The organism is Synechococcus sp. Cu2B8-bc1011 (assembly GCF_047302735.1).
Taxonomy (GTDB): domain Bacteria; phylum Cyanobacteriota; class Cyanobacteriia; order PCC-6307; family Cyanobiaceae; genus Synechococcus_C.
Window position 1 is genome coordinate 620,200 of record NZ_CP138915.1, and the last position, 56,153, is coordinate 676,352.

The following is a 56,153-nucleotide window of genomic DNA, read 5'->3' on the forward strand; positions in this document are numbered from 1 at the left end:
ACTCGAATTTTTGACCTTTGAAGCTGCACGTTCCAAGCGTTTTAACCGCTTGCGTGCAGTTTTGTTTTTAGGGTCAATATCGAGTGCTTGGCGATAAAGGGCACAAGCTTTCTCGTTTTCTAATAAGCGCTCTTGCGCAAAAGCAAGATTATTTATTGCTACTGGGTAATTCTCTTTAGCGCGAAGAGCTGATTTGTAGTGGCGTACGGCAGTCGTAAAATCTTTTTCCGCTGCTAACGCGTAGCCCAGGGCATTCTCAATGAGCGCCCGTGCTTCATCGGGCTCGTCGTTGAGCTTTTTGACCGCTTGGCGCAGGGTCACAATCGCCTGCGGGTACAAACGCTTGCGCAATTGAACCGATGCCAGCTCATACAAAGCACCTGCGTCTTTAGAGGACGCGACCTTGTCTTGCTCCATCTTGAGCAAACTTTGTTCGTCGCGACGAACACGTAAAAATTGGCGACCGACAACCACAGCGACGATCGCCAAGAGGCCGATCAGGCCCAACAAATAGGTCTGAGGCAGCAAGGAATTCATGTCAGACCCAAGAAACGTCCCAATGGGGACTGATCATTAACCCTGAGTGGCATTCACAACGTTGGCGAAACTCGCAGGATCGACAACAGCCATTTGGGCCAACATTTTGCGGTTGATCCGCACATCAGCTTTCTTGAGACCACCGATCAAGCGGCTATAGCTCACGCCATTCAACCGTGCAGCAGCGTTGATCCGTGCAATCCAAAGACGGCGGAAATCACGCTTGCGACGACGACGGTCGCGGTAGGCATTACAAAGCGCCTTCATGACGCGTTGGTTTGCGGTACGGAAGAGTGTTCCGTTGCTGCCGCGGAAACCACGGGCTAAGCGGAGAATTTTATTGCGGCGTTTACGGGCAACATTGCCTCTCTTGACGCGAGCCATGAATCAGATGTGGAGAAGTTGAGGGAATATGTCCTGCGTGGATTACCACCTGGCAGGACTCAGGGCTGAGCTCAGGCGTAGGGAATCATCAGAGTGACGCGTTCCTCATCGGTGCGATCCACCACAGCCTTGGTCTTCAAATGACGCTTCTGTTTTGGCGATTTGTGATCGAGAAGGTGATTATGAAAGGCGCGGCGACGCATGAACTTGCCAGTGCCTGTTGCTTTGAACCGCTTGGCGGCTGCTTTGCGGGTCTTGAGCTTGGGCATGGATTAGGCAGCACGCGGCATAAGCAACAACAATAGAACGTTGCCTTCCTCAAAGCCAATCAATTCAAGCCGCGTCATGCTGAATCCAGTTGCAGCGGACGTGTCCTTGACTCCTCCCATTGGCTGGCTGAAGTGCCGGGTCGTAGTGCCTTTGGCGTTGGTGAGTGCCATCGCTTGCGGCTGCCGCGCTCAAGAAGCGCCTCTCGAGTCGGGTCCTTCTGTCGTTGTGACCCATCGCTCGGTGCCTTTGCCGCCCAAGGCCCATGAAGCCCCTTTATGGGTGGCACTGGACGATCACCTCGGCCGCGGCACCACCACGCAACAGTCCGGGCCTTTGCTCACTTTGAACAGTGCTGGTCAGGAGTCCCTGCGTTTGAGGGATGCATCTGGAGCGGAGGTTGCAGAGGCAAGGTCGCTGCGTCTCAGCTGGCGACTTGCTCCTTTGGCGGAACCTGTGGAGATTGCACGCCAGATTGCTGGCCCCTTCGCCAGTTTTGAATCAGCGGAACGGATTGCCAATCGTTGGCGTCATCAAGGTGTGGTTGCCCGTGTCGCCCATCCCGGCGACTGGGAGGTGTGGGCACCCATGGATGCTGAGCCGCTTGAAGGGGTCTCGGTGCGGAGATGGATGCGCACGGTGAAAACGGAAATGAAAGTCGTCTTGGAGGGCCCATCGGGTGGACGCACGTTGCAGGGTCCGCTGATGCTGGCGGCTCCGAACGGTCTTCTTTGGCAGGGAGGCGTTCTGCGTGGCCCATTTCGTCTTCAGCCGGATGCCTACGGCAGTTGGACATTGCTCGAACAAGTTCCGCTGGAGCGTTATTTAGAGGGGGTGGTTCCTCACGAAATTGGCGCCGGATCTCCCAGGGCGGCACTCGAGGCTCAGGCGGTGTTGGCGCGCACCTGGGCCCTGGCGAATAGCCATCGGTTTGCAATCGATGGCTATCACCTCTGCAGTGATACGCAGTGCCAGGTGTACAGCGATCCCCGTCAAGCCAGTGCTGCTGTGCGTCAGGCGATTCGTGCCACGTCAGGACAAGTGTTGACTAGGAATGGCGAGCCGATTCAAGCCTGGTATCACGCCAGTAATGGTGGAGTGATGGCTGGAGGAGATGAGGCCTGGGCGATGGACTCACTTCCTTACGTTCAGGCCCGTGCCGACGGCTCAGCGGCATGGGTCAATGGAATGGCGTTGCCAATGAAGGACGCCTCCTCCGTGAGTGGCTTGCTGGCGCGCAGCGAGGGGGCCTATGGCACGAATCACCCCCGTTTTCGTTGGTCGCGAACCTATAGCGCTGGCCAAGTGGCCCAGGCTTTACGTGCAGCTGGTCTTCCTTCTGGTGTCCCCGATGATCTCAGAGTTGAGAAGAGAGGTGCGAGTGGAAGAGTGCTTGCTCTCGACATCGAGATGACGGGTGATGGAGAGGCGGTTCTGTTGCAGCTGGATGGCATCCGTCGCACCCTGCGTCGCCTTCCCAGCACATTGTTTGTGATTGAGAAACTTGGGCCCGATCGATGGCGTTTTAACGGTGGAGGATTTGGTCATGGAGTGGGCCTCTCGCAAGCTGGTGCCATCGATTTGGCGGCTCGGGGTTGGAGCTTTGAACGGATCCTTAGCCACTACTACCCGGGCACAACATTGACTGCGGTTCAGCCGTCGGCGAGCTCCCTAACTGGTCAGGCCCCTTAAAGTCCCATGACTTCGAATGGTGACAGGGTGTTGGCCGCAGGGACAGGCGACCGCCGGCGCGGCAAGACAGCCCTGTTTGTGGTGGCTTGCGGTTGCGCTGGAGCCGCACCCCATTGGCTTGATCCCTCCAGGAGCCTCATCCCTTCGCTCACGCTTGCGCTCGTGCTGGGTGGGTATTCCCTCAGCACAACGCTTCGAGGCTCTGACGAGAGTGCTAGTCCCGCGAATGGCACGCCTGCAATTGATGGGGATGAGCCCTCAAGTACAGACTCCTCTTCGGTTGTAGAACCCGCCGTAGTCGACAGCCTTGCCTCTTGGCCCAACGTGGACGTGGTGGTGGCGGCCAGGGATGAAGAGGCTGTGGTGGCACGTTTGATGGAACGCCTGGGAGCACTTCGCTATCCAGCGGGCCAACTCACCACCTGGATTGTTGATGACGGCAGCGAAGACAAAACTCCAGATCTGTTGGATGAACTGAAGCCTCAGTACCCCAACTTGAACGTGATTCGCCGGCAGCGCAATGCAGGTGGAGGGAAGTCGGGTGCGTTAAATGCTGCGTTGGCTCAAAGCAGTGGGGAGTGGATTCTCGTGCTGGATGCCGATGGTCAGATCAGTGACGACCAACTGGAACGCTTGATTCCTATCGCCGTGATGGGTGATTGGTCTGGGGTGCAGATGCGCAAAGCGGTGACGAATGCTGATACCAACTTGCTGACGCGGGTCCAGGCCATGGAGATGGCGTTTGATGCGCTGATTCAGCAGGGGCGCCTGTTGGGCGGAGGGGTGTCTGAACTTCGTGGCAACGGGCAGTTGCTGCGTCGTGATGTGTTGGAAGCCTGCGGTGGCTTCAATGAGGACACGGTCACGGACGACCTGGACCTTAGTTTTCGTTTTTTGCTCCAGGGTGCGCGCACAACGCTGCTTTGGAATCCACCGGTGCGAGAAGAAGCGGTGGAGTCCATTTCGGCGCTTTGGAAGCAGCGACAACGTTGGGCAGAAGGAGGGTTGCAGCGCTTCTTTGATTACTGGCCGGGGTTGCTATCCAATCGCCTAACGGTCGGTCAGAGACGTGACCTGGCTTGCTTTTTCTTGCTTCAGTACGCTCTCCCTGTTCTCTCCTTTGCCGACTTGGTCACCAGTGTGATTACGCGGACCTCACCGGCTTACTGGCCCTTGTCGATCGTCGCGTTTGGCGTGTCAGGCGTTGCGTATTGGAGAGCGTGCCGCCGCTTCAGCGAAGGCCCTGCCCTACCTCAACCCGATCCATTTTCATTGCTGTTGGGTATTGCCTACCTCAGCCATTGGTTCTTTGTCATTCCCTGGGTCACGTTGCGGATGGCAGTGCTTCCCAAGACATTGGTTTGGGCAAAAACCAGCCATCGCGGGACTGAAGAGACGGTCAAAGCCTGAGCGTTGACGGTTGAAACGGTTTAGTCATTGTCCAGTTCCACATCCAGGATATGACCGTTAAAAAAGTCGGCAAAGCGCTTCACTTTTTCATCCATGATTGAAGGGGGGCTCACGTCCGCTGTTGGAGGGAGAGTTGGCGAGCCCATGGATGGCGAGCCCGGTCCAGAGATCTCTGTTGAGACGACGCTGGGGGGTTTCGAGCTTGCGGGCGGTGAGCTTGTTGCAGGCGCTACCGCCGGAGTGATCGGTGGTGTTTGCACTGCAGGCATCGCGACCGGCGATTGAGATACTGGCTTCGGTTGAGTCGGCGCTGGTTGAGAGAGCGCTGGTTGAGGAGGCTGGGCCTGAGACGCCGTTGGATCGGTGATCGGCGTGGATGGTGATGCTTGCGTTGCGGCGGCGGCTGGTGTTGAGGCCATCGGGGCTGCGCCACCGTGGTTTTCCAAAACCAGTTGTCGGTTCCCGCCAATGGAACGTTTGATGGCTTGCTCCAACAAACTGGCCCGGCTTTGCACCATCCCCATCCAGTTTCCAGCCACCTGCACGACAGCGCGATGGGGATCGAGTCGGACCAGTTGCGCCTGCTGTGACAGCAGCATTCGGGTGGAGGGGAGCTCGAGACTGGCGAGAATCTGTTGCCATAGTTCAGCCAGATTGTGGCTGTCAGGGTCTGGCTCTTGCGCTGATGGCGGCGTTGGAGGAGGCTCTGAGCTCACGACCGCTTGCGGACTCGTGTTGGGAAGGCTGACGGGTGATGGTGCTGGTGTTTCAGGTGTTGGAGCTGTGTTGGTGACCGCCGGTGTGCTGATGGCTGGAGGATTACTTGCTTGAGCGCTGCTTGGTGGCTTGCTGTCCGGTGCTGCAGAACTGGGTTTTGCAACGGGGAGCTCGGCGTCAGCAAGGAGGCCAAGCAGCAACACTTCAAGCCACAACCTTGGTTGCACGCTTTGACGCAGTTGCTGTTCGCTGCCTTTGAGTTGTGCTTGCCAGTACAGAAGTCGCTGACGGCCTAGGCGTTTCGCGAGTGCAGGCAACTGCTCTCGAAATTGTGGTGATACCCCGGTGAGCTCTGGGCGGTCCGGTGCGACAGCCATCAACACCAGGTCGCGCAAAATGCCCGCCAACCCCTGGAGTACAGCACCGGGATCCCGGCCACGATCCAGCAGGCGTCTGCTCGCCTCCAGAAGCGTGAGCGGTTCTCCCTCCGCCAGTGCTTCAGCCAGGTTGAGAAGCTCTTGCTCTGGAACGGCTCCCAAGAGGTCCCAGACCGCATCCGCCTTGATCGGTCCCGGGAGGAGGCTGAGCTGATCAAGCAGGCTTTCTGCGTCGCGCAGGCCTCCTTGGGCGCGTTGGGCCACCACATGCAGGGCCTCTGGTTGGATCGGGATCGCCTCCTGCTCGGCAATCCAGGCGAGGTGCGAGTTCAAAGCCTCGAGGGGAATCCGCCTGAAGTCAAAGCGTTGGCAGCGGCTCAGGATTGTGGGAAGCACCCGTTGGGGATCGGTTGTGGCCAACACGAACACCACCTGCGGCGGTGGCTCTTCCAAGGTTTTCAGCAGCGCATTAAATGCGGCTGTGGAGAGCATGTGGCACTCATCCACCACGTATACCTTCCAGCGCGCTTGCACAGGGGCGAACCGGGAGCGTTCGATGAGATCGCGAATATTGTCCACACCGGTGTTGGACGCGGCATCGATCTCGATCACATCCAGGGCTGTGCCCAGTGCAATCGATCTGCAGAGCTCACAAGTCCCGCAGGGCTGGGGCGTTGGGCCGTCGTGGCTGAGGCAATTGAGGGAGCGCGCCAGGATTCTGGCGCTGGACGTTTTGCCGGTTCCGCGCGGGCCGCTGAACAGATAGGCCGGTGCGATACGTCCGGAGGTGAGGGCATGGCCGAGGGTGGCGGCAATCGCCTCCTGACCCACCAGCTGATCAAACCGTTGAGGACGGTATTTGTGATGCAGCGGCTGATAGGCCTGACTCATGCACTACCCGCAAGACGTTGAGGTTACTCAGCTTGATCGCTGATGGAAGGCCCATGTTGCTCGTTGAGCAAATCGTTGATGCGTTGCTCGAGTTCTTCTAAGGCTGCGAGTTCATCGGCGAGGCTTTGCCCTGCTTTGAGTAGCTTTCTGCCCTGTCCTCCGTAGCGATCGCTGGCGCCATTGTTGGGGCCGCCGCGGATCCATCCCTCAGCCTGCTCAAGCTTGCCTTCCAGCTGGGTGAGCAAGTTTTCACGGAGTTTTTTGAGCTGCGATAGGCCGCGGCGAGCGCGATCTCGGGATTGTTCATTCACCAACCCTTGCTTCAGGAGCAATCGAAGTCCCGTGAGAAGTGCTGCGGGCATCAGCTGGCCGATTGCCAAAGCGCCGAGGCTGGAGGTGTGCAGGAAGTTCTCCACTTGCCCGCTCTGATGTCGGCCGGTTTTGCACCAGCTGGCGAAGTGCTCGCAGTTGTTGAAGAGCAGGTTGTAGCGCTGTTCGCCGATGCGACTCATGGCGCGCCGCAGTGTGACGCCCGCTGGAGATGGATTCTCATGCTCCACAATGCTGGTTTCTAACCCGCGTTTGAACTCCTCCAACGGGCTGCGCAGAATTTCTCGTCCCTCCAGGTAATGGGCGATGGTGCCATCGCCAAGATCGATGCCGTGATGCAGAAATAAACCGTGTTGGCGTGGAACTGAAAGATGGTCAGCGGCAGCCATTCAGGGTGACGTTCAAGCCGACTCTTTGTGCTGCTTGGTGCCGGGGAGAGGAAGCACCTTGCCACCGGTGTGTTCTTCGACCATGGCTTTGGTGATCGTGAAGGCAGTCACGTTTTGATCGGAGGGAAGCTCGTACATCAGATCAAGCATCAACTCCTCCACGATGCCGCGCAGGGCTCGGGCTCCTGTTTTGCGACGGTGAGCTTCTTTTGCAATTGCCTCAACGGCCTGGGCTTCGAAGTCCAGTTGCACGTTGTCCATGCTCAAGAGAGTGCTGAATTGCTTCACCAGAGCGTCGCGTGGCTCGGTGAGAATCGACTCAAGTGCGTGTTCGTCTAAGGGCTCAAGCACTGCGCTCACAGGCATGCGCCCAATGAACTCTGGGATGAGGCCGTATTTGACCAGATCATCGGGTTCGAGATGGCGGAGCACCTGGGCAGCTTGGATATCGCGGGTGGCGCGGTTGCGCCCCCTTCCATCGTTCGGCACAAAGCCGATGGCATTGCGGCCCATGCGTTTCTGCACCACGTCATCGAGGCCGACAAAGGCTCCACCACAAATGAACAGGATTTGGCTCGTATCGATCTGGATGCAGTCCTGGTAGGGATGCTTGCGACCACCCTGAGGAGGCACGTTGGCCACGGTGCCCTCCAGCATTTTCAAAAGGGCCTGTTGAACGCCTTCCCCAGACACGTCGCGTGTGATCGAGGGGTTTTCGCTTTTGCGAGCGATTTTGTCGATTTCATCGATGTAGATGATCCCTCGCTGAGCCTGTTCCACATCCATATCGGCTTTCTGCAGCAGCCGTAGCAGGATGTTTTCAACGTCTTCTCCGACGTAGCCAGCTTCTGTGAGGGTGGTGGCATCGGCAACGGCGAAAGGCACATCGAGCATTTCCGCCAGGGTTTGGGCCAGTAGCGTTTTGCCGCAGCCGGTTGGACCGATCAACAAAATGTTGCTCTTATGCAGTCTGGTGGCCGTTTGGGCGGCTTCCCCCTGGCCGTCGCCTTGCCAGGCCAGGCGTTTGTAGTGGTTGTAGACAGCTACAGACATCACCTTCTTCGCCGCCTCCTGACCAACAACTTGTTCGTCGAGGAAACCCTTGATCTCTTGGGGTTTGGGGATCGTGGCCAGCGTTGGGGCAGGTTTGCTGGTTTTGCGCGTGCCGCCTGCAGCAGTTTTTTTGGAAGGTTCGGCGCCTTGACGGGGATTTCCCTGGGCGTCGATCAGCTCTTCATCAAGAATCTCGTTGCAGAGATCGATGCATTCATCACAGATGTAAACCCCAGGACCTGCGATCAGCTTGCGCACTTGCTCCTGGGACTTTCCGCAGAAAGAGCACTTCAGATGGGCGTCAAATTTGGCCATCGGGCTCTGGACACATCAAACGGAAAGACAGAACCGGTCGGAGTGGGATCGGACTGAGTACGTAGGATCGTTGGGAAAGTGGGCTGTGTCAGCCCCCCGTAATGATTCCTTCGCCTCCGAGATTGTCCACAACACGATCGATCAATCCGTATTCAACCGCTTCTGCTGGAGAAAGGAAGTAGTCCCGTTCGGTGTCCTCTGTGATTTTGGCGAGCGGCTGGCCGGTATGCCCCGCCATCAGACCGTTCAGGGTTTCCTTAAGAAATAAAATTTCCTGCGCCATGATTTCGATGTCCACGGCCTGACCTTGGGCACCACCTAAGGGTTGGTGAATCATGATTCTGGCGTTGGGCAGGGCTAAGCGTTTGCCTTTGCATCCTCCGCTGAGCAGAAATGCTCCCATTGAGGCAGCGAGGCCATAGCAGATGGTGACGACATCTGGAGCCACTTGCTGCATCGTGTCGTAGATCGCCAAACCTGCTGTAATCGAGCCCCCCGGTGAATTGATGTACACCTGGATGTCCTTCTCAGGGTCTTCGGCCTCTAGGAAAAGAAGTTGAGCAACCAGAGCATCTGCAACCTGGTCGTTCACGTCGGTTCCCAGAAAGATGATTCTCTCTCTGAGCAAACGGGAATAAATATCAAAGGAGCGTTCACCACGCCCAGATTGCTCAACCACAGTGGGAACCCCAGGAGAGGCATACGTGGTGTGAGCGGAGACGGGAAGGGTTCCCCGCCAGCGGTTTTCGATCGGGTGGTGGCTGCTTGCGTTGATCACGCGGCGGCGAGCGGGGGGACAGATGAATGCAATCTATGGCCGCCGATCAGGCATCGGCGGCCTTCGGCTTGCCCTTGTCAGGGGCCTTTTCGCTCACGGTGCTGTTTGCTTCAAGCCAGCCGAGAAGTTTTTCTTGGAGTAGATCCTCGATGACGGCTTGACGGAGACGGTTGGGGTCGATGTCACGCTCACCGGAGAGTTCAGCTTTGACCTCCTTTACTTTGGCGTCAATCTCTGGGTCCTCAATCTTGAGGCTTTCTGCTTCCGCCAGGGCTGAGAGGGCAAGACTACGGCGTAAACGCTCCTCTGCTTCTGGGCGTGAGGTCTCCATCAAGTTGCGGACCAGCTCAGGAGTGAAGAGGGATTTCACATCCATTCCCTGTTGAGAGAATTGAGCGGCGGTTTGTTCCACCAGGTTGCGGACTTCCTGTTGAACCAGGGTTTCGGGCAGCTCCACCTCAAGTTGCTCGACGAGAGCTGCGAGCAGGGCATCGCGTCGATTGCTAGTGGTACGGCGCTCAGCGTCATCCTTTAAACGCTTCTCAAGGTCGGTGCGGAGCTCAGCCAAAGTTTCCTGCTCGCTGGCTTGCTTGGCAAAGTCGTCATCCAGGTCGGGAAGTTCTCTGGTCTTGAGATCCTTCAGTTCGATCTCGAAGCTGGCCTTGCGTCCGCGCGCATCTTCTTTGGGGTAGTCCTCAGGAAAATTGCAGGCCACGGTTTTGCTGTCACCAATGGCCATCCCCACAACGCCTTCAATGAAGCCGGGGATCATGCGGCCATGCTCGAGGTCCACATCCATCGATTCGGAGCTGCCGCCTTCGATCTCGCTGCCGTCGTCGCTGTAAGTGCCCTTAAAACCCACCACAGCGATATCGCCTTCTGCAGCCTTGCGACCCTCGACAGGGACCACAGTGGCGAGCTGACGGCGTGACTGCTCGAGCATTTCATCCACTTTTGCAGCATCGAAGCTGACGCTCTCCGCTTCTGCTTTCAGGCCCTTGGTGGCCTTCAGGGTTGGGGTGGGAGCCACATCGGATTCAAAGGTGACGGAAAGGGGTTTCCCAGGTTCAAAAGACTCCAGCAGGGCTTCGTAGCCGCCATCGACTTCGGGTTGGCCTAAGGCTTCAATCGTTTCCTGCTTGATCGTGTCCCGCCAGATGGCGTCCACAAGGTTTTCGAGAGCGGTCGCGCGAATGCGTAGTCCGCCAAGTTGTTGTATGAGAACGGAGCGAGGCACCTTGCCTTTGCGGAATCCAGGCAAATTCACGCTGCGACTGAGCTGTGAGATCGCCGCCTCGTAACTAGCTTGACTGCGTTCGGCTGGAATCGCTACTTCAACGGCCAGACGGCTGCCGGGGCGGGCTGTGGAGGTGACCTTCAGGCTGGCGGCACTCATCGGCGGCGTTTAAGAGCAGACGCATCACCTTAATTAAGTGTGAGTCCTTTGCCATCCGCGTAAGGTGGTTGGAACGCTTTAGCAACTCCCTGCGGCGTCACAACGCCAGGGATCGATGCAGTGAGTGGCTTGTAGCCACGGCTTACACCAGATTTTGTTCCAGTTTCATTCGTTTGATCTCCGCCGCTCCATTCCCTAACCGACCCCTAACCGTTGCTGTCCTGGGTGCCAGTGGTGCCGTGGGTCAAGAGCTTCTCCAGCTCCTTGAGGAGCGGAATTTTCCTGTCGCTGAACTGCGCCTTTTGGCTTCCGCCCGGTCTGCTGGGAGTCGCTGCTCTTGGAAGGGGCAGGAGCTCATCGTTCAAGAGACCACAGCCACAGCCTTCCAAGGAGTTGACTTGGTGCTTGCCTCGGCCGGTGGATCGGTCTCCAAGGCTTGGCGCGAAGCGATCGTGTCGTCGGGAGCTGTGATGGTTGATAACTCCAGCGCGTTTCGCATGGAAGATGGTGTGCCTCTTGTCGTGCCCGAGGTCAATCCAGAGGCAGCGCAGCAGCACCAGGGCGTGATTGCAAATCCCAACTGCACCACAATTTTGCTGAGCTTGGCGTTGGCGCCGCTGGCGTTGCGCCGACCTTTGCGTCGCGTGGTGGTGAGCACCTATCAATCGGCCAGTGGTGCTGGTGCCCGCGCCATGGATGAGCTTCGCGAGCTCTCCCAGGTGGTGCTTGATGGAGGCACCCCCAACAGTGAGGTGTTGCCCCATTCGCTTGCGTTCAATCTTTTTTTGCATAATTCTCCGCTGCAGCCAAATGGCTACTGCGAAGAGGAGCTGAAGATGGTGAATGAAACACGAAAGATCATGGGATTACCTGATTTGCGTTTCACTGCAACATGCGTGCGGGTCCCTGTGTTGCGCGCTCACTCAGAAGCGGTCAATGTGGAATTTCATGAGCCGTTCTCCGTTGAGGAGGCCCGTTCACTTCTGGCTGCTGCTCCCGGTGTTGAGTTACTCGACGATTCCGCCCACAACCGATTCCCAATGCCCACCGATGTAACCGGTCGAGACCCGGTCATGGTGGGGCGGATTCGTCAGGACATCAGTGAGCCGAATGCTCTTGAGTTTTGGCTTTGTGGTGATCAGATTCGCAAAGGTGCTGCTTTGAATGCCATTCAAATTGCCGAACTGCTTCTTCCTTCTGTTTGATTTATATGAGTCCTGCTGCTGAACTTTCTCCGACTCCGTTTGGCCGTTTGTTAACGGCCATGGTGACCCCCTTCGATGCTGAGGGCCGCGTGGATTTGGCTTTGGCAGGTCGTTTGGCCCGTCATCTTGTCGAGGAAGGTTCCGATGGGCTAGTCGTTTGTGGCACCACGGGTGAATCTCCAACCCTGAGCTGGCAGGAGCAAGTCAAGATGCTGGAGGTGGTCCGTCAAGCCGTTGGACCTGGCGTCAAGGTGCTTGCGGGTACGGGCAGCAACAGCACGAGTGAGGCGGTGAATGCCACGCGGGAAGCGGCGGCCTCAGGTGCTGATGGTGCCCTTGTGGTTGTGCCTTACTACAACAAGCCTCCACAAGAGGGTTTGGAAGCGCATTTCCGAGCGATTGCGACGGCGGCTCCAGAGCTACCTCTGATGCTTTACAACGTGCCTGGACGCACTGGCACGAGTTTGGCTCCAGCCACGGCGGCTGAGCTGATGAATTGCGCCAATGTGGTGAGCTTTAAGGCGGCCAGCGGTTCCATTGAAGAAGTCACCGAGCTGCGGTTGGCCTGTGGACCTCGCCTTGCCGTCTACAGCGGTGATGACGGCTTGCTCTTGCCGATGTTGTCCGCTGGTGCTGTTGGTGTGGTGAGTGTGGCCAGCCATGTTGTTGGCAGGCGTTTGCGCCACATGATTGATGCTTACCTCAGCGGTCAGAACGCTGTTGCTCTTGGTCAACACGAGCAGTTAACGCCGCTCTTCCAGGCCCTCTTTGCAACCTCTAACCCCATCCCTGTGAAAGCTGCTCTTGAGCTGAGTGGATGGCCCGTAGGTGCTCCTCGTCTTCCTTTATTGCCCCTTAATTCAGCCATGCGCGATTCCTTAGCCGACCTTCTCATTGCCCTGCGTCAGACCTGACGCTCCGGCTGCCAGTACAGATTTTTTTCTTTTTTAAATCCTTCGCGAACTTTATCGATGACATCCACTCTTTCTAAAACCAAGCAGGCGTGTCTCCGTGTGATTCCACTGGGTGGCTTGCATGAAATCGGCAAGAACACCTGCGTGTTCGAGTACGGCGATGACCTGATGCTGGTGGATGCCGGTTTGGCATTCCCCAGTGATGGCATGCACGGTGTGAATGTGGTGATGCCTGACACGAGCTTCCTGCGTGAAAACCAGAGCCGGATTCGGGGCATGATCGTGACCCATGGTCACGAAGATCACATCGGTGGGATCGCACACCACCTCAAGAATTTCGATATCCCGGTGATTTATGGGCCCCGTTTGGCCCTATCCATGCTCACAGGAAAAATGGATGAGGCCGGTGTGACCGATCGCACCACGCTTCAGACAGTGGGCCCAAGAGATGTGGTGAAGGTGGGTCAGCACTTCTCGGTGGAGTTCATTCGCAACACCCACTCGATGGCCGACAGCTTTTCGCTGGCGATCACCACTCCAGTAGGCACCGTAATTTTCACCGGTGATTTCAAGTTTGACCACACCCCTGTGGATGGTGAGCACTTTGACTTGGCCCGCCTTGCCCATTACGGCGATCAGGGAGTGCTTTGTCTGTTTAGTGACTCCACCAATGCGGAGGTCCCTGGATACTGCCCGCCTGAACGTTCTGTGTTCCCCAACCTCGATCGCCATATCGCGGAAGCGGAAGGGCGGGTGATCATCACCACGTTTGCGAGCTCGATTCATCGGGTGTCGATGATTCTTGAACTGGCGCTTAAAAACGGACGCAAGGTGGGTCTACTTGGGCGCTCCATGCTCAATGTGATCGCCAAAGCCCGTGAACTCGGCTACATGCGTGCACCCGATGAGCTGTTTGTGCCGATCAAGCAGATCAACGATGTACCAGATCGCGAGACGCTGTTGCTGATGACCGGAAGCCAGGGTGAGCCTCTTGCTGCTTTGAGCCGGATTTCACGTGGTGATCATCCGCAAGTGAAGGTGAAAACCTCAGACACGATCATCTTTTCTGCGAGCCCGATCCCTGGCAACACCATTTCAGTGGTGAACACGATCGATAAGTTGATGATCTTGGGAGCCAAGGTGGTGTACGGCAAGGGTGAAGGCATTCACGTGTCAGGCCATGGCTTCCAGGAAGATCAGAAGCTGATGTTGGCTCTCACCCGCCCGAAATATTTCGTGCCTGTGCATGGTGAGCACCGCATGTTGGTGAAGCATGCCCGAACTGGCCATTCCATGGGCGTGCCAGAAGACAACACGCTGATCATCAATAACGGAGATGTCGTTGAGCTCACTCCGGATTCAATGCGCAAAGGCGATCCAGTCAAAGCAGGTATCGAGCTGCTCGATCAGTCGCGCAATGGCATCGTTGATGCACGCGTGCTCAAGGAGCGTCAACAGCTTGCTGTTGACGGGATCGTGACGATCTTGGCCGCGATTAGCACCGATGGGGCGATGGTGGCTCCGCCGCGCGTCAACTTGCGTGGTGTGGTCACCACCGCGGATGCGCGCAAGATGTCGCTGTGGACGGAACGTGAAATTAAGTGGGTGCTGGAAAATCGCTGGAAGCAGCTCTGCCGCCATGTGGATGGGGCCTCTCCCGAAGTGGATTGGATGGGCGTCCAGCGCGAAGTGGAAGTGGGCTTAGGTCGGCGCATGCGCCGCGAAATGCAAGTGGAGCCCTTGATTCTTTGTCTCGTTCAGCCGGCACCTGGTGGCACACCGGTGTACAAAGGCCGGGCCGATGCAGAACCTGATACCCGTCCGGCATCCCGCGGGCGTGGCGGTCGTCATGGTGGTCCTGGCCGCGATAGCGGCAACGGCCATGTCCGGCGTGATCGCAATGCGGCCCCTGCTCGGGTGGTTCCTTCGCGTGTGATTGGAACACCAGCCCCTGCAGCGGCAGCAACGCCAGCGCCGGCCCCTGCTCCGGTTAAAGAGCCTGTTGCGTCGGCAGTGGTTGTGACCAATGCTCCCGAGCCCGAGATGCCAGCTGGACGTACCCGTCGTCGTCGTTCAGCGGCGGCGTAGGGAACGCAAGGCCAATTCCAATCGCTTCTGCAAGGAAAGAGATTTTGCCTGGTCCTCATCAGCTGTCTGAGCTGATGAGGATCCAACTTGGGCAATGTTCTTCAGGTTGACGCGCAGCAGTCCTTCCTCCAAACGTTGGGGGGCTGCATCAAAGGCGCGTGTCAGCGATGGAGTTGAAGCCTGCTGAGGAGCGTCTCCCAAGTTGATTGACTTTTCAGTTCGTTCTTCAGCGCTGTCCAGATCTTTTGGCTGTGGAGATTCCTTTGGCTGTGGCGACTCAGCCTTCAGCCAGGGCATGGCCGTTTCGATCGTTTCAGCGTCGCGGTTGTCTGCCTCTGCGCCCGTTGCGGTGGTGTTTAAAAACGGATCACGGATGAGATCGTTGCCTGCTGACTGGCTTGATGCGTTTGCAAAGGGCACTGATGCCAGCTCTTCTGCCGGAGGTGCAGACACGGCAACATCAATGACAGGTGAGCGCTCCAAAGCTTCGTTGAGGCCTTGTTGAGCCAGTTCCCGCAAAGTGTCCGGCGGCTCGCTGGCAAGGACGAGCCTGTAAAAGTCGGCGCTCTGGCTGACATCATCCTTTCCATAGAGGTGGATGTGACCGAGCAACAGGGCCACAAAGGCTCTCCAGGCCAGGGTCGCGTCCCGTTCCGCTCCTGAGGTAGGAAGTGGGTCCAGTTGCCCCAGCAGTGGTCGCGCCAAATCGTCTGCTTTGTCGAACTCACTGGCGCTGTAGGCCTGCTCAGCGGCGACGTATTGCTCCTGAAAATCAGCGTTCAAGCGAGGTTGTTATGGCTTGCTCACCAGTTGTACCGAGTCGCGGGTCCATTGCAGAGTCTTGTGCTTCGCTAAAGAGCGGCTTCCGGGGGGGCTGCCAGGGCCAATGGCAAAACTCAATGTGTTGAGTTGGCTGGCGGAGAGCGCGCGAACACCTTGTTGTTGCAGCCAATGATGGAGCAAGAGTCGACGGGTTGCTTCTGGAACAGCCTTGAGTGCGTTGCGTTGCAAGCCGCGTTCACTGCGCAGCTGTTCAAGGGCCAGTGTGGCCAGGGTGCGTTGGCTGTCCTCCACTTGGGACATCCGCTCGCTGAGTTGAGCGATGCGTTGGCTGCAGCCGGGATATAACTCCTCCAGCACTGGCAGCACGTCGTTGCGGATGCGGTTGCGGCTCAATGCCTGATTGGCATTCGATGGATCAAGCCAAATGGGTAGTTGCAAGTCCTGGCAGATTTGGGTGGTGTCGTCTCGGCTGAAGGTCAGCAGGGGACGCACCAGCCGAGCGCCGCTGGGGTCATCGTTTTGAAGTGGTCTGATGGGCCGCAAGCTGCCAAGGCCGGCTAGATCAGTGCCTCTGGCCAATTGCAGCAGCAATGTTTCCGCCCGGTCACTCGCCGTGTGAGCGGTGAGAACAGTGCGGCAGCAGAACTGTTGGCTTAATGCGGCAAGCTCCTGGTAGCGCCAGGATCGGGCGTCGGCCTCCGTGCCTGTGTGGTCTCTCGTATTGCGGCTGATCTGAAGAGGCAGCTCCTGGCTTTGGCACCACTCCTTGAGTTCGGAAGCAGTGGCTGCTGATCGATCGTGCCAACCATGGTCTCCGTGCCACAGCTGAAACTGCCAATGATGTAAGTGTTGAAGCCCCAGGAGTAGGCCGAGTAAGGCCATGGAGTCTTGACCGCCGGAGAGAGCGATCAGCAATGTTTCCCCATCGGGCAACAGGTTCGGTTGCCTTAGCAGTTGGCGGTGCAGGGTGTCGTGCCAAGGCAACCAGGTTTTGGATGCAGCCATGGTGTGCCCAGCGAGTGGAACAACAGAAATTTGATCTTGCCTGTTCTTAGGCGCGATCACACGTGCGGTGTGAGAATGATGGAATCTGATTTCGCTGGGATGTCCCGCCTTTCTCTGCTGCCAGCTGAGCTCCGCCGCAGCCTGGAGCAGCGTTCCACACTCAAGGTGATCGCCGGTCTGATGAACTTCGATCAGGTCAACGTGGCGATGGTGGCGGCTGCCGCGGGTCGCGGCGGTGCTGATTTGATTGATGTGGCCTGTGATGCAGCGCTGGTCACGCTGGCGATCGAATCCTCCGCTGGTGTGCCCGTTTGCGTGTCTGCGGTGGATCCTGAACTGTTTCCTGCCGCTGTGGCTGCTGGTGCGGCCATGGTGGAGATTGGAAATTACGACGCTTTCTATCCCCAAGGCCGCATTTTTGATGCGGCTGAAGTGCTGGCCATCACCCGCCGAACCCGTGAGCTGCTTCCCGACGTGGTGATGAGTGTCACGGTGCCCCATGTGCTGCCGCTGGATCAGCAAGAGCAGTTGGCTGTGGATTTGGTGACAGCCGGTGCTGATCTGATCCAAACCGAAGGCGGTACCAGCGCGAAGCCCTTCAGCGCTGGCAGCCTTGGATTGATTGAAAAAGCAGCTCCTACCTTGGCCGCATCCCACAGCATCAGTGCTGCGCTGCATCAGGCCGAGTGTGCGGTGCCGGTACTGTGCGCCTCTGGGTTGTCTGCTGTCACCGTACCGATGGCCATTGCCTCCGGAGCTGCGGGTGTGGGCGTTGGATCGGCAGTGAATCGACTCAATGATGAGCTGGCGATGACTGCTGTGGTGCGTGGGCTTCGCGAAGCTTTGGGTTCCCAAGCCATGAGCCGCGTCTGAATTGCGGTTGCACCGGCACGACGATCTGGTTCTTGGCAGCTTTGCTCCCGCTGCTTTGACCAGTCGCTTGTTTGGGCTGTTTCCCAAAAAATTCCTAGGTTGCGATCAGTGATGGTTGGACTGTGATGGGAACGCTTGGCTGGTTACTGCAATGGCCCATTCGAGCCCTGGTGTTGCTGGTCGTAGCAGCGCTTCCCCTCGGTGTGGAACTGGCCAGCTTTGGTACGGCCCTCTGGGCAGCTGTGTTGATTGGCTTGTTGGGCACGCTGCTGATTCTGCCGCTCAAAGTCGTGATGGGTCCGGTTTGGGCCATCACCTCGCTGGGTGGGTTGATCTCGCCGGTGTCGTTTCTGTTCAACTGGTTGATTACGGTCGTCTTGTTTGGTTTGGCCGCTTGGCTGATTCAGGGCTTTCGCCTTAAGAACGGTCTGATCAGTGCTATCGGTGGCGCGGTTGTCTACAGCGTGATTAGTGCCGTGGTCTTGCGTGCTCTTGGCCTCGCTGATGTGGATTTCACCAGGGCAGCTTTGATCGGATCGTTGGCCTAGAGCGGACACTGTTTGGGCTCATGGTTGGCTTGCGCTGCTGCGGAAACCGCCGTTGCTTCGTCAATCGCCGTAGCCTGATCAGCCTTACAACAGGCTCGACGCCAACGGACCATGCCCGCCTACGAGCTATCGGCGCCTTACACGCCCAAGGGAGATCAACCCACGGCGATCTCCAAGCTGGTGGAGGGTGTCAATGGTGGAGAGCGTTATCAAACGCTTCTAGGAGCTACGGGTACGGGCAAGACGTTCACGATGGCCAATGTGATCGCCCAAACCGGACGTCCGGCCTTGGTGTTGGCCCACAACAAAACATTGGCGGCCCAGCTTTGCAATGAGCTCCGGGAGTTTTTTCCGCACAACGCTGTCGAATATTTCATCTCCTATTACGACTATTACCAACCGGAAGCCTATGTTCCGGTGAGCGATACCTACATCGCCAAAACAGCCTCGATCAATGAAGAGATCGACATGCTGCGTCACTCTGCAACCCGGTCGCTGTTCGAGCGTCGTGATGTCATCGTGGTGGCCTCGATCAGCTGTATTTATGGTCTAGGAATTCCAAGCGAATATCTCAAGGCGGCAGTGCCGTTCAAGGTGGGTGAAAACTTGGATCTTCGCGGATCACTGCGCGATTTAGTGAACAACCAGTACAGCCGTAATGACACGGAAGCCGGACGGGGACGTTTTCGCGTAAAAGGTGATGTGCTTGAAATCGGTCCGGCCTATGACGACCGTTTGGTACGCATTGAATTATTTGGAGAGGAGGTAGAGGCGATTCGCTATGTGGACCCAACTACCGGTGAAATCTTACAAAGCATGGATGCAATTAGTATTTATCCAGCTAAACACTTTGTGACCCCAAAAGAGCGTCTTAATGATGCGGTGAAGGCCATTCGTCTTGAGCTTAAAGAGCGATTGGAGTTTTTGAATGGAGAGGGCAAGCTGCTCGAAGCTCAGCGGTTAGAACAGCGTGCTACCTACGACCTGGAGATGTTGCAACAAATTGGATATTGCAATGGAGTGGAGAACTATGCCCGTCATTTGTCTGGTCGTGAACCTGGATCAGCGCCGGAATGTCTGATTGATTACTTCCCCGATGATTGGTTGCTGATCGTGGATGAAAGCCACGTGACCTGCTCCCAGTTAATGGCGATGTACAACGGCGATCAGGCTCGTAAAAAGGTGCTGATTGATCATGGTTTCCGCTTGCCGAGTGCTGCTGATAATCGGCCGCTCAAATCGGAGGAGTTTTGGGACAAGGCCAAGCAGACCGTGTTTGTGAGTGCCACCCCTGGAAATTGGGAGATGGAGGTCAGCGAAGGGCAAGTGGCAGAACAGGTGATCCGCCCTACGGGTGTGCTGGATCCGCTTGTGGAGGTGCGCCCCACCACCGGACAGGTGGATGACTTACTCGGTGAGATCCGTGATCGTGCGTCCAAGAAGCAGCGGGTGTTGGTGACCACGCTCACCAAGCGGATGGCGGAAGACCTGACGGATTATTTGGCCGAAAATAAAGTTCGTGTGCGCTATTTGCACTCCGAGATTCACTCCATTGAGCGGATCGAGATTATTCAGGATTTACGCCTGGGCGAGTACGACGTACTCGTTGGCGTCAATTTGCTGCGGGAAGGATTGGATCTCCCTGAAGTGTCGCTGGTGGCGATTCTTGATGCAGACAAGGAAGGCTTCCTGCGGGCCCAGCGCTCCCTGATTCAAACCATTGGCCGCGCAGCAAGGCATGTGGAAGGCAAAGCCTTGCTTTATGCAGAGACCATGACTGATTCCATGGCGAAGGCGATTGAAGAAACTGAGCGCCGTCGCAAGATCCAGAACAGCTACAACGAAAAGCACGGCATTACGCCCACGGCTGCAGGCAAGAAAGCCAGCAATTCGATCCTGAGTTTCCTCGAATTGTCACGCAAGCTCAAAGCTGATGGCCCGGATGCCGACTTGGTCAAGGTGGCCGGAAAAGCGGTGCAGGCTTTAGAGGAAGACATCGATGGCTTGGCTCTCGACGCCCTGCCTGAGCTCATCGATCAACTTGAGCTGAAGATGAAGGAGTCAGCTAAAAAGCTTGACTTCGAGGAAGCGGCCAACCTGCGTGATCGGATTAAGAAGTTGCGTCAGAAACTGGTGGGGAGCAGCAGATGATCAGGGTTGAAAGGCCTCGGCCTCAAGAGGAGATTCTGTGCCCTGTGCTTGATGGCATTCAGATCCGCCGAGTTGGAAGCCGGCATGGACGGCTTCGAGGGCTTTGATTCCATCGGATTCGGCCACGACGCAACTGGTCCTGATTTCGCTGGTGGCGATCAATTCGATGTTTACGTTCGCTTCAGCAAGGAACCTGAACATGCGGCCAGCTGTCCCTGCTGTGGCAGGCATCCCAGCACCGATTGCGCTGACGCGGGCAATCGCAGGCCCATCTTCGAGAACGGCACCGTGCCATTGGGCCAGGAGCGGCGCGAGGGCTTGATCAGAGGCAGCTCGGTCCTCACGTTTCACGATGAAGCTGATGTCACGGCTGCCATCGCTGTGCTGCCGTTCGGACTGAACGATGGCATCAAGGCTGATGCCGGCATCAGCGAGTGCTGAACAGAGGGAACCCGCCATCCCCGGCTGGTCGGGCACATGGCGAACACTAAGTTGTGCCTGATCACGATCGAGGGCAACGCCTCTTACCTCGGGCTCACCCTCTCCGCTGGCAGGAGGGTTGATGTGTTGTTGTTGTGTGCTCAGTTCAAAGGCCTGTTGAGCAGCTTGCAAAGCCTTGCTGCCCTTGGAAGCATCCACCACGCAGCTCACTTTCACTTCGCTGGTGGCGATCAAACGCAGGTTGATGCCCTCTCGCGAGAGCGTGTCGAATAAGCCAGCTGCGATGCCTGGGCGCCCCATGATCCCAGCGCCCCTGATACTCAGCTTGCTCATGCCTCCGTCAGAGCTGAGATTGCCACCGAGGCTGTCTACCAGCGTGGTGCAGATGCTGCGAGCCTGGTCGAGATCAGCTTCCGCCACGGTGAAGGTGATGTCGTTACTGCTGCCCTCATGGGTGGCCTGAATGATCAGATCTACGTTCACTCCGCCTGCAGAAAGGCTTTCGAATAAGCGGGCGGCAACCCCTGGCTGATCAGGCACATGGGAGAGGGCCAGCACCGCTTGATTTTCGAGGAGTTCCACGCCATCAACAGGACGACCGAGTTCCAATCCCTCGCGGCCGATCGGTCTGGCACTGCGACTGGTAAGCGTGGTACCTGGTGCATCGCTCCAGCTGGAGCGCACCACCATGTTCACGCCGTAGTTTCGGGCGATCTCAACAGCGCGGGGGTGGAGCACCGCTGCCCCCAGGCTGGCGAGTTCGAGCATTTCATCGCAGCTCACTTTTGGCATCAGTTGGGCATTGGCCACCTTGCGCGGATCGGTGGTGAGCACCCCGGGCACATCGGTGAAGATCTCGCAGGCATCCGCCCCCAGGGCTGCTGCTAGGGCAACGGCTGATGTGTCTGAACCTCCGCGGCCCAGGGTGGTGATTTCGGCGGTTCCGCCACTGCTGAGGCTGGTGCCTTGGAAGCCAGCAACGACGACGACTTGCCCTTCTGCAAGCCTGGCACGTAGCCGGTCGGTGCGCACATCGAGGATGCGGGCTCTCCCATGGGCGGATTCAGTCACGATTCCCACTTGGGATCCGGTCATCGAAACCGCCGGCACACCCAGTTCATGCAAGGCCATCGAGAGCAGGGCGATCGAGACCTGTTCGCCGGTGGAGAGCAACATGTCCATCTCCCGCTGCGGCGGGGCGGAGCTGATCGCTTTGGCCTTGGCGGTGAGCTCGTCTGTGGTGTGGCCCATGGCCGACACCACTATCACCAGATCGTTGCCGTCTTCTTTGCAGTCGGCGATGCGCCGAGCGACGGCCTGCAGGCGTTCCACGCTGCCGACGGATGTGCCGCCGAACTTCTGCACCAGCAGGGCCATCTCAACGGTCTCCAACAGCAGGAGATTGTCTCATTGTGGCTGCGTTGAGGATGACCATTGACTCAATTTACTTTGGAAAAGCTGTTGTTTACATACTCAGGGAATCGTGGTTAATTTATTTGCTGATACTTATTGTTATGAAAGAACGGACGGCTGCAATCTTTCCCTCATTTTTTATTGGACTTGCTTTTGTTGGCTCATTTGCGTCGATCGCAGGCCCAACTGTATCCGTGCCAGATTTTAAAAACGAAGTTGGCCAGCTGGCATGGTGGAGCCCCAGAGTGAGTAGGCAACTGGCCGATGCTCTTTCGAACGAATTGTCTGCTGCAGGTGGACTCACGGTGGTCGAACGGCAAAATGTCAAGGCTGTGTTGTCGGAGCAGGAGATGGCCGAACTTGGCATCGTTAGAAAGAATGACCGTGCTGCAAAGTCTGGACAGATGACTGGCTCTCAATACGTCATTCTTGGTCGGGTTAGCGGCTACGAAAATAATGTGGAAACAAAGCAGTCTGGAAGCGGAATGAGGTTTTTGGGTTTTGGAGGCTCTAAAGATGTGGCGGAAACTAAGGCGTATGTTTCGCTAGATCTTCGTATTGTTGATACAACTACGGGTGAAGTTGTTGGCTATAAAACTGTTGAAGGTAGAGCGAAAAATACGGCTAAAGTAAAGGGATCTGGTGGTTCCTTGGCTCCCTTGGCGGGTTTGGTTGGTGGACTGACAGGTGCTGGTGGTGCTTACGGCCTGGCAGCAGCTGGAACGTTTGGTTTCAATGAGTCTTCCAGTGAAACGAAAAAAACTCCTGCTTCTAAAGCTGTTCGTGCTGCTCTAATAGCCGCATCAGATTATGTATCTTGCGTCTTGGTTCGGAAAGATCAGTGTCTTGATGATTATGCAAGGGGTGACGTGCAACGTCGGCAGAACACTTTGGACGTATTGGAGATGGATTAACGGTGAGGTTGTGGATTCTGTTAGTGCGTGAGGAGGATGAGCAATTAGCCCAACAATCCTTCTCGAAAAGCATCTCCTGCTAAAGCTCCTCGTTTAAGCATCGCTTCCACCTTTAAAAGTCGTCCCAAGAGAGATAAAAGCCGTTTCGGGTTTCTGCCTTTCAATTGCTTGCGCATCACGTAGATCCGCTTTGGATTGCCAATGCCGGCGGCTTTGGCAATGACGGCCACATCACGTTCTCCTTGTTGTTCAAGTAGCAGGACCCAAAGCAAGCCACGGATTTGTCCTGTGAGGGTGGCAACGATGCGTAGGGCGGGTTCACCCGCATCAATGAGGGCATCCAGGAGGCCAATGGCACCCCCAGCATCGCCTTCCAGCAAGGCATCGCCCACGGCGAAGGCATTGGTGGCTTGGCCGTCAATCAGGGTCTGCACGGCTTCGGCACTGATGCGCTCCTGCCCATGGCTTTCGGCGTGGAGCGCCAGCTTTTGCAATTCCATGGTGAGGCGTGCGCTGTCATTGCCGATGGCATCAACGAGTGCGGATACGGCCTCCGTTTCCATGCTCACGTTGAGATCCGCGGCTGTGCGCTCCACCAGTTGGCGTTGGCCGGCTCCATCCCAGATCGCTGGAAGTTGGAACTTTTGTTCGCTAGCGAGCCCTTGCTTGACCCGTTTTTGAAGAGCCTTTGTGGTGCGTAAGCGTCCGTCTGGTTTGGCTGGGTTGGTGAGCAACAGCTGGGTGCTGTCTGGGATGAGTTCGAGGGAAGCTTCAAAGCGATCCGCGAGTTCGCTTGGGCAGGCATTGCAAAAGGGTGAGCGTTGCAGCAACACCACCCGCATTCCCGCTCCGAAAGGAGGAGTGCGTGCCTCCTCCAGGGCTTGTTGAGCCTGGCCGGCTTCGCTGCCGTCGAGGCGGCTGAGGTTGATGCTGCTCCAGCTTGGGTCAATCGCTTCCTCGATCAGGGCTGCGACGGCACGATCGCGGGCGGCACTGTCGTCACCCCAGAGCAGATGGATTGGCATGGAGAAGCTGGGAGCTCAGGGGGCGGCTTTGCGTCGATGATGCCGGAGTTGCGTCTGGATTCCTCTGAACCGCGATCATCCGATCTTTTCTGAAAGCATTCGCCGCATTCGGGCCCTGCTGGGAGACACCGGTTTGGACCCGTTGTCGCGAGACGTTCTCGAACGGCTGGTGCACAGCAGTGGGGATCCCTCTTTGGCGGCCCTGCTGCAGTTCAGCCCCGGTGCCTGTGTTGCCGGACTTCAGGCTCTCAAGGCGGGAGCTCTGATCCTCACGGACACAGCGATGGCGGCAGCGGCGGTGCGGCCGATGGCGGCTCGTACCGCGGGGAATGAGGTGCGTTGCCTGCTCGATTGGGCTCCGGCTCAGTCGCCGCAGGGATCTACCCGTTCGGCAGCGGCGATGGTTCGCGCGTGGCCGGAGCTGATCCAGGCCGCCGAGGTTGCAAGTCAGCCCTTGCCTCTTGTGCTCATTGGCAGTGCTCCAACGGCCTTGGAGCAACTCCTGGATCAACTGGATGCGGGGGCAGCGGCTCCAAGCCTGGTGATTGGCATGCCGGTGGGGTTTGTGGGAGTGCCGGAAAGCAAGAGTCGCTTGGCGCAGTCCACCCTGAATCAGATCCGCTTGGACGGCACCCGCGGCGGGGCTGGCCTGGTGGCAGCAGCCGTGAATGCCTTGCTACGTCAGGTGGCGAGTTGATCCAACACTTGGCGTGCACGCTGCACCACGCTGGCAGGCACCCCAGCTAGGCGGGCAGCTTCGATGCCGTAGCTGCGGCTTGCTCCACCAGCGGCGACGCGATGGAGAAACACCAGATCGCTGCCGGTTTCTTCCACCAGCACTTGGCAGTTGGCCACGTTGGAGCGCTCTGCGGCCAGGGCATTCAGCTCGTGATAGTGGGTGGCAAACACGGTGCGGGCCTGGAGATCACCGGCCAGATGTTCGCTCACGGCCCAAGCGATCGAGAGTCCATCAAAGGTGGCGGTACCCCGTCCGATTTCGTCGAGAAGGACAAGTGAGCGGTCGCTGGCGTGATGCAGGATGTTGGCGGTTTCAGCCATTTCCACCATGAAGGTGGATTGGCCGGCGGCGAGGTCATCCACAGCGCCTACGCGCGTGAAGATTCGATCTGCGATTCCGATCCGTGCCGTTTGTGCCGGAACCCAACTGCCGATCTGGGCCAGCAGCTGGATCAGGCCAATCTGGCGTAGGTAGCAGCTTTTGCCACTGGCATTCGGCCCGGTGAGGACCACTAAATCGATGCCTGTACCTAACTCGCTGTCATTCGGGGTGAAGGCGTCCTCCACCAGCAGTTGCTCGACCACCGGATGGCGGCCCTGTTCGATCACCAGGCTGCGATCCGCTGTGATTTCAGGAGCACACCAACCTCCTGTGGCAGCGGCCTCCGCCAGGCTGGTGAGGGCATCAAGGCCCGCGATCGCCCGCGCAGACCGGCGGATTGCTTCTGCGTGATCGCCGATCTCTGCACGCAATTCACAGAACAGTTCGTACTCGCGTTGCGCGGCACGGGCACGCATCTGAAAGATCTGCCCTTCCCTTGCCTTGAGGTCGGGGGTGATGAAGCGTTCCTCATTCGCCAGGGTTTGCCGCCGAATCCAGTGGTCGGGCACGGCGCCTGAGCGGGCCCGGCTCACCGATAGGAAATACCCAAAGGTGCGGTGATATTGAAGCTTGAGGTTGCTGTTGTTGCTGCGTTGACGTTCGAGTTGCTCCTGTTCCGCCAGCCACTTTTCTTGGTCATCGAGCTGATTGCGCAAGCCATCCAAGAGTGGGTCGACTCCGTCGTGGATCAGCCCCCCTTCGCTGAGGCTCAGCGGTGGGCTGTCCACCAGTTGATGCCGGATGCTCGCTCCGAGAGTCGCGAGTGCTGGATCAGGTTTCAGCACATCCGACAGCCAAGAGGGTCCACCCTTGAGCTGGCTGGCGATCAGGTTGGCGAGCTGGGGTAAGCGCCCTAAGCCGTCGGCGATTGCCACGAGATCTCGGGCTCCGGCATGCCCTGCACCGGCCCTTCCGGCGAGACGTTCCAGATCACCCATGGGACGCAGCAAGCGCCGCAAGGCTTGGCGCAACGGTCGCTTGCTCACCAATTGGCTCACGCTTTCTTGGCGGGTTCGGATGATGGAGGGATCCATTAACGGGGCCTCAATCCAGCGGCGCAAACAACGCGCGCCCATGGCGGTGAGGGTGCGATCGATCGCCCAGAGCAGTGAGCCCTGAAATTGGTTGTCACGCTGGGTAGCGGTGAGCTCGAGGTTGCGTCGGGTTTGGGCATCCAGCACCAGCGCGTCTCCTGGGAAGCAGGTGATCGGTCGCTCCAAGGGCGGAGGGGTGATGCCGTTGTCGTCTAGTGGACAGGTCTCGCCGAGGTAGGAGATCAGTCCGCCGGCGGCGCGCATGGCAAGGGGAACGTTTTGCAGCCCTAAACCGTCGAGGGTTTGTAATCGGAATCGCTCCAAGAGCAGCGCTTCTGCTTCCGGTTGGCTGAAGGGTGTATTGCCGATGTCGCAGCGTTGCAGTCGCTCTGGACACCAGCTGGGCGCCATGCTGTTTTGGCTGTGGTGGATCAGTTCCGCTGGATCAAGCCGCGAGAGTTCTTGATGCAGCGCAGCGCTGTTCTCTTGTTCGCGGACTAAGAATTCGCCCGTGCTCACATCGGCGCAGGCCAACCCCCAGCGAAAGGGCTGCCGACCTTGAGCGGGCTCAACTACCACCGCCGCCAGCCAGTTGTTGCGGCGCGCGCTGAGCAGGCCTTCTTCAAGAACGGTGCCTGGTGTCAACACCCTGGTGATGTCGCGCCGCAACAAGGTTCCTTTGGCAGAGCCACTGGCAGGGGCCGCCTCGAGTTGGTCGCACAGCGCCACGCTGAGGCCGCGGCGAATCAGTTCTGAGCAGTAGCGCTCAGCGGCGTGATGGGGAATGCCAGCCATGGGCACCCTTCCAATTTGTTTTCCTGCCTCTTTCCCCGTGAGGGTGAGCTCGAGTAGGCGCGACAGATGGATGGCGTCTTCGAAAAAGCACTCAAAGAAATCACCGAGCCGATAAAGCAAGACCCGCTCGGGATGGGCGGCTTTGAGCTCCACGTAGTGGCGGAGCATCGGGGTGAGTTGTTCCGGCGTGACCTGGCTGTGGTGTGACCACGGCGGCAGATCGTCGTCGCTGTTGTCTTTGTCGTTGCCTGCGGGCGTAGAGGTTTCGGAGTGTGCTTCTTCGCTTGGACTGCTTGTGGAGGGCTTGGAATGCTGTTCTTGGCCTTGGCGCTGACGTGGGCGCTGCTTGGCGTCTTCCGTCAGCTCGTGATCATCGAGCTGATCGGGCTCTCCTTGTCTGTTCTGGCCCTTGCTTGGTGCTGAACTGGCTGGTTCCGCATCCCCAAAAAGGTTGCCCTGCAGGGCCAAGTCCGGTTGGGGCACGGGGTGGCTAAGCGATCAGTGAATCGTAAGACTCACAGCAGCGGAAGACGTTGCTGGATCACCACAAGCTGTGAAGGTTGATTCCAAGGTGGGCCAGGGTTCCTCGTGCATGTGAGAATCTTTCGCACCGCCCTGGCGTCGACCTCTCTCCATGCAGATCCTCAACACCCTCACCGTGCTGGCCCTGGTGGTGATGTCGTTTGCCCTCATCGTGGCGGTGCCTGTGCTGTACGCCTCGAATGAAGACAGCGGACGTTCCAACCGCTTGATCCTGCTGGGTGGGATCGCCTGGGTGGCCCTGGTGTTGCTCAACTGGGGCGTGAGCTTCTTCGTGGTCTGAAGATCACCTCTGATTGGGTTACGTCTTGATGGGAGCATGGACAGACTTGCTCCTGGCTTTTTATGGCCACATTTGAAGGACGCTTCACTGATCTAGGCCAGGTTCGTATCGCCGTTGTGGTGGCCCGTTTCAACGATCTGGTGACGGCAAAGCTGCTGAGCGGTTGTTTGGATTGCCTATCCCGTCACGGCATTGACACGACTGCTGACAGCAGTCAGATGGATGTGGCCTGGGTGCCAGGTTCCTTTGAGCTGCCTCTGGTGTCCCAAAATCTTGCCCGTAGTGGGCGCTATCAGGTGGTGATCACTCTCGGGGCCGTGATTCGCGGTGACACCCCCCATTTCGATGTTGTGGTTTCGGAAGCCAGTAAAGGGATTGCCGCTGTGGCGCGTGACACGGGTGTTCCTGTGATCTTTGGGGTGTTGACGACCGACACGATGCAGCAGGCTCTTGAGCGTGCGGGGATCAAGAGCAATCTCGGTTGGAGCTACGGATTGGAGGCTTTAGAGATGGCTTCCTTGATGAAGGTATTGCCGGGGCATTGACCAACGGCCCCTTTGTGTTGCATGCTGCCCAAGTCGTAGTGAACACAGCGTTCAACACGGCTTCGCGGATGTAGCTCAGTGGTAGAGCATCTCCTTGCCAAGGAGAGGGTCGAGAGTTCGAATCTCTTCATCCGCTTTTCGTTTTAGCTGGGCTTTCGTTGGTTCGCTTCGGCGCCCGTCCGAGTGGTGGGTGAGCCTGTTGATGGAGACACTTGGCCTCTGGGCAGGGGTGTTCCAGTCCATGGGGATCTGAGTGCGGTCTGGCAGTGAATTCAGCCTTGCCGCTGCAGCCTTCGTTTTCCCATCTCGGGTTTTGCGTCACGGATCGCTTGGGGAATGGTGATCAGGAAATTCTGTTCCTCTCCCGCTCTTTGTTGGAGCATCATCAAATCGTGTTGGCTCCAGGTCGTTCTGAAACCAGCGCCTCGACGATTCACCAGGTCCCATTCGAAATTGAGACTCTTTGCAAGCTCATCGACGCCGTTCAGGGGTTCACTGAACGTGGCATCACAGGCATGGAGTCGCTGAACCATGTCGGGAGTTGGTTGCTGCATGTCCCAGACCCTGAAGGCAACAGGATTGAGCTGTTTGTGCGTCGGATTGGTATGTACCGCTTCATGCCATGACAGGTCTCGATCTGAACCAGCCTGAAGAGGCTATACGTCAGCAAAAGGCGCTCATGGTTCAGCAAACACCAGGTTCAAAGACCTGGGAGGTGTGGCGCCAAGAGTTTCAGAAACGCATGGATCCTCACGGCTAAGTCAATCTCAATTGTCTAGAGAATGGATCGAAAAATGTTTAACTAATGTTCCGTCGAAGTGCCCAATCTTCTTGTCTAATTGCGCATTCCTTGACTCTTTGGTTGAAGTTCTGCGTGAGCTGAACTGAACCTTGATTGTCGATGGAGCCATCCTCTTAAGGGCTGGAAATGGCTCATGCTCGAATGGCTTCGCCATTGCTTTGAATTGTTAGAAAATTGGGTTTTCTTGGGCGTCCAATGTTGTTCTAAAGGACTATTTCTCTACTGAAAGCTTTTGTCTTACAAGAGGATTTAATTCCTGATTTTCTTGATGGCTTGTTTTGCTCATTGCTTGCGGATCAGCAATTGCTGAGGGCTGGCTGGTTCAAACCCCAACTGTTGGTAGAACCCGGAACTGTTGGTGGTCATCAGATACACGCGCTCGGCGTTGCGAATGGCTTTAGCGCTGAGCAGGGCTTCCACGACCCTCCGGCCGAGTCCGCGGCCTTGAAGGTCTCCTGCAACGACCACATCCCAAAGCACGGCGCGATGGATTCCATCGCTGGTGGCTCGCCCGAACCCCACCATTCGCTTGCCCCGCCAAAGGCTCACGACAACCCTGCTGCCCGCCAGCATCCTTTTTAGATCTGCCGTGTTGCGCTGTTGCGCCCAGAACGCATGTTTGTGGAGCAAGCGACGCAGCTTGAGCAGGCCACGGCTTGGCTTGAGATCAGGGCCCAGTCCAAACCATCTCAGGCCTGGGGCGCCGGCGGCATGTTGCACGAGTCGAATGCGAGCCATGGCGTCTTAATGAGTTCTCCATCATCGACACGGGGCGAACATCAAGCGATCTGCGTCTGGCTGAGATGATGAAAAGAAATGATCGAATCCGGTGAACGTTGCGATCCCTGATCGTTTGTCTGCTCAAGATCAGGTTGATGGGTAATGGACTCTTTTGTTCAACTCATGCGCGAATGGCCTCCAGGCTATGGAGGAGTGGAGCGGGTGGCCCATGAATTAGCGAGTGAGTGGGGCGCAACGGTGTTCAGCTTTGATGCGCAATCCCGTAGCGCTGATGAGATTGATGCGTTGCAGGTTTCTTATCCCCGAGTGGTATTGCCGGCCAGTCCACCCTTTGGCCGGTTGTTGCTTCCTTTGCCATCACGTGCGCTGTGGAGCCTGTTGCGTTCCCGTCGGCCTCTCTATGGGCATTTGCCATCGCCAGGTGTGCTTTTGGTGTTACTGCTGGCCCGTCTTTTGCAACCGCGTCGGCCAGTGTTCGCCCATTGGCACTGCTTTGTTGCCCCGGAACCAGGCTCGAAAAATCGCCTTTTTGCTGTCTATCAGTGGTTGGCCCTTCGTGTCGTTCCACACTTAACCAAGGTCATTACGACCTCTCCCGTGCTGGCGAAAGAGTTGATTCGTTGTGGATGCCAGTCCGCTCGTGTGGCCGTTTTGCCCTGTTGTTTGAATGCAGAGCAAGAAAAGGTTCTATTGGCGTTGCCGTTGCGCTCCGCAACGGCAACGCCATTGCGGGTGTTATTCATTGGCCGGCTTGATAGTTACAAGCGCTTGGACTGGTTGATGGAAGCTCTTTCGCTTCTAAATAATCCTTGGTCTTTGGCGGTCGTCGGTGATGGTCCACGCAGGCTTGCCTTTGAATCGCTTCGTGCGGAGTTGTTTGGCGCGAGTTCCGCTGTGACTTTCATGGGCCGTTTGGATGAGACGGCGAAGTTGGCAGAACTCGCGTCTGCAGACGTTTTGGTGCTCCCTTCGGATCGTTCCACAGAAGCCTTCGGGATCGTGCAGTTAGAGGCAATGGCGGCCGGGATTCCGTCACTTGCTTTTCAAAACCAGCGTTCTGGGATGGGCTGGGTCGGACAGCTGTCTGGATTGCCTTGGTCCCAACAGCCTGATGATTTGTCGTTGGTTCTCGATCAATTGGCGGCTTCGCCCGAACTTCGAACGGCGCTGAGCCTTGAGGCTCGAGACAAATATCTCAATTTATTTGCTCGCAAGGTTTGGTTGCAGGCTTTCGATTCGATCTTCTCCCCACAACGATGATCGAGCGGTAGGCAGCCTTAATTTCCCGTCGTCATCGCCATCTCATCCGGTGGGCCTCAGTAGGGTATTGCGCAGTCGATTTGGCGATTTCCATGCTCAAGCTCCTGCTGGGTGACCCCAACGCCCGCAAGCTGAAGCGTTATCAGCCGATCGTTTCAGATATCAATCTGCTCGAGGAGGAGATTGAGCCTTTGAGCGATGACGACCTGCGCCGTCGTACGGCCGAGTTTCGTCAGCGCTTGGAAGCTGCCGGGTCGCTGGATAAACAAAGGCCCCTATTAGACGAGTTGCTGCCTGAAGCCTTTGCTGTGGTGCGTGAAGCCGGTAAGCGGGTGCTTGGCATGCGCCATTTCGATGTGCAGATGATCGGTGGCATGGTGCTGCACGAGGGGCAGATCGCCGAGATGAAAACCGGTGAGGGTAAAACGCTCGTTGCCACCCTCCCCAGTTACCTCAATGCGCTCACGGGCCGTGGTGTGCATGTGGTCACAGTCAACGATTACCTGGCGCGCCGCGATGCGGAATGGATGGGTCAGGTGCATCGATTCCTCGGCCTTTCGGTGGGCTTGATTCAGCAAGACATGACCCCGGCGGAACGCCGGATTAATTACGGCTGCGACATCACCTATGCCACCAATTCAGAGCTTGGATTTGATTATCTGCGCGACAACATGGCTGCCGACATCAATGAGGTGGTGCAGCGCGAGTTTCAGTTTTGTGTGATCGACGAAGTCGACTCCATTCTGATTGATGAAGCACGCACTCCCTTGATCATTTCAGGCCAGGTGGAACGCCCCCAGGAGAAATATGAGAAAGCCGCGGAAGTGGCGAATGCTCTTGAGCGGGCTGCCGAAATGGGGAAGGACGGCATCGACCCCGAAGGTGATTACGAGGTGGATGAAAAGCAGCGCAGCTCCACACTCACCGATGAGGGATTCGCCAAAGCTGAGGCCTTGATCGGTGTAGCTGATCTCTACAACCCTCAGGATCCATGGGCCCACTACATCACCAATGCCCTGAAGGCCAAGGAGCTGTTTGTTCGTGATGTGAACTACATCGTTCGCGATGGTGAGGCAGTGATCGTGGACGAGTTCACGGGCAGGGTGATGCCAGGCCGGCGATGGAGTGATGGTCAGCACCAGGCGATTGAGGCCAAGGAGGGTTTAGCGATTCAGCCGGAAACGCAAACCCTGGCATCGATTACTTACCAGAATTTCTTTCTTCTCTATCCCCGTTTGGCCGGGATGACCGGCACTGCCAAAACAGAGGAAACGGAATTCGAAAAGACCTACTCCTTGCAGACCGCCATCGTGCCCACCAATCGGGTCCGCGCTCGCCAGGACTGGGTGGATCAGGTCTACAAAACCGAAACGGCGAAATGGCGAGCCGTTGCCAAGGAAACCGCTGAGGTGCACAAGCAAGGTCGCCCCGTTTTGGTGGGTACCACCAGTGTGGAGAAAAGTGAGCTGCTCAGTTCCTTATTGGCGGAGGAAAACATCCCCCACAACCTGCTCAATGCCAAGCCAGAAAACGTGGAGCGGGAGGCGGAAATCGTTGCCCAGGCCGGTCGAGCTGGCTCTGTGACCATTGCGACGAACATGGCGGGCCGTGGCACCGACATCATCCTTGGCGGCAACAGCGATTACATGGCGCGCCTCAAGTTGCGCGAAGTGCTGCTTCCCCGGCTGGTGCGGCCGGAGGATGGTCATCGGCCCCCCGTTCCTCTCCAGCGCAGTGCAGAAGGCGGTGGTGGTTTCTCCACGCCTGCTCCTGCAAGTGGTCCTCACGGCAACGCCCCCAGTGAAGCCAAGGCGATTGGGAACCTCTATCCCTGTCAGCTCACGGAAGAGACGGATCAGTCCCTGGTGGATCTCGCTAAGCAGTTGGTGAAGGCGTGGGGTGATCGCTCTCTCAGTGTGATCGAGCTGGAAGATCGGATTGCGACGGCAGCAGAGAAAGCCCCAACAGAGGATCCTGAGATTGCCCAGTTGCGTGCGGCAATCGCCCAGGTGAAAGGTGAATACGACGCCGTGGTGAAACAGGAGGAGATGGGGGTGCGCGAAGCAGGAGGTCTGCATGTGATCGGTACTGAGCGCCATGAATCACGCCGGGTTGATAACCAACTGCGCGGTCGTGCTGGTCGTCAAGGTGATCCTGGGAGCACGCGATTCTTCTTGTCGTTGGGAGACAACCTCCTGCGCATCTTTGGTGGTGAGCGCGTCGCTGGGTTGATGAATGCCTTCCGGGTGGAGGAAGATATGCCGATTGAATCGGGCATGCTCACCCGCTCTCTTGAGGGGGCGCAAAAGAAGGTGGAGACGTACTACTACGACATCCGTAAGCAGGTGTTTGAGTACGACGAGGTGATGAACAATCAGCGCAAAGCGGTATACACCGAGCGCAGGCGGGTGCTTGATGGCCGTGAGCTGAAGAAGCAGGTGATTGGTTACGGAGAGCGCACGATGAATGAAATTGTTGAAGCCTATGTGAATCCAGACCTCCCTCCCGAGGAATGGGATGTTTCACAGCTTGTGAGCAAGGTGAAAGAGTTTGTTTATCTACTTGAAGACCTGCAGCCCGATCAACTCCAGGGGCTCTCAATGGATGATCTCAAGGCCTTCCTTCAGGAGCAATTACGCAATGCCTACGATCTCAAAGAAGGCCAGATTGAGGAGTTGCGTCCAGGGTTGATGCGAGAAGCCGAGCGTTTCTTCATCCTTCAGCAGATTGATACTCTCTGGCGTGAGCATCTGCAGGCCATGGATGCCCTGCGTGAATCGGTGGGATTGCGAGGGTACGGACAGAAAGATCCGTTGATTGAATATAAAAATGAAGGCTACGATATGTTCCTGGAGATGATGACGAATATGCGCCGCAATGTGATCTATTCCATGTTTATGTTCAAACCCGCTCCCCCTGCTGCAGCGCAGACCACCTCGGCGTAAGCCCCAGAGCGTTAGTCCCCTAGAAACTCAAGGATTTCTCTGTCCTTGAGGTTTTGGGATTGGCCCGTACTTACTTCACGAATGGTTTCTCCGCTTCCTCCCGCGGCAACAGCGTTTAGGCAGCTTTGTAGTTCGCTCACCTGATTTTCAAGTTGATCAATCCGCTCCATCAAGTTGCGGATCACATTGGCTTCCGCATCAGGTAGAGCTGAGTGCGCCAGGGGGTTAATCCGTACGCCGCTCTGATGGATCACTCGCCCGGGGATGCCCACAACCGTGCAATTCTGCTCAACACTGCGCACAACGACGGATCCAGCGCCAATCCTGGTGTTAGCACCCACCTCAATGGCTCCCAGCACCTTGGCTCCAGCTCCCACGACAACGTTGTTGGCGAGGGTTGGGTGACGCTTGCCGCTGTCTTTGCCAGTTCCACCCAGGGTCACACCCTGATACAGAAGACAGCGATCGCCAATTTCGCTCGTTTCACCAATCACGACCCCCATGCCGTGATCAATGAACACACCTCGGCCAATCGTGGCCCCCGGGTGGATCTCCACGCCGGTGATTCCTCTGCCCAGCTGGCTCAGCAGGCGTGCCGGCAATTTCAGGGGTAGCCGGGAGCGCCAAAGCCGATGGCTCAGCCTGTGCAAGCTGATCGCTTGAAACCCTGGGTAGCAGAGCAGGATCTCCAATGGTCCCCGCGCCGCAGGATCCCGTTCGCGGATGATCGCAAAGTCGGCCCGAATTTGATCAAGCATGGCCTTGCTGCTTTGAGCCTTTGGCTAATGCACTCATCATCTCGTGCGGGCAACCCTTTTCGCGGCGTATTCGTGCCTGATCAGTGGCTGATCAGGCCAATTTCTTTGCGGAGTAGCTCGATCGTGTCACCACTGAGGTAGCTCTCGGCGCAGTGCACTTGAGGCATGCGCATCAGCTGGGAGCGGTTTTGACGGAGGCTTTGCTCCACCAACGGCATGCTGGGGCGGTCACAGAGCACGTGGCTGGAGGCGCGCAGAAGGGCTAGTAGCCGGCTGCCGATGTCAGGGGTGGCCGTCATCAGCAAGAGGTCATTGCCGCGCATGCTGTGGAGGATCACTTCGGCGGCTCGCAGGATGCCGGGGCTGATGCTCACAAGGCCGACGCAGCTGCCTTGGCGGAGCTCTTTGAGCATCCCCAATTCCGCTTTGAAGTCGTTGAGATCCACCGCAACAGCGCGTACACCGTGTTTCTTGGCGAGCTCTTCTACGGGCTGGAGGAAGTATCTGCTCGTCACCACCGTGCCATTGCTTGCGTTCTCGAGCACGCTCTCGAGTTCTTCCATCGGCACCACTTCCACAGGCACGTTGATGTTGGGTTCGAGTTCTTCTGCGATGAGCATCGAAGCGCCAATGTCTTCACGAGGGGTGCTCACAAGCACCCTGGCGCCGCAGCGCAGGCGCCAATCGATTTCTCGCGTGAGCAGCTCTCTGGTTTGCTGCAGGGTGCAACCCGCGTTGAGCAGGCCATCCACGCATTTGCGCACCTCTCGATCGAGATCGGTGACGCCACGATTGCGGATATGGGGCGGGGTTCGGATCTCCCGTGGCTTCTGTTGATCGCGCACATAGATCCCGGAACCGGCCATTGCTTCCACCACCCCATCGGTTTCCAGTTGGCGGTAAACCTTGCTGATGGTGTTGCGATGCAAGCCGGTCTGCATCGCGAGCTGCCTAGTACTCGGAAGACGATGCCCTGGCGGGTAGTGCCGGGCGGCGATGGCGAAACAGATCTGGTTGTAGAGCTGGGTCGATGCCGGTATGTCGCTTTCCTGTTGGATGTGGAATCGCACGCCGGTGGACCGGATTGATGTGGCCACCTTAAGGACTGGATGGCTTGGTGACAATTGCTGAGCTGATCCTTGCCCTGATCTAGCGGCTTATCTTCACGCGCTGATGCCAAGTTTTTCGATTCTTCCTCCTGTGCTTCCCAAGCCATCGCCAGGGTCCTGGGTAACGCTGAACACCGGTCCAGTGCCCTTGCGCTGCTGGTGGGCGCCCACCAGCAGCGCAAGGCCGGCTACCGGTGCTGTGATCGTGCTTCCCGAGATCTTTGGCCTGAATTGTTGGGTGCGTGGTGTGGCTGACCGCTTGTCGGCGGCTGGTGTTCCGGCCCTCGCGATGCCGTTGTTTGCGCGGACAGCCCCAGAGCTCGAGCTTGGTTATGACCCGGAGTCCACCAGCCAAGGTCGGCGCCATAAGGAGGCCACGAGCGCCGAGGCGATCCTTGCGGATGTTCAAGCTTCGATCGATTGGCTGCGGCATGCGCTTGAAGCCAATGATCGGCCTCTGCGGATCACGGTGGTGGGGTTCTGTTTCGGGGGCCATGCCGCTCTGCTGGCCGCCACCCTGGCTGATGTGCAGGTCAGCTTGGATTTTTATGGGGCAGGGGTGAGCCGTGGGCGGCCCGGTGGAGGAGCCCCCAGCTTGGAGTTGCTGCCCTCGGTGCAGGGAGAGCTGCATTGTTTGTGCGGCAGCCTTGATCCCCTGATCCCAAGGTCGGATCAACAGGAGATTCAAGCGGCATTGCAAGCCGAGGATCCCTCTGGTTTGCGCTTGCGTTACAGCGCATTTGAGGGGGCTGATCACGGCTTCATGTGCGAAGCCCGAGATCAGTACCACCAGGCCTCAGCGCAGGAGGGCTGGCGACTGCTGCTGGAGGCGGCTCAGTCTTGAGTGCTGATCCGACGAGCGGGTGAAGGGATGGTGCGTACCGCTTTGTTCACCACTTCTTCGTCCTTGTCTTTCTTGACCAGCGGCGCTTTGCGGGGGGTCAGAAACATGATCATGTTGCGGCCTTCGCGCTTCGGAGGCTGCTGCACCTCGGCGGGCTCTTCCAGGTCTTTGGCCATTCGGCGCAGCAACACCTCGGCTAAGGCGGTGTGCTGAATCTCCCGGCCTCGGAAAATAACCGTGCATTTCACCTTGTCGCCCGCCTTGAGGAAGCGCTGGGCTTGACCGATGCGGACGTCGTAATCGTGCTGGTCGATTTTGTAACGCATCTTGACCTCTTTGACTTCGGTCTGATGCGACTTTTTCTTCGCTTCTTTGGCCTTCTTTTCTTGCTCGAATTTGAATTTGCCGTAGTCCATGATCCGACAAACCGGAGGATCGGCTTTCTCGCTCACCAGCACGAGATCGAGTTCGCGTTCGCGCGCAACTTCTAATGCTTGCTCCCGGTCGATCACCCCGAGTTGTTCTCCGTCTGCGTCAACAACCCTGAGCTGTGGGTAATTGATGCGGTCATTGATGTTGGGGAGCTCCCGGACGGGGGCGCGACGATCAAAGCGAGGACGTGGAGGCATTCAGTGTTGTGAAGGGCTGCTGATTGAAAGCGGTGCTCAGCAGAATTTGCTCTTCAGCCTAGACCCGTTTCGATCAGTCGTATCGCTTCGCTGAGGGCATCCTGACCTGTGAGCCAGTGGGGGCTGTGTTGGCGGCGGAACCAGGTGCGTTGACGCTTGGCAAACTGCTGGGTGCGGCGGGTGGTGGTAGCGATGGCCTGGGCTTCGTTTAGGCCTCCTTGCAGCACCTCTAGTGCTTCGCCGTAGCCGATCGTTTGCAGCATGGGGAGATCAGGTCCATAGCGCTGGCTCAGCTGCCGCGTTTCTTCAAGCAAGCCATCCTGATAGATCTGCTGGGTCCGTTGGGCGATCCGTGAGCGCAGCTCCATGGGATTGAGTCCGAGCTCCAGCACGCGCCAGGGCGGTGGATTAGCCGACTGTTGCTCGCTCATCGGTTTGCCGCTGCAGTACAGCACCTCCAGAGCGCGTTGGGTGCGAACCGCATCCGCAGGGGCGATTTTGGCGGCTGCTTGGGGATCGGCCTGTTGGAGGAGCTGGTGGCAGTTCGCTTGGCCGAGTGCGCTCAGTTGGCGGCGTAGCTCGGCTTGAGGAGGCACGGCTGGAGGCTGCAGTCCTTGGGTGAGGGCCTTGAGGTACAAGCCGCTGCCTCCGGCTAAAAAGGCAACGCCTCGCTTGTTGAGAACCTGGCTTACGACCGCAGCGGCTTCTTGCTGAAATTCCTGCAGCGTGATCGGTTGATCAGGGGAACGGAGGTCGAGGAGGTGATGGGAGACGCGCTGTTGTTGCTCGGCTGTGGGTTTGGCCGTGCCGATATCCATGCCTCGGTAAAGCTGGCGCGAATCGATATTGAGGATCTCCAGCTGGAAGTGCTCAGCAAGCTCAAGCGCGAGCGCGGTTTTGCCGCTCGCCGTTGGCCCAACGAGCGCCACAACGAGGGGTGCCTTCGCACCGGCATCGGGGCCAAATTCAGGACTGATCTGATTCATCGAAGAAACGATGGGGTGCATCCCCTTTAAAAATGACGCGTCAGAGGCTTCTGCGAGCGCCTCTGGGAGACCGGTGGTAAGTTGAGGTTGAAAAGGTGGCCGGGCCGACGACGAGCGCATGAGCGAAGCCGCAAAAGTTCAAGCCGCCTACGGCGCTGAACAGATTCAGGTTCTTGAAGGCCTGGAGCCGGTGCGAAAACGCCCGGGGATGTACATCGGCACCACCGGTCCCCGTGGGCTCCACCACCTCGTGTATGAGGTGGTGGACAATGCCGTGGATGAGGCCCTCGCTGGGCATTGCAACGAGATCACGGTCGTTCTTGGAGAAGACGGCTCGGCGTTTGTGAGTGATAACGGCCGAGGAATCCCAACGGATGTTCACCCCCGCACTGGGAAGAGCGCCCTGGAAACCGTGCTCACGGTGTTGCATGCCGGTGGCAAGTTTGGAGCCGGTGGCTACAAGGTCTCGGGTGGCTTGCACGGTGTCGGCGTTTCCGTCGTGAATGCCCTGAGCGAGTGGGTTGAAGTCACCGTGCGCCGTCAAGGGCAGGTGCATCGTCAACGCTTTGAGCGTGGTGCTGCCATCGGAAGCCTTGCCTCAGAGCCTCAGCCAGCTGAGGAGAGCGGGATCACTGGTACCAGCGTTTGCTTTAAGCCCGATCACGAGATTTTTACGGGCGGTATTGAGTTTGATTATTCGACCCTTTCCGCACGATTGCGTGAGCTGGCCTACCTCAATGGTGGTGTGCGCATCGTGTTTCGCGATGAGAGAGAGGCTGCAAGGGATCAGGAGGGCCAGCCCCATGAAGAGCTCTATTTCTATGAGGGTGGCATTAAAGAATATGTGGCCTATATGAATGCGGAGAAAGATCCTCTGCATCCGGAAATTATTTATGTCAATTCCGAAAAAGATGGAGTGTCCGTGGAGGCTGCACTTCAGTGGTGTGTTGATGCTTACTCCGACAGTATTCTTGGCTTTGCGAATAACATCCGCACGGTCGATGGTGGCACCCATATTGAAGGCTTAAAAACCGTTCTCACCCGTACTCTTAATTCGTTTGCGAAAAAACGAGGTAAGCGCAAAGAATCAGATTCAAACTTGGCGGGTGAAAACATTCGCGAAGGCCTTACCGCTGTGCTTTCGGTGAAAGTGCCTGAGCCTGAATTTGAGGGTCAGACCAAAACCAAACTTGGCAATACTGAGGTGCGCGGCATTGTTGACAGTTTGGTTGGTGAGTCACTCAGCCAATACCTGGAATTCAATCCAGGGGTGATCGACATGATTCTCGAGAAGGCGATTCAGGCCTTCAATGCTGCTGAGGCGGCTCGCCGAGCGAGGGAGTTGGTGCGTCGTAAGAGCGTGCTGGAAAGTTCAACGCTGCCGGGCAAATTGGCCGATTGCAGCTCCAGAGATCCTTCCGAATCAGAGATTTATATTGTGGAGGGTGATTCTGCTGGCGGTTCCGCTAAGCAGGGACGCGATCGTCGTTTTCAGGCGATTCTGCCTTTGCGCGGAAAGATTCTCAACATCGAGAAAACCGACGACGCCAAGATCTACAAAAATACTGAGATTCAGGCTCTGATTACGGCTCTTGGTTTGGGTATTAAAGGCGAAGATTTTGATGTTAAAAATCTCCGTTATCATCGTGTTGTCATCATGACTGATGCGGATGTGGATGGAGCGCATATCCGAACTCTGATTCTCACTTTCTTCTATCGGTATCAAAAAGAATTGGTTGAAGGGGGTTATATCTATATCGCTTGCCCGCCTCTCTACAAAGTTGAGCGCGGAAAGAATCACACCTATTGCTACAACGAGCAGCAATTGCAAAAAACGTTGGCGGGATTTGGTGAGAAAGCCAACTACAATATTCAGAGATTTAAGGGTCTAGGTGAAATGATGCCGAAGCAGTTGTGGGAAACCACGATGGATCCGTCCACGCGCATGATGAAGCGGGTGGAGGTTCAAGATGCTTTGGAAGCCGACCGGATTTTCACAATTTTGATGGGCGACAAAGTTGCTCCACGGCGAGAATTTATTGAAACGCATAGCGCCGATTTGGATATGGCGTCACTCGATATCTGATGCGTATGTCGACTGGAGCGGTGTTGCGTTGGGGCTGGTTGCTGGGAGTCGCTCTAATGGCACCCGCGGGCTTACCTGCTGGTGGAGCCCAGAGGAGGCTTCCTCTTTTGCGCCGTCAGGAAGGCAAAAGTCCCCGACTCAGCGGTGAGTGCTGTGTGCTGAGATCGAGTCCGCTGGTTGAGGCCCCTGCCCTGCGCCGGTTGGAGTTAGGCACTCCGCTGCAGATGTTGCGTCATTGGCGTGGAGACGACGGCCGAGATTGGATTCAAGTTCAGATGTCTTCAGGCCAGGGCCTGCCAGCTGGCTTGCAGCCAGTTCGCGGTTGGCTACGTGGCTGACTCCTTCACCGCTACTCAGGTGGTGCTGGTTGGGATTGGTGCCATTCCTGGCGCGTGGCTTCGGCTGCGAATTGTCAACCACTTTGAGCCGATGGTTCCTCTTAAGCACTGGGGAACGTTTGCCGTCAATCTCGTCGCAGCTTTTGCCCTAGGTCTGGTGGTAGGCCTGCAGGTGAATGACGCCTGTTCAACCTCTAAAGGTGTTTCGGCGCTGACGTTGTTGGTGGCAGTGGGCTTTTTCGGCAGCCTTAGTACGTTTTCCACCTTTGCCGTTGAGTTGCTCAACACTCTGAAGCAGAGAAATTGGCGTGAATCGTTGCTCCTCGGCGTGGGCTCGATCCTGGGTGGCTTGGTTGCGGCTGGTCTTGGCTATGGACTTGGATTGACCGAGGGGATCGCCTGATGTCACAGCCTCCTTTCTCCCCCACAACAAACCAGCTCACCCTTCGCCAAGACCTGAACGAAATGGCTCTTGTGGCGCTTGGTGCAGTTCCTGGTGCTGTGATGCGCTGGCAAATTGCTTCCCACTTCCACGACAACGACCTGATTGTGAACGTGCTCGGAGCGTTCATTTTGGGTTGGTTGGTCGGGCTTCCTCTCCAACCAAAGCGTCAGTTGTTGGTCGGGATTGGTTTCTGCGGTTCGCTCACCACGTTCAGTAGCTGGATGGTGCACTGCGTGACCTTCATCGCGCAAGGCGACTGGCTTTCTGCCCTGGGGTTGATTGGTCTCACCCTGGGGCTGGGGCTTGGTGCCGCAGCCCTGGGTGTCTTCGTAGGCCGGAGCTTGGTTAGGCGTTAAGGGCGGATTCAATCGCAGTCTTCAGCTCATCTGAATCGGGCTCAACTCCGCTTTTAAACCTTGCGATGACCGTGCCGTCTTTGCCTACGAGGAACTTCTCAAAGTTCCAAGCCACATCGCCTGAAGGCTCTGTTTTGTTCAGGGTGGTGTAGGGCTCAGTGGTGCTTCCCGTGGCATGCACTTTGTCGAACAGCTCAAAGCTGGCGTTGTAAGTGGTGGAGCAGAAGCTTTTAATCTCCTCCAAAGATCCGGGCTCTTGAGCACCAAAATCGTTGCAGGGGAAGCCCAGTACCTCAAGCCCCTGAGCGCCGTAGCTGTCTTGTAACGCCTGCAGGCCGCTGTATTGGCGGGTGAATCCGCAGCGGCTCGCCACGTTCACGATTAACAGCACCTTGCCGGAGTAAGAGCCAAGTGATTTGTTGGCGCCGTCGGGGGTGTTGACGGACACGTTGCTGATGTTGGGTGCCATAACCGTTGAGGGTGCAATCGGCGCCGACGATAACCGGATACAGCCGCACTTACACTGGCAGGGGCTGGGCGGAGAGCATGGAAGAAGCCCACGGCCGCAGTGGTGTGATCGTGACGAATGATCTGGTGGCTGAGGTTGTTGCTCAGCAATTGGAGTCGATGTTGTCGGTTGGCAATTACGACGAAGTCAAGCTGCTTTTGGCTCCCTTTCAGCCAGTTGATGTGGCGGAAGCGATTGGTTGCCTTCCTCGAACGCTGCAGGCCCTTGCTTTTCGTTTGCTCGGCAAGGACGAAGCAATTGAGGTCTACGAATACCTTGAGCCAGCCATTCAGCAAAGTTTGTTGGAACGGCTGCGCTCCAGCGAAGTGCTGGAGCTCGTGGAAGAGATGTCACCCGATGATCGGGTGCGCCTGCTCGATGAACTCCCGGCCAAAGTGGTACGCCGTCTCTTGGTGGAGCTCAGTCCCGCCGAGCGGCGTGTGACAGCTCAATTGCTTGGTTATGCCCCTGAAACAGCTGGCCGTTTGATGACAACGGAATATATCGATCTCAAGGAATTTCATAGTGCTGCGCAGGCTCTCACCATTGTTCGCCGGCGTGCGAGAGAAACCGAAACGATTTATAGCCTTTATGTCACCGATGGGCAGAGACATCTCACCGGCATCTTGTCTCTACGTGATTTGGTCACTGCCGACCCTGCCGATTGCATTGGTGATGTGATGACACGGGAGGTGGTGAGCGTTGGCACCGATACCGATCAGGAGGAGGTTGCCCGTGCCATTCAGCGTTACGACTTTCTTGCGGTGCCTGTTGTTGACAGGGAGCGTCGTCTTGTCGGGATCGTCACGGTGGATGATGTGATTGATGTCATCGAGCAGGAAGCCACCCGTGATTTGTACGCGGCTGGCGCTGTGGAGGCCGGAGATGAGGACGACTATTTCCAGAGCAATTTATTCACCGTGGCTCGACGCCGCGTTGTGTGGTTGTCAGTGTTGGTGGTCGCCAGTTTCTTCACGTCGCAAGTGATTGCCCTGAATGAGAAGGTGCTGAAGGAGGTCGTACTGCTTGCGGCGTTTATTCCTCTGTTGGCTGGCACCGGTGGAAATGTGGGGGCTCAGAGTTCAACGGTTGTGATCCGTGGTTTAAGCACGAAGAGCATCTCGTCTCTTGGTCCGTTCAAAGCAGTCGTGCGTGAAACGGCTTCCGGAGCTTTGTTGGGACTTCTGATGATGCTGTTGGTGGTTCCTTTCGCATGGTGGCGAGGCGAAAGCCCATTGATCGGGATCTCCGTTGGCATCAGTTTGTTGGCGATTACAACTCTGGCTGCCACGGCTGGTGCGGCTTTTCCACTGCTGTTCGACAGGATGGGATTGGATCCAGCCTTGATGTCGACCCCGTTCATTACGACCTGCACGGACGTGATGGGCACCTTGATTTATCTCAAGACAGCAGAGTGGCTGCTGCTGAATGCGCCCCAGCTGCTCGAAGCCACGAGTATTTCTACTCATTTACTCGCTGCGCTCGCTTTCTGAGAGCTTGTTTACGTTTCTTAGGGTTACTCTTTACAGAACTCAATGAAGCGTCATGGCTCCTGCTGCTGCTGTTGCTTCCCGCCCCGCATCTGCCTCCACCGGTCGCGCCTCGGGCGCTGAAGTCGATTTAGTCCGTTCGTATTTACGAGACATCGGCCGAGTGCCGTTGTTGAGTCATCAGCAGGAGATCACCCTGGGCCGTCAGGTGCAGGAGTTGATGGATTTAGAGGCGTTAGAAGCGGAACTCAAGGATCAGCGTGGTGGAGAGGAGGTTGCCAGAGATGAGTTCGCCAAAGCTGCAGGTGTGAGTGCGGCGCAACTGAAGCGAAAGCTGCAGGCGGGCCGCCGCGCCAAGGAGCGGATGGTGGCGGCCAACCTGAGGTTGGTGGTGAGCGTCGCCAAGAAATACACCAAGAGGAATATGGAACTGCTGGATCTGATCCAGGAGGGAACGATTGGTTTGGTGCGTGGAGTGGAGAAATTTGATCCGACCCGCGGCTACAAGTTCAGTACCTATGCGTACTGGTGGATTCGTCAGGGCATCACCCGCGCGATTGCGGAGAAGAGCCGAACGATTCGCCTGCCGATCCATATCACCGAAATGCTGAACAAGCTGAAGAAAGGCCAACGGGAGTTGAGCCAAGAGCTGGGCCGCACGCCATCGGTGACGGAACTGGCGTCCTTTGTGGAACTTCCAGAGGAGGAGGTGAAGGATCTGATGTGCCGTGCCCGCCAGCCTGTGAGTTTGGAGATGAAGGTGGGGGATGGCGATGACACCGAGCTGCTGGAATTGTTGGCGGGTGATGCGGAGTTGCCGTCAGAACAGGTGGAAGGTGAATGCTTGAAGGGAGACCTGCGGGATCTGTTGAGCCAGCTGCCTGAATTGCAGGGAAAAGTGTTGCGAATGCGCTATGGAATGGATGGGGAGGAGCCGATGAGTCTCACGGGTATTGGCCGCGTCATCGGCATTAGCCGTGACCGCGTGCGCAATCTTGAGCGCGATGGTTTAGCTGGATTGCGTCGCCTGAGTGATCAAGTTGAGGCTTACGTGGCCTGCTGATTGAGGATTAGCAGTAATTGTTTGTTCACTGGTTTTGGTGATTCGTCATGGGGGCAATGTCCTGCATCGGGAATCACCAAAAGCGATTGAATGCATTGATGTTTTTTCTTCCATTCTTTGGCTTCTTTAAGTGGTTCCCAAGGGTCGGCTTCACCCCAAATCATGTGCACTGGTATTGATAGGTCTTTCAGTAAGTCTGGTGCCAAGTGATCATCAAAGAGGTTGATGAAACCTCGGAATGCTTCTGAAGCACCAGGCCGTTGACTGGGCCCTAGCAAAAGAGACACCAACTCATCGTCCACATTGCCACCGCTGGGATAGGCCTTTTTAAGCACGCTACGAATGAGAGCTGGGCGGGCCGCGTTACGGAACAGGGTTGTACTCAGCCAGCGCTGACTCACCAGGGTTTTAAGGAGGGGGCGAATCCAGGCCATCCAGGTCGGTTGTGTCGCCAACTGTTTGTCATCCATCAGTCGCTGAGCGCAGTCGATTAACACCACTTCTTTGCAGTGTTCCTCCCCAAGAAGTTGAGCAGCTCTTAGCGCTACAACACCACCGATTGAGTTGCCAACGAGAACCACGGGGCGATCGATCACGTCATGACAAAAATCTGCGACTTGTTGGGCCCATAGATCAAAACAGTATTGAACTGTTTTTTCTGAAGCGGGTTCATCGTTCAGCCGTGCCTGCGGTTGATCACTCCTGCCGAAACCCAGCAGATCGATGGCATAGGTGGGAACTTGCTTGGCGAGGACTGGTTGGTTGAAGCGCCAATGATTGGTATTGGCTCCAAATCCATGGATCAGGAGCACTGCTGTTGGTGCCGTTTGATCCCCCATCACTGACCAGCCAATGTGATGAGAATTCCAGGCCCAAAGCGCCTGAATTGGAGCCAAAGGAGCGTTCATGTCCTTGGTGATAAGAGCCTGCTCTCCAGGTCCTTAATCAGCACATAAACGGGAGGGACCACCCCTACTGAGAGCACGGTTGCAACGATCAATCCACCAAAAATGACAGTTCCAAGAGATTGTTGTGCACTCGCTCCGGCGCCGTTGGCGACGACAAGAGGTAAGAAACCAGCAAGGGCCGCAATCGCGGTCATCAGGATGGGACGAAGTCGAGATTCGGCCGATTCGACAACGGCGATGACGGTGCTTTTCCCTTCTTTGAGCTTTTGTTCGGCCACCTCCACGATCAAAATTCCATTCTTGGCCGCTAGGCCGATGAGGGTCACTAGGCCAATTTGTGCATAGATGTTCAAATCGATTGAACGGATCGCAAGAAAGGCGAGAGCACCAAGCATGGCCAGGGGAACCGTTGCCAGGATGATGACTGGTGTGATGTAACTCTCGTACTGGGCTGAGAGCACCAGATACACAATGAGCACACCAAGTCCAAACACCAGGATGCTGGCGTTCCCGGCTGAGAGCTGCAGAGCTGCTAGACCCGTGAAGGCTGAACCGATGTTGGTGTAATTTTCAGCGTTAAACAATTGCTGGATTTTGCTCAGGGCCTGACCGCTGCTCTTGCCGATGGCTTCTGCGCCCTGAATCAGTACTGTGCGATTTAAGTCGTAGTGGCTGATAATTGGCGGGGCACTGCTGAGCTCGGCTTCAGCAAACTGGGACACCTGGACTAAGTCGCCATCCTTTGATCGAACGTAGAAGCTCAGAATGTCGTCGATGTTTTGTCGCTGATTTGGAGTGCCTTGGACGTAGATGTTGCGAACTTGGCCACTCTCGTAGGTGATGCCGGAGTAGCTGTTACCGGCCAGCGCGGAAATGGTGTCCATCGCCTCTTGGAAGTCGACGTTGAGTGCATACATCACCTCTCGATTGATGTTGAGGCCGATCGCTGGAGCGCTTGGAGTGAACTGTGTGTAGACGTTGGAAAAGTCTCCACTTGCATTAGCCGTCTTGATGAGTTGGCCTGACAAATTGGAGAGATCGTTGAAGCTATAGGTGCCATTGCTGAGATCGTTGAACTGGAAGTAGAAACCTCCTTGAGGTGAGAATCCAGGTACTGCTGGTGGCCCAGAAGCCTTAGCGAGGCCGTCGCTTAATTGGATTAATTTTGCATTGAGGCGTTTCACGATGGCATCAGAACTGTGTTCAGCGCCTTTGCGCTCTGCCAAGGGCTGGAGACCGAAGAAAAAGACGCCTTGATCGGGACTGGAGCCGTTGAAGCCAAAGCCGTTGATGATCGATGCATTGGCTACATCGTCTTCTTCACTGAGAACCTTGGCGATTTGCATTCCAAGCTTTTTGGTTTCCACCAGGGAAGCCCCGTTCTGCAGTTGGAAAATTCCCATCCCATAGCCTTGATCCTCATCGGGGATAAAAGCTGTAGGAAGGATGGTGAAGGCGAAGCTGGTCACCACGATTCCTACAACCAATCCAGCCAGCACGATGCGGCGGGCTTGGATCATTCGTTTGAGGATCTTTGAGTAGCTGGTTTCGAGACGCTCGAAATTGCTGTTAAACACCTTGAAGATCAGCGGCAGGTTCGAACCCGCGAGAGCACCGATCACAATGCCAGCGATGTAAGTCCAGTTTCCAAAGGAAGCTGCACTAAAGCGGCCAAAGGCCAAGCCCACGATCACGCCCACCACAATCCAGCTGCGCCCCTTGGGTTCCGGTGGTTTTTTCTGCGAAAGGATCAGACCCGAGAGCATGGGTGAAAAGGTCAGGGCATTAAAGGCAGAGATGGCAACCGAAAAGGCGATCGTGAGTGCGAACTGCTTGTAGATGATCCCGGTCCCACCGGGATAAAAGGCAACCGGTACAAACACCGCCATCAGCACGAGGGCGGTTGCAAGGAGTGCACCGAAGAGTTCGCCCATGCAAGCGAGTGCTGCCTCGCGGGGCTTCATTCCCTTCTCGATGTTGGTGGAGACGGCTTCGATCACCACGATGGCGTCATCGACGACGAGGCCTGTTGCTAGTACGAGACCCAGCAGCGTGAGCTGATTAATTGAAAATCCGAAAACGTTGAGGAATGCGAATGTTCCCACGAGAGAAATCGGAATCGCCAGGCTGGGCACCACGGTGGCGCGCCAGTTCTGTAGAAAAAGAAACAGGATGATTAGAACCAGCACGATGGCAAGTCCGAGAGCGTCAATCACTCCATCCACGGAGGATTCGATGAATTGGCCGATGTTATAAATCTGATCAATCGTGACGCCAGGAGGCAACGTGCTTCTGAATTGGTTGATTTGATCAACGACTGCTTCAGAGACGTCGAGAGCATTGCTGGCAGGGGTCTGATAGACAGCAATCGTGAGCGCTTCGTGTCCGTTTTGATCAACAGCCTGCGCAGAGAAGGTGTTGCTCCCGTAGCGCACTTCGCCGACATCCTTCAGTTTGAGCAGATTGCCAGATGGCGAGCGGCTGAGGATGAGATTGTTGAAGTCATCGATGGAGATAAGGTTGCCGTTGTTTTTCACCACAATCGGATAAGTGAAGGCTTGATCGCCTGAGGCCGGCGGGCCTCCAACAAGTCCTCCAACAGCCACACTATTTTGAGACTTAACTTGATTGATGACGTCTTCGGATGTGAGTTTGTTGGCTGCAAGCTTGTTGGGATCAACAAACAGCCAAAATGCTGGAGTGGCGCCTCCGATGATATTGACTGTGGCAACACCCTCCACCCGAGAGAGTGGGTAATAGAGTTGTTCGTAGACGAGTCCATTTAAATAGGCTGCATCAAATTGCCCTTTGCTGGAACTCACTTCATAGGCAAGCAGGATCGACGGGTTGCTCTGCTTAACGGATACACCTAATTCGCTTACTTGTTCTGGGAGCTGGGGGTTGGCCAGAGAAACACGGTTCTGGACATTGACTTGATCAATATCGATATCAGTTGACTGATCGAAATAGACATTGACTGTGCTATTGCCTGTCATGTCTGTGTTCGAGGAGATGTAGCTCACTCCGGGAACGCCATTGATCTGTTGTTCCAATGGATTCGTTACCGCTTGCTCGGTGACCTCCGCATTGGCGCCTCCATAGTTTGCGATGACCTGGATGAGAGGATCGGCAATGTTTGGCAGGTAGGCGATGGGCAGCATCGGGATCGAGATCATCCCAACGAGCACAATCAAAATGCTGCAGACCGTAGTCAGAACTGGTCGCTTGATGAAATTGTCGGAAAAGGCCATCGGTTCAGTTGGCTCCCACTGAAACCTTCACAGGCATGCCGCTGCGAAGTCGACTTGTGTTGCTAATCGCCACTTTGTCCCCGGATTTGAGTCCTGATATCACCGGATAGAGATTGTTTTGTAGATCCCCGAGCTGTACTTTAGTTTGAAGCACAATTGGTGTATTTCCTGGAAGCTTTTCCAATGTTTTTAACGCTTTGGCCGTTGTGTTAGGTGAGCGTTTGATTGTCGGTAGCGCCTTGCTGATGGGTACTACCTCATAGACGAAAGGCTGTTGGGCTTGCATCATCACGGCCTGCACCGGTACCGCCAACCGCTCGCTTGATCCGGTAATAATTTCGGAGGTCACGTATTGGCCTGTCTTTAATTGTCCGGTGAGGTTGGGAAACTCTGCCTTCACCATCAGTGTGTTGGGAGGACTGCCAGCTTTGGGAATTGCGTAGTAGGGCGATACAAATGTGATTGTGCCTTGACCGGTGACTTGCGGGGTGGATTGAGATGCGAGCCGCACTGGTTGTCCCACTTTCACTTGGGATGCCTGCGCTGCGGGAATTTCCATCAAGGTCCAGAGAGTTGAGTTGTCAACAATCCCTGTGATGATGTCTCCAGTTTTCACGTAATCGCCAATTTTTACGGTGTCCAAGTCACCGATAATCCCGTTAATTGGAGACCGTACAAATTTGTAGTTAAGGGTGGCCTTGTCGGCGATGGCTTGATCTCTTGATGAGATCGCTTTCGTGACGAAGGAATCACGGCGTTTTGCTGATGTGGCTCCTTGTTCGTAAAGGTATTGGTATCGGTCAGCATTCACTCTGTCGTAACGAGCTTGTGCTTGAGATGCATCGAATTGAGCACTCTGTTGTGTGTTGTCGAGCACAAGAATTACCTGACCTGCTTGAACTTGATCTCCCTCTCTGACAAGTTTTTTGATCACCCGACCATCTGTTTCAGGGCTGAGGGTCACATTGGTGGTGGATTCAAGGGGGCTTACGGCTTTGATGCTTGGTTTGAAGTTGCCCTGGGAGATCGTTGCAGTCTTGATGGATAAAAGGGTTGGCCCTGATTTCTTGCTCTGCCCGCATGCTGCAAGCGCAACCGAGAGAGTCAGCACGACAACAAAAGAGCCCCGCACAATGCAACCGATAGTTCCGCGGACCATACCTCTTATTGAGGACCAGTGACGCCCTGGCTTCTCCCTCAGTCCCTATCGGGGAACATCAGGTCCTGCAGTGAAGGTATGAATCATGGGAGCCTGCGCTAATTAATGGACGAACTCAGTGCATTGACACCAGAACTGAGCCGCTCCTTGTTGGCCTGGTGGGAGATGCATGGACGCCGGGATCCTGAGCAGAAGCCTTGGATGTTCACTCCTGAGGGGACATGGTCTGAGCCCTACGAGCACTTGAATCCCTATCCGATCCATGTCGCTGAGGTGATGCTGCAGCAAACACAGCTGCAAGTGGTTTTGCCTTACTGGCAGCGCTGGATGGAGTCCTTCCCAACCCTTGAGGCGTTGGCTCAAGCCGAGGTGCAAACGGTCCTTTTGAGTTGGCAGGGGCTCGGCTATTACTCCCGAGCCCGTCGTTTGCATGGCTCTGCCCAAACTTTGCTGAAGCGCATCGGCTCTCAGTCCTGCGAAGACCCTCAGAGCTGGCCCCAGGAGCCAGATTTCTGGCTGGATTTGCCTGGGATCGGCCTTAGTACGGCAGGCGGCATTCTGTCCTCGGCTTTTAATAGTCCCCTGGCGATCCTGGACGGCAATGTTCGTCGGGTGCTGGCCAGGTATCAGGCTCATTCGCGCCCGCCGATGCGTGACCTGCGCTTGTTCTGGAACTGGAGTGACGCTCTTGTAGCGGCTGCACCCGGTCGGGCTCGTGATCTCAATCAGGCTCTGATGGACTTCGGAGCCACCGTCTGTAGTCCCCGTTCACCCAATTGCGCGTGCTGTCCTTGGCAGATGCATTGCTCTGCTTACGCTGCTGGCGATGTGGAGAGCTACCCCGTGAAAGAGACCCCTCGAGCCGTGCCTTTTCAAGTGATTGGCGTGGGTGTGGTGCTGAACGATGCTGGGGAGGTGTTGATTGATCAACGCCTGAATGAGGGGTTATTGGGTGGGCTATGGGAATTCCCTGGTGGGAAGCAGGAGCCAGGGGAGGCCATCGTTCAGACCATTGCTCGTGAATTGCAAGAGGAATTGGCGATCGACGTGTCTGTGGGTGAGGAGTTGATCAGTCTTGACCATGCCTACAGCCATAAAAAGCTGCGTTTTGTGGTGCACCTCTGCCAGTGGCGAAAGGGTGAACCCCAGCCGCTTGCGAGCCAGCAGGTGCGCTGGGTGCGTCCGGAGTCGTTGGCTGACTATCCCTTCCCTGCCGCAAATGCACGGATCATTGCTGCGCTTTTGGACCATCTCTCCTAAGCGGGCTGCTCGTGGCGGGACGTTGGTTGGCATCACGCTGAGCCGCAGCCAGCCTTAAGGCATCCGACTTGCTGTTATGGCCGATCTTTCTGGTTTGGCTCCTCGTGTGATGTGCCTGGGTGAGGCATTGGTTGATCGACTTGGACCGTTGGGGGGAGACCCCGTGACGGCAGCTCCTGAAGCCTGTGATGATCGCTTGGGCGGTGCACCCGCGAATGTGGCCTGTGCTCTTGCCCGATTAGGAACTCCTGTCGCTCTGGTTGGTCGACTTGGTGAAGACGCAATTGGTTCTGCCTTTCGTGATGTGTTTCAGCAGCGGGGTGTGGCTGTTCAAGCCCTTCAACGCGATGTGAGTCACCCAAGTCGGGTGGTGTTGGTTCGTCGCGATACCAATGGTGAGCGCGTGTTTCAGGGTTTTGCAGGAGATCACGCCCTGGGTTTTGCCGATCAGATGCTGAATCGTGACGAATTGGAAGCGGTTTGGCCGATGGTGTCGAAGCAGGCTCGCTGGTTGCTCGTTGGCACGATTCCATTGGCAACGCCAACTTCTGCTGATTCGCTGCGGTGGTTATTGGCTCAAGCCCAGGCGGCAAGCCTTGCGCTTGCTGTAGATGTGAATTGGCGCCCCACCTTTTGGGATCCCGAGGCAGATCCAGCGGCTGGTCCTACCGCTGATGCATTGGCGTTGATCAAGCCGTTGTTGGAACAAGCCTCCCTGATCAAATTGGCTCGGGAGGAGGCGTTGTGGTTCTTCGGCAGTGATGATCCTGCTGCTGTCGCTAAAGATTTGCCGCAGCAGCCCGATGTGGTTGTGACCGATGGAGCCAACCCCATTCGCTGGTTGATCGAGCATGAGGCTGGGAGTATGCCGGTGTTTCAGCCTTCTCAGGTCATCGACACCACTGGGGCAGGTGATGCATTCACTGCGGGTCTCTTGCACTGTTGGGATCGTCCCGTGAATGAGCGGCTGTCCTTTGCGTCAGCCTGCGGTGCTCTTGTTTGCAGCGGCGCCGGAGCCATCGATCCACAGCCGCGAGAGCAGGATGTTCGTACCTTCCTAAATCGATGACGGTTGGACGTTGCTAAGGATGGTGGATCGCTTGCGTCTCCTCAAGCTTTGGACTTCATCGCTGAATGAGCTCAGTCTGAGTTGATTCGGTTGGCTCCCACCACTGAGATCAAGCGTCGATCATCCCCCTAAACACACATCGACGCCCAACTTGGCCAAGTCGTATTGGCCGGCGTTTGGCATGGCAGGCACTGGGTCGCAGACCAGATCAGCGCAGAGAAGACCAAGGCATAAACAATCCAACTAAACCAGTCCTCCCACGATCGGCCACCAGCAACTGTCACTCACTTGTTGCTCCTCCGATTTGGTTTCGACCCGGTGGATTTCAGCGGCAAGGCTGTCTAAGAGTGATCCGTGCAACAGCGGGCCCATGGCCTCAAGGAGGACAGCGTCGCGCTCCAGCGCTAGTCGTGCCTCAACAAGACTGGCTGGAAGCCTGCAAACGCTGTGGTCCTTAACGAGTGCAGGATCGCCGACCTGCTCTGGTGGAAGGGTGCGTTGATTTCTCATGGCATCCAGCACTTGGGCCTGTAGTGCACCGAGTAACAGGTAGGGATTTGCAGTGGGATCGACTGCCTTGATCTCCAGGTGGGCGGCACTTTGATCTGTCGCGGTGGGGATGAACCGAACGGCTGCCTCACGGTTCTCCATCCCCCAGACCTGGAAGGGTGCAGACCAGCTGCTGGGCACTAGGCGTAGGTAAGAGACGGGCGAGGGGCTAGCCAGGGCTACCAGTCCAGGGAGCTGTTCGAGCACCCCTGCGATCAGCGCTTCGCCCTCAGGACGAAGCCCATAGGGTCCGGAACCTTCCTCTAGCAAGGGGCCTTGCGAATCTCGGACACTGAAGTGCAGATGGCCGCCATTCCCAACCCAGTCGAGCCTGGGTTTGGCACTAAAGCTGCTGAACCAGCCGAAGCGGCGCGTCACGCGTTGAATCACCAATCGGGCACGAATCAGTTGGTCCGCCGCTTGAAGGGGGTCTTGGGCTGCGAAGGAGAGTTCGAACTGGGAGGGGCCATATTCGGGATGAAATTGGAGCCAGTCCACATCGGCTGCATCCAGTGCCTCGAGGAGTGCCGAGGCGTAATCGAGGCCTTCGATCAAGCGGTCCGCGCCATAGGGGCCTCCGGCGATCACTGCCTTTGGGGAGCCATCGTTGTCTGGGGTGATGACGACCCACTCCAGTTCAAATCCAGCAGTGAGGGAGAGGCCTCTTCGATGCAATGTTTCTCCCATTCGGCGGCAGAAGTGCCGCTGATCTGCCTCGTAGGCACCAGAGCCGTTGCGGTTCCATCGTTCGCCGGCGGCCCAGGCCCAGCCTTGATCGGGGTCCAGCATCGCCAGTGATGATGGATCAGCCTTGAGGCGCAGATCCCCATCCGGTCGGGTGAGGCGATGAGTCGGATCGATGATTCCGTCCGAGCGGAAGGCGTCGGAGATCGGAGAGAAGCCAACGCCAACGTCGATGGCGAGTTGCCAACGGCGCAATGGAACAACCTTGACGAGCGACTCGCCGGCGTGGTTGTCCCAGGTGATAGCGATCTGACGCACACCCCTGGCACTTAACGCTTCGAGAGAGGTGTCATGCTCCTTGCTCATGGCTTGGCGTGCAGTGTTTCCAGGATGAAGCCTTCTGCGTTGAGACGCTGCACTCTTGTTGCCTTGGTGTGGCGTCTTGGGCTGAAACAGTGATTGATCAGAATGGAGGTTGAGAAGGAGGGCGATTCATGGTTGTCATGCCAAGCCGCTTGCCATGGTTGGCCCTGCTCGCTGCTGTCGTTTTGGCATTAGTGGTGCATCTTCAGGCTGCATCGGCCTTGCCGTTTTGGGCTGGTATGCCTGCTTGGGTGTTGATGTTCATCGTCCTTCAGGCGGCACTCACCCTGATCGCGGCTTGGATCGCCCGCCCATGACCACCACCCTGATTTCTGCGCTCATCTCACTTGTTGTCTACCTGTTGGCTTTGCTCTGGCTAGGTGCTCAGAGTCTTGGGGGACAAACCAACAGCGCCGACTCCTATTTTTTGGCCGATCGCCGCCTGCGTGCCGGTGTGCTGTTTTTCACGCTGATTGCAACCAATTTCAGTGCTTTCTTCTTTCTTGGCTTTGCTGGCGCGGGATATCGAATCGGGATTGCCTATTACCCAATGATGGCTTTTGGAACAGGATTAGCCGCTCTCAGCTTCGGCAGCCTGGGCTGTCGGGTGCGGAGACTCAGCGCTCAACATGGCCTCATCACCCCTTCCGAATTGATCGGCCATCTCCTGCCTGGGGAAGGGGTGCGCTTATTGGTGCTTGCCGTCATGGTGCTGTTCACCCTTCCGTATTTGGCCCTGCAGCCTTTGGGTGCGGGGTATTTACTGGAAAGTCTCACAGGAGGCGTCGTGCCTTTTGAAGTGGGAGCAGTCCTGCTCACGGTTGTGATTGTGCTCTATGTCGTTGGCGGCGGGATGCGAGCCGTGGCGCGCACCGATGTGCTTCAAGGAGTGCTGATGTTTTTGCTGATGCTCATGGCTTTTGTGGCTGTCGCCTTGGGTGTTGGTGGAGTTCAAACTGCAAATCGCACGCTTTTGCAACAGCTTCCTGATCTCTTTAGCGGGGCTGGACGCAATGATTTTTTTACGCCTCGAATGATGGCGAGTTACTTGCTCCTTTGGCCGTTATGTCTTCCGATGTTTCCGCAGATGCTGATGCGTTTTTTCGCTGCTGGGGATGACCGCTCGCTGAAACAGTCGATGGTGCTTTACCCCGTCGTGGCGGGAGTGCTGTTTATTTGTCCCGTGATGATCGGGATGTGGGGGCATCTGTCCTTCCCCGATCTGGTGGGTCGCGCATCCGATCAGATCATGCCGTTGATGCTTGGGCGTTACAGCCCGGAGTGGCTCACAGGAATCGTGATGGTGGGGGCTTTGGCAGCGTTTATGTCCACTTTGGATTCGCAGTTGTTGGCCCTGTCTTCCATGCTGACCCGCGACTTATATAAAAGGTATTGGCGTCCGCAAGCGTCTTTGCCGGAGCAAGTGCGGGTCGGGCAGCTGGTGGTGATCGCACTTGCTGTCTCTGGTCTGGTCATTGCCCTTCGTCCGCCGGAGGCAATTTTGTCGCTGGCAACCCACGCGTTTTCGGGTCTCGCATTGTTGTTCCCGATGCTGGTGGGGGCGGTTTATGGCCTGCGATGGTCCGTTATCGGCGCCATTTTGTCGGTTATCGGGGGAGAAGCCGTTCTGCTGGGGTTTGCCACGGGCGTGATTCCAGAGGTGTTCCAGGGGGGCTGTTTGCCTTTGATCCCAGCACTGTTGGTGGCGTGCTTGATTTTGGTTGTGGATCAGGTCATCTCTCGCTGGTTGTCGTCTTGCGTGCAGGCGTGACTTTCGGGCATTGCAGCGAGATGCTGCGTCCCCCGCCAGGGTCGTAATCGAGAGCTAAAAACCAGGCGTCAGGGAGGGAAAGACTGAGCCTTTCAGGCCACTCCACCACAAGCAGGGCTCCCATCGCAGAGGCTTCTTCTTCTTCTTGAAGGAAGAGGTCGTTGGCTGCGAAGGCTTGCTCGAGGCGGTAGAGGTCGAGATGGATCAGTGGTGGGGTGCCTTCGGGGTAGTGCTGAGCCAGTGCAAAGGTTGGGCTGGTGATCGGTTCCTGGATTCCTAGAGCATCGGCTAGCCCCTGCACCAGAGAGGTTTTGCCTGCACCGAGTGGTCCCTGTAGGAGCAGGATGTCGTGTGGCTTGAGGCGCGCTGCCAGCATCCGGCCAAGGACTTTTGTGGCCTCGAGATCGTCAAGGATCCTTGTCTCATCTGTAGATTGGCGAATAAGGGAGCCCGAAGCCTCGGCGTCTCCGAAGTATTTATCGTTCACATCCTCCCCAGGGAGCTTTTCAATATGGTGGCAACAGCCGCGGCAACGGCCGAACTTCAGGTCGCAAAGGACTACGTCA

At 56.7% G+C, this 56,153-nt stretch carries 52 protein-coding genes and 1 tRNA gene (2 of these 53 only partly in view); 29 read left to right on the plus strand and 24 right to left on the minus strand.

Annotated features, from left to right (window positions below; all coding sequences use genetic code 11):
- The 3 genes from SIC18_RS03205 to rpmI form a co-directional block, all read right to left on the minus strand.
- Positions 1-537 carry the 5' portion of a tetratricopeptide repeat protein gene (locus tag SIC18_RS03205; protein ID WP_048347644.1) on the minus strand. 39 nt of this gene lie to the left of the window's left edge, so only the first 537 of its 576 coding nucleotides appear in the window; the start codon lies at positions 535-537; the stop codon falls past the left edge of the window.
- Between the two features lie 36 nt (positions 538-573).
- Positions 574-921 (minus strand): 50S ribosomal protein L20, encoded by a 348-nt coding sequence (gene rplT / locus SIC18_RS03210; protein ID WP_048347645.1) that lies wholly within the window; start codon positions 919-921, stop codon positions 574-576.
- 71 nt (positions 922-992) lie between these two features.
- Positions 993-1,190, minus strand: a complete 198-nt coding sequence (rpmI, locus tag SIC18_RS03215; RefSeq protein WP_048347646.1) for a 50S ribosomal protein L35 — start codon at positions 1,188-1,190, stop codon at positions 993-995.
- Between the two features lie 76 nt (positions 1,191-1,266).
- Here rpmI and SIC18_RS03220 point away from each other — a divergent pair, with 76 nt between their 5' ends.
- Positions 1,267-2,880 (plus strand): SpoIID/LytB domain-containing protein, encoded by a 1,614-nt coding sequence (locus tag SIC18_RS03220; protein WP_413430140.1) that lies wholly within the window; start codon positions 1,267-1,269, stop codon positions 2,878-2,880.
- A 6-nt stretch (positions 2,881-2,886) separates the two neighbouring features.
- Positions 2,887-4,290, plus strand: coding sequence for a glycosyltransferase (locus SIC18_RS03225; protein WP_048347647.1), 1,404 nt, complete (start codon positions 2,887-2,889; stop codon positions 4,288-4,290).
- Positions 4,291-4,310: 20 nt separating this feature from the next.
- On the opposite strand, the gene SIC18_RS03230 is transcribed toward SIC18_RS03225, so the two are convergent.
- The 5 genes from SIC18_RS03230 to tig form a co-directional block, all read right to left on the minus strand.
- Positions 4,311-6,275, minus strand: coding sequence for a DNA polymerase III subunit gamma/tau (locus SIC18_RS03230; protein WP_413430141.1), 1,965 nt, complete (start codon positions 6,273-6,275; stop codon positions 4,311-4,313).
- Positions 6,276-6,298: 23 nt separating this feature from the next.
- A complete protein-coding gene (locus tag SIC18_RS03235) occupies positions 6,299-6,994 on the minus strand; it encodes a lecithin retinol acyltransferase family protein (RefSeq protein ID WP_413430142.1) in 696 nt (231 codons plus the stop codon).
- Positions 6,995-7,006: 12 nt separating this feature from the next.
- Positions 7,007-8,362: an ATP-dependent protease ATP-binding subunit ClpX gene (clpX, locus tag SIC18_RS03240; RefSeq protein ID WP_413430143.1), complete on the minus strand. Its 1,356-nt coding sequence runs from the start codon at positions 8,360-8,362 to the stop codon at positions 7,007-7,009.
- 88 nt (positions 8,363-8,450) lie between these two features.
- Positions 8,451-9,140: an ATP-dependent Clp endopeptidase proteolytic subunit ClpP gene (gene clpP / locus SIC18_RS03245; RefSeq protein ID WP_048347650.1), complete on the minus strand. Its 690-nt coding sequence runs from the start codon at positions 9,138-9,140 to the stop codon at positions 8,451-8,453.
- 46 nt (positions 9,141-9,186) lie between these two features.
- On the minus strand, positions 9,187-10,536 hold the full coding sequence (gene tig, locus SIC18_RS03250; RefSeq protein ID WP_413430144.1) for a trigger factor: 1,350 nt from the start codon (positions 10,534-10,536) through the stop codon (positions 9,187-9,189).
- Between the two features lie 173 nt (positions 10,537-10,709).
- On the opposite strand from tig, the gene SIC18_RS03255 reads away from it, so the two are divergent.
- From SIC18_RS03255 to SIC18_RS03265, 3 genes are read left to right on the plus strand one after another with little or no spacing between them, the layout of a single operon-like run.
- Positions 10,710-11,741, plus strand: coding sequence for an aspartate-semialdehyde dehydrogenase (locus tag SIC18_RS03255; RefSeq protein ID WP_250395910.1), 1,032 nt, complete (start codon positions 10,710-10,712; stop codon positions 11,739-11,741).
- A gap of 5 nt (positions 11,742-11,746) precedes the next feature.
- Positions 11,747-12,655 (plus strand): 4-hydroxy-tetrahydrodipicolinate synthase, encoded by a 909-nt coding sequence (gene dapA / locus SIC18_RS03260; RefSeq protein WP_413430145.1) that lies wholly within the window; start codon positions 11,747-11,749, stop codon positions 12,653-12,655.
- A 57-nt stretch (positions 12,656-12,712) separates the two neighbouring features.
- Complete coding sequence (locus SIC18_RS03265) at positions 12,713-14,743, plus strand: ribonuclease J (protein ID WP_048347654.1); 2,031 nt, start codon at positions 12,713-12,715, stop codon at positions 14,741-14,743.
- Here SIC18_RS03265 and SIC18_RS03270 read toward each other — a convergent pair.
- Positions 14,729-15,526 carry a hypothetical protein gene (locus tag SIC18_RS03270; RefSeq protein ID WP_413430146.1) on the minus strand — a complete coding sequence of 266 codons (798 nt, stop codon included), beginning with the start codon at positions 15,524-15,526 and terminating at the stop codon, positions 14,729-14,731. The two genes, SIC18_RS03265 and SIC18_RS03270, sit on opposite strands and share 15 nt — an antisense overlap.
- Positions 15,527-15,535: 9 nt before the next feature.
- Positions 15,536-16,531: a tRNA lysidine(34) synthetase TilS gene (gene tilS / locus SIC18_RS03275; protein ID WP_413430147.1), complete on the minus strand. Its 996-nt coding sequence runs from the start codon at positions 16,529-16,531 to the stop codon at positions 15,536-15,538.
- A gap of 99 nt (positions 16,532-16,630) precedes the next feature.
- Here tilS and SIC18_RS03280 point away from each other — a divergent pair, with 99 nt between their 5' ends.
- The 3 genes from SIC18_RS03280 to uvrB all read left to right on the plus strand — a co-directional run bounded on the left by SIC18_RS03280 (position 16,631) and on the right by uvrB (position 20,103).
- On the plus strand, positions 16,631-17,404 hold the full coding sequence (locus SIC18_RS03280; RefSeq protein WP_413430148.1) for a DUF561 domain-containing protein: 774 nt from the start codon (positions 16,631-16,633) through the stop codon (positions 17,402-17,404).
- A gap of 125 nt (positions 17,405-17,529) precedes the next feature.
- Positions 17,530-17,952: a phage holin family protein gene (locus tag SIC18_RS03285; protein ID WP_048347656.1), complete on the plus strand. Its 423-nt coding sequence runs from the start codon at positions 17,530-17,532 to the stop codon at positions 17,950-17,952.
- 111 nt (positions 17,953-18,063) lie between these two features.
- Positions 18,064-20,103, plus strand: coding sequence for an excinuclease ABC subunit UvrB (gene uvrB / locus SIC18_RS03290; RefSeq protein ID WP_048347657.1), 2,040 nt, complete (start codon positions 18,064-18,066; stop codon positions 20,101-20,103).
- Here uvrB and SIC18_RS03295 read toward each other — a convergent pair whose 3' ends face one another.
- Complete coding sequence (locus tag SIC18_RS03295) at positions 20,104-21,921, minus strand: aspartate kinase (RefSeq protein WP_413430501.1); 1,818 nt, start codon at positions 21,919-21,921, stop codon at positions 20,104-20,106.
- 50 nt (positions 21,922-21,971) lie between these two features.
- Here SIC18_RS03295 and SIC18_RS03300 point away from each other — a divergent pair, with 50 nt between their 5' ends.
- The gene (locus tag SIC18_RS03300; RefSeq protein ID WP_413430149.1) at positions 21,972-22,871 is read left to right on the plus strand and encodes a CsgG/HfaB family protein; all 900 of its coding nucleotides are present in this window, start codon (positions 21,972-21,974) and stop codon (positions 22,869-22,871) included.
- A gap of 44 nt (positions 22,872-22,915) precedes the next feature.
- On the opposite strand, the gene holA is transcribed toward SIC18_RS03300, so the two are convergent.
- Positions 22,916-23,896 (minus strand): DNA polymerase III subunit delta, encoded by a 981-nt coding sequence (holA, locus tag SIC18_RS03305; protein ID WP_048347659.1) that lies wholly within the window; start codon positions 23,894-23,896, stop codon positions 22,916-22,918.
- A gap of 133 nt (positions 23,897-24,029) precedes the next feature.
- Here holA and SIC18_RS03310 point away from each other — a divergent pair, with 133 nt between their 5' ends.
- Complete coding sequence (locus tag SIC18_RS03310; protein ID WP_371190313.1) at positions 24,030-24,593, plus strand: precorrin-8X methylmutase; 564 nt, start codon at positions 24,030-24,032, stop codon at positions 24,591-24,593.
- Here SIC18_RS03310 and mutS read toward each other — a convergent pair.
- Positions 24,578-27,328, minus strand: coding sequence for a DNA mismatch repair protein MutS (gene mutS, locus SIC18_RS03315; RefSeq protein ID WP_413430150.1), 2,751 nt, complete (start codon positions 27,326-27,328; stop codon positions 24,578-24,580). The genes SIC18_RS03310 and mutS overlap by 16 nt on opposite strands.
- 151 nt (positions 27,329-27,479) lie before the next feature.
- Here mutS and psbZ point away from each other — a divergent pair, with 151 nt between their 5' ends.
- The 5 genes from psbZ to SIC18_RS03340 all read left to right on the plus strand — a co-directional run bounded on the left by psbZ (position 27,480) and on the right by SIC18_RS03340 (position 28,973).
- Entirely contained in the window at positions 27,480-27,668 is a 189-nt protein-coding gene (gene psbZ, locus SIC18_RS03320) for a photosystem II reaction center protein PsbZ (protein WP_048347662.1), read from the plus strand.
- 62 nt (positions 27,669-27,730) lie between these two features.
- Positions 27,731-28,213, plus strand: a complete 483-nt coding sequence (gene ribH, locus SIC18_RS03325) for a 6,7-dimethyl-8-ribityllumazine synthase (RefSeq protein WP_048347663.1) — start codon at positions 27,731-27,733, stop codon at positions 28,211-28,213.
- A 64-nt stretch (positions 28,214-28,277) separates the two neighbouring features.
- Positions 28,278-28,349, plus strand: a tRNA-Gly gene (locus tag SIC18_RS03330).
- A gap of 130 nt (positions 28,350-28,479) precedes the next feature.
- The gene (locus tag SIC18_RS03335) at positions 28,480-28,839 is read left to right on the plus strand and encodes a hypothetical protein (RefSeq protein WP_413430151.1); all 360 of its coding nucleotides are present in this window, start codon (positions 28,480-28,482) and stop codon (positions 28,837-28,839) included.
- Positions 28,836-28,973 (plus strand): hypothetical protein, encoded by a 138-nt coding sequence (locus SIC18_RS03340; protein ID WP_413430152.1) that lies wholly within the window; start codon positions 28,836-28,838, stop codon positions 28,971-28,973. The genes SIC18_RS03335 and SIC18_RS03340 overlap by 4 nt, the downstream gene beginning before the upstream one ends.
- A 324-nt stretch (positions 28,974-29,297) precedes the next feature.
- On the opposite strand, the gene SIC18_RS03345 is transcribed toward SIC18_RS03340, so the two are convergent.
- Positions 29,298-29,753: a GNAT family N-acetyltransferase gene (locus SIC18_RS03345; RefSeq protein WP_048347664.1), complete on the minus strand. Its 456-nt coding sequence runs from the start codon at positions 29,751-29,753 to the stop codon at positions 29,298-29,300.
- A gap of 144 nt (positions 29,754-29,897) precedes the next feature.
- Between SIC18_RS03345 and SIC18_RS03350 the strand changes: the two genes are divergently transcribed.
- The gene (locus tag SIC18_RS03350) at positions 29,898-31,016 is read left to right on the plus strand and encodes a glycosyltransferase family 4 protein (RefSeq protein WP_413430153.1); all 1,119 of its coding nucleotides are present in this window, start codon (positions 29,898-29,900) and stop codon (positions 31,014-31,016) included.
- Positions 31,017-31,108: 92 nt separating this feature from the next.
- Positions 31,109-33,961: a preprotein translocase subunit SecA gene (gene secA / locus SIC18_RS03355; protein ID WP_048348412.1), complete on the plus strand. Its 2,853-nt coding sequence runs from the start codon at positions 31,109-31,111 to the stop codon at positions 33,959-33,961.
- Between the two features lie 11 nt (positions 33,962-33,972).
- On the opposite strand, the gene cysE is transcribed toward secA, so the two are convergent.
- Positions 33,973-34,719 carry a serine O-acetyltransferase gene (gene cysE / locus SIC18_RS03360; protein WP_048347666.1) on the minus strand — a complete coding sequence of 249 codons (747 nt, stop codon included), beginning with the start codon at positions 34,717-34,719 and terminating at the stop codon, positions 33,973-33,975.
- Between the two features lie 80 nt (positions 34,720-34,799).
- Entirely contained in the window at positions 34,800-35,789 is a 990-nt protein-coding gene (locus SIC18_RS03365; protein ID WP_048348413.1) for a GntR family transcriptional regulator, read from the minus strand.
- Between the two features lie 103 nt (positions 35,790-35,892).
- On the opposite strand from SIC18_RS03365, the gene SIC18_RS03370 reads away from it, so the two are divergent.
- Complete coding sequence (locus tag SIC18_RS03370) at positions 35,893-36,672, plus strand: dienelactone hydrolase family protein (protein WP_413430154.1); 780 nt, start codon at positions 35,893-35,895, stop codon at positions 36,670-36,672.
- On the opposite strand, the gene infC is transcribed toward SIC18_RS03370, so the two are convergent.
- Together infC and miaA are read right to left on the minus strand one after the other, a co-directional pair.
- Positions 36,663-37,301, minus strand: a complete 639-nt coding sequence (gene infC, locus SIC18_RS03375; RefSeq protein ID WP_048347668.1) for a translation initiation factor IF-3 — start codon at positions 37,299-37,301, stop codon at positions 36,663-36,665. The genes SIC18_RS03370 and infC overlap by 10 nt on opposite strands.
- A 53-nt stretch (positions 37,302-37,354) precedes the next feature.
- Positions 37,355-38,287 carry a tRNA (adenosine(37)-N6)-dimethylallyltransferase MiaA gene (gene miaA, locus SIC18_RS03380; protein WP_413430502.1) on the minus strand — a complete coding sequence of 311 codons (933 nt, stop codon included), beginning with the start codon at positions 38,285-38,287 and terminating at the stop codon, positions 37,355-37,357.
- Between the two features lie 118 nt (positions 38,288-38,405).
- Here miaA and gyrB point away from each other — a divergent pair, with 118 nt between their 5' ends.
- From gyrB to SIC18_RS03400, 4 genes are read left to right on the plus strand one after another with little or no spacing between them, the layout of a single operon-like run.
- A complete protein-coding gene (gene gyrB / locus SIC18_RS03385; protein ID WP_048347669.1) occupies positions 38,406-40,373 on the plus strand; it encodes a DNA topoisomerase (ATP-hydrolyzing) subunit B in 1,968 nt (655 codons plus the stop codon).
- Entirely contained in the window at positions 40,373-40,711 is a 339-nt protein-coding gene (locus SIC18_RS03390; protein WP_048347670.1) for a hypothetical protein, read from the plus strand. Before gyrB ends, SIC18_RS03390 begins: the two co-directional genes overlap by 1 nt.
- A complete protein-coding gene (locus tag SIC18_RS03395) occupies positions 40,704-41,114 on the plus strand; it encodes a fluoride efflux transporter FluC (protein ID WP_048347671.1) in 411 nt (136 codons plus the stop codon). Before SIC18_RS03390 ends, SIC18_RS03395 begins: the two co-directional genes overlap by 8 nt.
- Entirely contained in the window at positions 41,114-41,512 is a 399-nt protein-coding gene (locus SIC18_RS03400; RefSeq protein ID WP_048347672.1) for a fluoride efflux transporter FluC, read from the plus strand. Before SIC18_RS03395 ends, SIC18_RS03400 begins: the two co-directional genes overlap by 1 nt.
- On the opposite strand, the gene SIC18_RS03405 is transcribed toward SIC18_RS03400, so the two are convergent.
- Positions 41,502-41,981, minus strand: a complete 480-nt coding sequence (locus SIC18_RS03405) for a glutathione peroxidase (RefSeq protein WP_048347673.1) — start codon at positions 41,979-41,981, stop codon at positions 41,502-41,504. The genes SIC18_RS03400 and SIC18_RS03405 overlap by 11 nt on opposite strands.
- A gap of 77 nt (positions 41,982-42,058) precedes the next feature.
- Here SIC18_RS03405 and mgtE point away from each other — a divergent pair, with 77 nt between their 5' ends.
- Together mgtE and SIC18_RS03415 are read left to right on the plus strand one after the other, a co-directional pair.
- A complete protein-coding gene (mgtE, locus tag SIC18_RS03410; RefSeq protein WP_048347674.1) occupies positions 42,059-43,513 on the plus strand; it encodes a magnesium transporter in 1,455 nt (484 codons plus the stop codon).
- A gap of 52 nt (positions 43,514-43,565) precedes the next feature.
- Positions 43,566-44,573, plus strand: coding sequence for an RpoD/SigA family RNA polymerase sigma factor (locus SIC18_RS03415; protein ID WP_413430155.1), 1,008 nt, complete (start codon positions 43,566-43,568; stop codon positions 44,571-44,573).
- Here the strand turns inward: SIC18_RS03415 and SIC18_RS03420 are convergent.
- Genes SIC18_RS03420 through SIC18_RS03430 form a run of 3 tightly spaced genes read right to left on the minus strand, consistent with a single transcriptional unit; the run spans position 44,558 to position 49,891 of the window.
- Entirely contained in the window at positions 44,558-45,481 is a 924-nt protein-coding gene (locus tag SIC18_RS03420; RefSeq protein WP_413430156.1) for an alpha/beta fold hydrolase, read from the minus strand. The two genes, SIC18_RS03415 and SIC18_RS03420, sit on opposite strands and share 16 nt — an antisense overlap.
- On the minus strand, positions 45,478-48,732 hold the full coding sequence (locus SIC18_RS03425) for an efflux RND transporter permease subunit (RefSeq protein WP_413430157.1): 3,255 nt from the start codon (positions 48,730-48,732) through the stop codon (positions 45,478-45,480). Before SIC18_RS03425 ends, SIC18_RS03420 begins: the two co-directional genes overlap by 4 nt.
- Before the next feature lie 4 nt (positions 48,733-48,736).
- Positions 48,737-49,891, minus strand: a complete 1,155-nt coding sequence (locus SIC18_RS03430; RefSeq protein ID WP_048347677.1) for an efflux RND transporter periplasmic adaptor subunit — start codon at positions 49,889-49,891, stop codon at positions 48,737-48,739.
- 105 nt (positions 49,892-49,996) lie between these two features.
- Between SIC18_RS03430 and mutT the strand changes: the two genes are divergently transcribed.
- Positions 49,997-51,151: an 8-oxo-dGTP diphosphatase MutT gene (gene mutT / locus SIC18_RS03435; RefSeq protein ID WP_413430158.1), complete on the plus strand. Its 1,155-nt coding sequence runs from the start codon at positions 49,997-49,999 to the stop codon at positions 51,149-51,151.
- Between the two features lie 76 nt (positions 51,152-51,227).
- Positions 51,228-52,220 carry a carbohydrate kinase family protein gene (locus SIC18_RS03440; protein WP_413430159.1) on the plus strand — a complete coding sequence of 331 codons (993 nt, stop codon included), beginning with the start codon at positions 51,228-51,230 and terminating at the stop codon, positions 52,218-52,220.
- A gap of 243 nt (positions 52,221-52,463) precedes the next feature.
- Here the strand turns inward: SIC18_RS03440 and SIC18_RS03445 are convergent, their stop codons facing one another.
- Positions 52,464-53,819 (minus strand): glutamine synthetase, encoded by a 1,356-nt coding sequence (locus SIC18_RS03445; protein ID WP_413430160.1) that lies wholly within the window; start codon positions 53,817-53,819, stop codon positions 52,464-52,466.
- 128 nt (positions 53,820-53,947) lie between these two features.
- Between SIC18_RS03445 and SIC18_RS03450 the strand changes: the two genes are divergently transcribed.
- Positions 53,948-54,133 carry a hypothetical protein gene (locus SIC18_RS03450; RefSeq protein WP_048347685.1) on the plus strand — a complete coding sequence of 62 codons (186 nt, stop codon included), beginning with the start codon at positions 53,948-53,950 and terminating at the stop codon, positions 54,131-54,133.
- The gene (locus SIC18_RS03455) at positions 54,130-55,587 is read left to right on the plus strand and encodes a sodium:solute symporter family transporter (protein WP_413430161.1); all 1,458 of its coding nucleotides are present in this window, start codon (positions 54,130-54,132) and stop codon (positions 55,585-55,587) included. The genes SIC18_RS03450 and SIC18_RS03455 overlap by 4 nt, the downstream gene beginning before the upstream one ends.
- On the opposite strand, the gene tsaE is transcribed toward SIC18_RS03455, so the two are convergent.
- Positions 55,550-56,074: a tRNA (adenosine(37)-N6)-threonylcarbamoyltransferase complex ATPase subunit type 1 TsaE gene (gene tsaE, locus SIC18_RS03460; protein ID WP_413430162.1), complete on the minus strand. Its 525-nt coding sequence runs from the start codon at positions 56,072-56,074 to the stop codon at positions 55,550-55,552. The two genes, SIC18_RS03455 and tsaE, sit on opposite strands and share 38 nt — an antisense overlap.
- Before the next feature lie 24 nt (positions 56,075-56,098).
- On the opposite strand from tsaE, the gene ahcY reads away from it, so the two are divergent.
- Positions 56,099-56,153: the start of an adenosylhomocysteinase gene (gene ahcY, locus SIC18_RS03465; protein WP_048347688.1), read on the plus strand. 1,376 nt of this gene lie beyond the right edge of the window; only the first 55 of its 1,431 coding nucleotides appear in the window; the start codon lies at positions 56,099-56,101; its stop codon lies off the right edge, out of view.

Excerpts from the sequence above, each read along its gene's own strand:
- rplT (WP_048347645.1), bottom strand. The coding sequence starts at position 921 with ATGGCTCGCGTCAAGAGAGGCAATGTTGCCCGTAAACGCCGCAATAAA.
- rpmI (WP_048347646.1), bottom strand. The coding sequence starts at position 1,190 with ATGCCCAAGCTCAAGACCCGCAAAGCAGCCGCCAAGCGGTTCAAAGCA.
- SIC18_RS03220 (WP_413430140.1), top strand. The coding sequence starts at position 1,267 with ATGCTGAATCCAGTTGCAGCGGACGTGTCCTTGACTCCTCCCATTGGC.
- SIC18_RS03225 (WP_048347647.1), top strand. The coding sequence starts at position 2,887 with ATGACTTCGAATGGTGACAGGGTGTTGGCCGCAGGGACAGGCGACCGC.
- SIC18_RS03230 (WP_413430141.1), bottom strand. The coding sequence starts at position 6,275 with ATGAGTCAGGCCTATCAGCCGCTGCATCACAAATACCGTCCTCAACGG.
- SIC18_RS03235 (WP_413430142.1), bottom strand. The coding sequence starts at position 6,994 with ATGGCTGCCGCTGACCATCTTTCAGTTCCACGCCAACACGGTTTATTT.
- clpX (WP_413430143.1), bottom strand. The coding sequence starts at position 8,362 with ATGGCCAAATTTGACGCCCATCTGAAGTGCTCTTTCTGCGGAAAGTCC.
- tig (WP_413430144.1), bottom strand. The coding sequence starts at position 10,536 with ATGAGTGCCGCCAGCCTGAAGGTCACCTCCACAGCCCGCCCCGGCAGC.
- dapA (WP_413430145.1), top strand. The coding sequence starts at position 11,747 with ATGAGTCCTGCTGCTGAACTTTCTCCGACTCCGTTTGGCCGTTTGTTA.
- SIC18_RS03265 (WP_048347654.1), top strand. The coding sequence starts at position 12,713 with ATGACATCCACTCTTTCTAAAACCAAGCAGGCGTGTCTCCGTGTGATT.
- tilS (WP_413430147.1), bottom strand. The coding sequence starts at position 16,531 with ATGGCTGCATCCAAAACCTGGTTGCCTTGGCACGACACCCTGCACCGC.
- SIC18_RS03280 (WP_413430148.1), top strand. The coding sequence starts at position 16,631 with ATGTCCCGCCTTTCTCTGCTGCCAGCTGAGCTCCGCCGCAGCCTGGAG.
- SIC18_RS03285 (WP_048347656.1), top strand. The coding sequence starts at position 17,530 with ATGGGAACGCTTGGCTGGTTACTGCAATGGCCCATTCGAGCCCTGGTG.
- uvrB (WP_048347657.1), top strand. The coding sequence starts at position 18,064 with ATGCCCGCCTACGAGCTATCGGCGCCTTACACGCCCAAGGGAGATCAA.
- SIC18_RS03295 (WP_413430501.1), bottom strand. The coding sequence starts at position 21,921 with ATGGCCCTGCTGGTGCAGAAGTTCGGCGGCACATCCGTCGGCAGCGTG.
- SIC18_RS03300 (WP_413430149.1), top strand. The coding sequence starts at position 21,972 with ATGACCATTGACTCAATTTACTTTGGAAAAGCTGTTGTTTACATACTC.
- holA (WP_048347659.1), bottom strand. The coding sequence starts at position 23,896 with ATGCCAATCCATCTGCTCTGGGGTGACGACAGTGCCGCCCGCGATCGT.
- psbZ (WP_048347662.1), top strand. The coding sequence starts at position 27,480 with ATGCAGATCCTCAACACCCTCACCGTGCTGGCCCTGGTGGTGATGTCG.
- ribH (WP_048347663.1), top strand. The coding sequence starts at position 27,731 with ATGGCCACATTTGAAGGACGCTTCACTGATCTAGGCCAGGTTCGTATC.
- SIC18_RS03340 (WP_413430152.1), top strand. The coding sequence starts at position 28,836 with ATGACAGGTCTCGATCTGAACCAGCCTGAAGAGGCTATACGTCAGCAA.
- SIC18_RS03345 (WP_048347664.1), bottom strand. The coding sequence starts at position 29,753 with ATGGCTCGCATTCGACTCGTGCAACATGCCGCCGGCGCCCCAGGCCTG.
- SIC18_RS03350 (WP_413430153.1), top strand. The coding sequence starts at position 29,898 with ATGGACTCTTTTGTTCAACTCATGCGCGAATGGCCTCCAGGCTATGGA.
- secA (WP_048348412.1), top strand. The coding sequence starts at position 31,109 with ATGCTCAAGCTCCTGCTGGGTGACCCCAACGCCCGCAAGCTGAAGCGT.
- cysE (WP_048347666.1), bottom strand. The coding sequence starts at position 34,719 with ATGCTTGATCAAATTCGGGCCGACTTTGCGATCATCCGCGAACGGGAT.
- SIC18_RS03370 (WP_413430154.1), top strand. The coding sequence starts at position 35,893 with ATGCCAAGTTTTTCGATTCTTCCTCCTGTGCTTCCCAAGCCATCGCCA.
- infC (WP_048347668.1), bottom strand. The coding sequence starts at position 37,301 with ATGCCTCCACGTCCTCGCTTTGATCGTCGCGCCCCCGTCCGGGAGCTC.
- miaA (WP_413430502.1), bottom strand. The coding sequence starts at position 38,287 with ATGAATCAGATCAGTCCTGAATTTGGCCCCGATGCCGGTGCGAAGGCA.
- gyrB (WP_048347669.1), top strand. The coding sequence starts at position 38,406 with ATGAGCGAAGCCGCAAAAGTTCAAGCCGCCTACGGCGCTGAACAGATT.
- SIC18_RS03390 (WP_048347670.1), top strand. The coding sequence starts at position 40,373 with ATGCGTATGTCGACTGGAGCGGTGTTGCGTTGGGGCTGGTTGCTGGGA.
- SIC18_RS03400 (WP_048347672.1), top strand. The coding sequence starts at position 41,114 with ATGTCACAGCCTCCTTTCTCCCCCACAACAAACCAGCTCACCCTTCGC.
- SIC18_RS03405 (WP_048347673.1), bottom strand. The coding sequence starts at position 41,981 with ATGGCACCCAACATCAGCAACGTGTCCGTCAACACCCCCGACGGCGCC.
- mgtE (WP_048347674.1), top strand. The coding sequence starts at position 42,059 with ATGGAAGAAGCCCACGGCCGCAGTGGTGTGATCGTGACGAATGATCTG.
- SIC18_RS03415 (WP_413430155.1), top strand. The coding sequence starts at position 43,566 with ATGGCTCCTGCTGCTGCTGTTGCTTCCCGCCCCGCATCTGCCTCCACC.
- SIC18_RS03420 (WP_413430156.1), bottom strand. The coding sequence starts at position 45,481 with ATGAACGCTCCTTTGGCTCCAATTCAGGCGCTTTGGGCCTGGAATTCT.
- SIC18_RS03425 (WP_413430157.1), bottom strand. The coding sequence starts at position 48,732 with ATGGCCTTTTCCGACAATTTCATCAAGCGACCAGTTCTGACTACGGTC.
- SIC18_RS03430 (WP_048347677.1), bottom strand. The coding sequence starts at position 49,891 with ATGGTCCGCGGAACTATCGGTTGCATTGTGCGGGGCTCTTTTGTTGTC.
- mutT (WP_413430158.1), top strand. The coding sequence starts at position 49,997 with ATGGACGAACTCAGTGCATTGACACCAGAACTGAGCCGCTCCTTGTTG.
- SIC18_RS03440 (WP_413430159.1), top strand. The coding sequence starts at position 51,228 with ATGGCCGATCTTTCTGGTTTGGCTCCTCGTGTGATGTGCCTGGGTGAG.
- SIC18_RS03445 (WP_413430160.1), bottom strand. The coding sequence starts at position 53,819 with ATGAGCAAGGAGCATGACACCTCTCTCGAAGCGTTAAGTGCCAGGGGT.
- SIC18_RS03450 (WP_048347685.1), top strand. The coding sequence starts at position 53,948 with ATGGTTGTCATGCCAAGCCGCTTGCCATGGTTGGCCCTGCTCGCTGCT.
- SIC18_RS03455 (WP_413430161.1), top strand. The coding sequence starts at position 54,130 with ATGACCACCACCCTGATTTCTGCGCTCATCTCACTTGTTGTCTACCTG.